This is a genomic window from Pelagicoccus enzymogenes (assembly GCF_014803405.1).
In the GTDB taxonomy this organism is placed as follows: domain Bacteria; phylum Verrucomicrobiota; class Verrucomicrobiia; order Opitutales; family Opitutaceae; genus Pelagicoccus; species Pelagicoccus enzymogenes.
On the sequence record NZ_JACYFG010000006.1, the window covers coordinates 468,874 to 526,544 of the forward strand.

A 57,671-nucleotide genomic window follows, 5' to 3' on the forward strand; every position below is an offset into this window, starting at 1 on the left:
ATGATGGCAACCTTGTAAGCATCCAGGGCAGTGGATGGCTTATCCATATTGAGATAACAGTATCCAATCAACCCATACATCGTGCCGTCACCCGTCATCATGGAGAGTGACTTCTGCAATCCCTTCAATGCGTTCGCGTAGTCCCCTTGTGCGACGTAGGCGCGACCCATGTTGTAATAGGCTTGCGCGTAGTTCGGGAACTTCTTGATAGCCTTCTTGTAAGCCTCGACCGACTTCTGGGTCTGTCCTTCCTGATAATAGAGGTTGCCCAGGATGTAGTCGAAGGCAGCGCTGTTGTCAGGCCCCACCGCAGTGGACAGCCTCGCGATCGCCGCCTTGGGATCAGATCCGATAAGAGGTACAATCTCGTCGAAGAGGCCTTTCTCTTCGGCAGTGATATTTGGATTTGTCTCGGACTGAGCGACATAGCTCTTCGCAAATTGGGCTCGGAACTCGGGGTTGTCGAACGATTGCTCTTTGAGATCGTAAACCTGAGCGTGCAGGGCCGAGGTCAGCAGCGTGGCTGCCGCGGCAAGTGTCTTAAAGTAGGAACGTGTTTTCATCGTGGTAAAGTTTGTAGAAAGTTACTGCCAAGTGATTTTGATATTCTCGAATACGACGCGGGCTTGGACAGGTTTGCCTGCGACCGTCGGCTTTTGGTAAACCCAGCCTTCGAAGTGCTCGCGAAAGAGTCGGGTATAATCCTCGTCGATGGTTTGCTTCACCGAAGAAATGGTGACCGTACCGTCGGCGTTGATCACGCCTTCCATCGTGATGTAGCCTTCCTTCTTTTCCCGCTTCATGCGGGGGCTGAACTGGAACGGCGGCTTGCGAAGCACTGAAACCGGGCTATCGAGGTCGCTGATCTCGAACAGGCTGATTTCGTTCATCGTCTCCGAGGCGCTGACTCCGACCTCTCCCAGAGCGAAGCCACCCGCAAGAGCGTTTCCAACTCCAGGATTCAAAGCCATGTTCAACTGCGAAAGCGACAGCTGGGGCGGAGGCGGCTCCATCTCTGGAGGCGGTTCCTGCTCGGGCGGCGGCTCGGGCGGCGGCGGTTCCGGCGGCGTGAAAGCCGGCGGCGGCACCGTCACGTCGAACTCGCGCACCTGCAAGTCCGGCTTCTTCAAGCCAGCCAAGAACTGGGTGAACGGCAGCATGCCGAACATGGCCAGCACTGCGAGAGCTGCGAGGCTTCCCGAACCGATGGGAAGCTTCTTGAACTCCGGTCCTTTGTAAAACTTGTATGGTGATCCCATAATAACTTGAGAGGTCTCCAGCCCCCTAACCGTCGGTTGCCAAGTTCACCGTGTTGGCTCCAGCGAGCTTACACTCGTCGTGCACTCTCGTATAAAGATCTATAGAAGCCGTCTTGTCCGCTTGGATGATAACCGGCATCTGATCTTTGGATACAAGCTGTCGCACGATGGAGCGCACTCCCGAGAGTCCCACTTCCTTGCCGCCGTATACGATTTTTCCCTTATCCGTAATGGCGATTAGGATACTATTCTTCTCCAGATCGGACGCCGAGGCAGCCTGAGGCTTGTTCACCTCAACTCCCGTTTCTTCTACGAAAACCGTGGTAACGATGAAGAAGATCAGGAGGATGAAGACCATGTCGATCAAAGGAGAGATGTTAATCTCATCGCTTTCTGCTTCGCCCTCTAAAATAGAACGTCTTGCTTTCATAATACCCTACTTTGCTAAATTGTTTTTCTCGAGTTTGAGGATGGTGAGGATCTCCATGCGGTTGAAGAAGGAGTCGAGCTCGCCGATCTGCTTCTTGACCACCGTCATCATCACGTAAGCTGGAATCGCTAGCACCAAGCCCGTCTGGGTGGTGATCAAGGCTTCCGAAATACCGCCGGCAACCAGGTCGATGGTGTTGCCTCCGGTGCTGACCGACAGGCCAAAGAAGGTCCCTAACATTCCCATCACGGTACCGAGCAATCCAGTCAATGGAGCCGCTCCTACCAGGATGTTGCAGAAATACAGGCGACGCTGCAGGACCGGCAGGTGGGAAACCCGAACTTCTTCGAAGCGGGCCCTTGCCCCATCCATGTCCTTGACCCCGTCTTGAGTGTAGTGAATAATCTCCGCCACATCCCCTTTCGCATCCTTGGGAACGTCAATCCAGTGACCCAGCTCATTGGCATCCATCATGTAGAATTTCTTCTTCTTCATGTACAGATAGAGCTCGAAGATCGCGAAGTAGATCACTCCGCCGAGGATAGCGAGCGGGACCATCAAAGCCCCTCCAGCTATCCAAAGCTCTAGCGTTTCTTGGACGATGCCTTCCATGTTAAGCGATGGTCTTGATGCCGTTCACGAAGCTGATGGACATCTTTTCCATGCGAGCGAGATAGCCCTTCGCCTTTCGCGAGAGAATCGCGTAGAGCAGGAGGGCCGGGATCGCCACGATCAAACCGAATTCGGTAGTGATCAACGCTTCAGAGATACCGCCCGAAAGCGACTTCGCGTCGCCCGTACCGAATATTTTGATACGGTTGAAGGTATTGATCATACCCGTTACCGTACCCAGCAGGCCAAGCAGCGGAGCAACTGCCGCCGTTACCGAGATAAAAGGCAGCAAACGCATGACCTTGGGCTGAGTCTCTACCATGGACTCGTAGAGGATCTCTTCTACCAGCTCTGGGTTGTGGTCGCTGTACTTCACGCCTTGCTGGATCATCTTGCCCATCGGACCAGAGGTAGCGTTGGCAGCGTGAGCCGCGCCTTCCTTGTCCTTGCTTGCCAGCTTGGCCAGCACCTCGGCCAGAAAGCCGTCCTTGGGCTTGGGCAGCGTCATCAGCTCGAAGGCCTTGAAGGCGGCTACCGCAAGCGAAACGAAAGCGAATCCGAGGATTGGATACACCCAGATACCACCCTTTCCTATGTGCTCTCCGATGCTTTCCTTGGTCGCCTCGATGGCCATTGCATTGTCCAGAGTTGCATCGATGGGAAGAGCTGCTTCCTGGCCAGAGGCAAGAGCGACCACACCGGCGTCGAATTCACCCTTCATGATCGGCATCACTAGCGGCTCGGTGGAGTTGCCTTGCTCTACGATACCGGCCTTTCCGCTCTTGCTTGCGAAGTAAGTGATCGGTCCAAAGCGAACGAAGGTACCTTCTTCGAGCAAGCCTTCGCTGGTGATGGCCTTGCCTTCATAGGTCGCGCCTCCAGAGAGGCTTTCCATACGGGCGAGCCCAGCAGCGATGATTGACTTCTGGGCTTCCAGCTTTTCAACCGGCGAAATATGCGGATCTTCCGCGGCAATCTCGCTAGCGGTAATCTTCTCGCCGTAGAACTCGAACTCCGAGGGATCCAGCTGAGAACCGAAGGTACGCCCGAACTCGGCGGATAGGTTGATAAGGTAGTCCACCATTTCGCCCTGCGCCTTGATGGAATCCTCGAAACTGGAGAGGTCCGAGCTCTGATTGTCGCTGATGCGCTGGGCCCGGTTCGCTTCGCGACGAAGGTCACGCAGCTCCGCAAAAAGCGAGTCGCGTTCCTTGGTAAGCGGAATCTTCTCCTTACCGATCGTCTCGCGGAGGTCGGAAAGCTTTGCCAGCGAGGCGTCGAGCTTCTTTTGAGCATTAGCGGATGCCGTATCGAGCGCGCTCTGGCCCATCAACGGCATTGCTGAAACGAGTAGCGCTAAGGCTATCTTGGAAATCTTGTTCATGTATAATGTCCTCCTAGGATTAAAAGTTATGGCGTAACGATCTTGGCAGGCATTCCGAGGAAGCTTGCGTCAACGGTGCGATCGTAGATCGCGACGAGCTGGGAAACCTTTTCGGCTATGGTAGCGTCTGGCGTCCAATCCCAACCTTTGCTCGACGATGGGTATCCATAACCCGCATACTCACCCGTACCGTCTACAAAGTACGCGTATGCGAACCCGAAGTAGAGCGTAGTCACTTCTCTGGACTCTCCGCCGACTTCCTGGATACCAGTGTCTTTCGTTACGACGCTTTGAAACTTTTCAAACTGCGACATGATAGCGACCACGTTCTGGAGGCGAATCGTGATCGGGGTGGTTTCCTTCTGCTCCTCGTTCGGGATGCGCTTCAGGAAGGTTTCCACTGACTTGCGAAAAGCGTGAGGCCAGGTGAGCGAAAGCTGCTTGATTTGCTTTTCGTACGTTTCCACTGCGGCGGTCATCACCTGAGTGGCTTCATCGAGGTCCTCCTTCTTCTCGTCGAGCTCGGCGCGCTTCTTCTCGCCGGCGGAAGCGGTTTCTTCCGCTGTTTTGATAATGTCCTTGAGGCTCGCGATCTCAGTTTCCATGAACTCGATGGAGTTCTCGATAACTTCCTTCTGCTCGACCCAGGCAAATTTCTCTTCCGAGATTTGCTTTTCGAGAGATATCCACTCGCTCAATACGTTTTGAGTATCTTTAACGACGTCCGCAGATACTGAATACGTGGCTGAAATCGATAGCGTGGCAGCAGCGGCCAAGCATTTGAAAGTCTTTGTGTGTAAACCTAGCATGTTGTTTTTAGCTTAGAGCTTTGGGTAGGGGGTTATTTGGAAAAGCCGCGGCGGAACTACCCGGCACCGCCGCGGCTGAGTTTCCTATTATTCAGATCAAATGATCTACGCTGAGAGGCCTAGAACTTGGTCGACAACGTCAGCGCGACGTTGCGTCCACGGTCCGCTAGGACCTGGCCACTTGTTCCAGAGTACGAGCGTGCGTACCAGATGTACTGGTCGAAGAGGTTCGAGATGCTGAGGGATGCCTTCCAGCCTTCAAGAGGCGTGTCGGACGCACCCGTGTATGCGATACCGCCATCGAAGATCGTGTAGGAGTCTACAGGCTGGGTGTTCAGCGTGTTGACATACACGTCGTCGTAGTACTTGCCGCCAAAGTTGAACTTCCAGTTCCCCTTGGTGTAAATCGCGTCGAAGTTAGCAGTGAGGAACGGCGTGTTGCCGAGATCGTTGCCAGAGATATCTTGGTAGATTTCGTAAGCGAGAGGATCGCTTGTCGATGCGACACGGTAACCTTCACCGGCAGTTGGTATTGGATCACCCGCTGCGATGCGGACGACGGAATCGAGCAAGTCTTCTTGGAAGGTGGTTTCCTGTAGAGCGATAGAACCGCTGAAGCTCAAGCCTTCGATACCGGTCTTGATGTCTCCCGAAGCTTCGATACCCCAAGAGTCAACCCCGCCGACGTTTTGGTAACGAGTGTTACCGGCCGCACCAGCGTTCGGAGAATCGATTGGCACAGGTACCGAGAGGATACGGTCGGTGTAGCTGACGCTGTAAGCTTGAAGCGTGTAGCTGCTGCTGCCGATGTTTCCGCGAATACCGATGTCGAAGTTTTCAGAGTACTCTGGCTTCAAGATGTCTGGGTCGAAGGTGTCACCTGCAGTGGTGATCGTACCTGAATTAGGCGTAGCCATGTTTTCAGAGTAGTTGAAGAACGCTTCCGTGTTGTCGTTGACCGTGTAGAGCAGGCCGAACTGTGGCAGGAACATGTCCTCGTACTTGGTGGAGCGGAAGGTTTCCTCGTTCTTGAGCCACTCGGAGATGGATAGGAATCCGTTCGCGTCACGGTCGAGGGTGATCGCCTTCACACCAGCGATAACTTCAAGATTACCGTCCATTGTTGTCCAAGTGTCTTGTACCCAGAACTGCATTACATCTTGGTCGATGTAGCGAGTGTAGTTGGTGAAGTTGAACTGGTCGTAGCGGTAAGCGCCGAGGATCGAACCACCGTCCAAGTTGAAGTTAGGACGCTCCGTACCGTGGTGGTCAAACTCGTACCAGCCACCCACGATCAGCTTGTTGTTCTCAGTTTCCCAAGTGTAGGAAGCTGTCACACCGTAGCGATGACCACCGAAGTTTTCGTCACGAGCCGTACGGCCTGGAACACCAGGAACGAAGGTCACGCCTGGAGCGTATGTCGGAGTTCCTGGGGCGACGATCGCATGCTCGTCACCATACTCGGTTACTATACTGCCGTCTTCGCCAATAGCGTTACCCGCTGCGTCATACCACATCTGCCCCCAAATATCGGTACGGCTTGGATCGTTCATGTAAGCGGCACGGACCTGAGTCTGAGCGTAGGCTTGGTCACGTCCCCAGAGACCGTAGTTGTTCTTGTCCTGGTAGTAGGTGACAACTTCCATGGACTTGCCCGGCTCGAAATCGAAGTCGAACTTGAAGCGCTGGAGCGTATCCATACGACCATTCTTCCACTTGTCGTAGTAGATGGCGTTCACGCCCTCACCGGCTCCGACCGAAGAATCTATGTATTTTACTGGACCAAGGTTACGTCCCTGATCGCTCAAATCTCCGTACTGGAAGGAACCACCAGGCATATCGGGAAAATCCCAAGGCGTGTACTCACGGTAGCCAAAGCCGGTACCGCGGTAGTTCCCCGCTTCGGCATCTTGCCATTCCTGCCAATCCAAACCGGCAGTGTCGAAGTCGTCACGGTCGTTGTAGGTAACGGCGTAAGTGATGTCCAACTTGTCGGAAGGAAGCTCATACTTGAACTTCGCTTCGTAGCGTCGAGCCATGCCCTTGCCTAATCCGTCAAGTCCGCGCGGAGTGAACTCGAAGTGGGAACCGCTCACGTAGCCAGTGAAGCCGGGAGCGATTTCGCCCATCTCGTACTTACCGAAGAGGCTGATGTGATCGAAGCTGCCGTAAGTGGCGCTGAACATCGCGCCCTGCTCCTTGGAGGGATCCTTGGTGAAATACTGGAGCGAACCGCCAAGCGCCTGGTAGGCAGGAGTCGTTACGTCGCCCGCACCTTGGGAAACCTTGATGGTGGTGAGGTTCTGGGAATCGACCAAACGACCGATCGGGCTACCATAGCGAGGATCGGAAGTACCGACCGGCACGCCGTCAAGGGTTACCCCCAGGTTGGAGATATTGAAGGCACGAACGCGAATGTCGTTACCGAACTCGTAGAAACCAAAGGGGTCACGCGTTACCACGTTTACCCCCGGGATCTTGTCGACCATCTTTTCCGGAAGCGCTCCGGGCATCGCGATTTCGAGGGCCTCGAGGTCGAGAGAGTTGTTGGCGCGACTTTCGCCTTGGCCAACAGCTGTGAAGGTTTCGAAGACTTCCATTCCGGAACCTGAATCCTGGGCAACCGACTCGAAGCTGAGTCCTGCTAGCACGAGAGCTATTGCTGCCTTAGCGAGAGTCCCCTTGGACCTCTCGCCGCTGGAGGGATGCGAGCACATAGCTACGCCATCCGCGTTTAACGGTGTTGATTTAGACATCTTTTTGTATGGTTTGAGTTTAGCTTTAAACCACCTGAGGTTTAGCATCAACGATGCCAAAACAGCCACGGCTCAACGGAAGTGGAATAAATTTGGAACAAATCCTCAATTCTCCGCTATCGCTGCTCCCTTTCGACGATCCCCGTTCCATCAATACGCCTCATAATTAGTCGTATTACTTTTATAACTACAGAGTAACTACCGACAAACGCAGCCCCCGCCGCGCCCGAAACCGAAGCCTCCCATCCCTTATATATTATTGTAGCGCCGAAGCGACGACGGTACACCAGCCCCCTCGCCAGGTTCGACGATCAAAATAGAGCAGCCCGTCACGGAGGGCGTTTTGCTCAATTGCTTGCACCTCCAAAATTTACGGCGACACACGCATTCATGGCGCAAAGTCTGCTCGCCGCCCTCTTGGACGGGCGTTGATGCTCGCCGCAAAAAGATGTCTAAATGAAGCCTTTCAGAAGCAACCCCGTAACGGTTGCGGGAGCGCTGCTATGCTCGTGCCTAACAGCACCAGCCGGCCAGTCGCAAACCGCTGCCAGCACCATAAGCCCGAGCTCCACCGCTCCCAGAGAAGCCGCTCCCGCTGCCGAGCAAAAGGACGAGACGAACCAAAGCCCGCGAGAGCGAGGACGCATCTTGGTGAAACGAAATCCAATCGCCTCCGAGTATCAGGTATTTGGCGACATCGGGACCAGCCCCGGAGCTGACGCCGACGGCGAAGGCGTCGACTTTCGCTCCTTTTTCCCTAGCAGGTCGCCCAACGCAAACCCAAGCGACTCCTTGACCTTAGGCTACAGTTTGAACTTCAACGACCAGTCGGGCATCGGGAAGAGCGGCTACAGCCTCTCCTTCTCAAAGGCGCTCGATCCTGAAAAGAAGTGGGTCATCGCTGCCCAATACAAAGACAGCGCCTCAGATCGACTCATCGAGCACTATGAGTCCGTGTGGCTGCAAAGCCCTGGCGAGGAAACCTACTACCTCGACCGCCCTCGTTTTTCCTTCGACGAAATCTTGACCGAGAACACGGTCGCGACCGCCCAAATCGGGTTCAGACCCAACGACCGTCACGAGTTCTACTTCAAGACCTCCTACCAAGATTACGCGGACGATTCCTACCGCAACCGAATCGAACTGCAGACCGGCGCCGCAACTGTAGTCGATGGCTCCCAATCGGTAGCGGACGACGGCACAATCCTCGCAGCCTCCTTCGAGGACGCTCGTACCCGCCGCTATTTCGGCGATACCGAGAACCGCAGAACGCGCCTCCACAACACCTTCGGAGGAACCTACAACGGAGACGACTGGACCGTCGACTACTCCGTGTATACTCAAAAGTGGGATCTCAACACACTGTGGTACAACTGGAACTTCCAGGACCGAGGCCTCGACCTTTCTTACCAAGTCGACGACCCCTACCTTCCCAACATAACGGTGCACAACGGCATCGACTTGCTCGACACCAGCACCGCAGCCTTCTCGAATCTGCGTATCCACGACAGCGCGACACGCGACCGCGACCTCGCAGCACGCGTCGACGCTGACCGGCAGCTTTCGATCGCCGGGGCTGACTACTGGATCCAAACCGGCGCCCTCCATCGCGAAAAGGAGAGAAACACCTGGGAGGATCGCACCGTATTTCTCCCGATCACAGGAAACAGCTTCACCCTCGATCAAGTCGCGTTCGACCACTCGGGCTCCCCACTCCTTTCCGGCACCTACACTCAGCCCCCTGGCCTTTCACCCAGCAAGAGCCGGGCATTCGTGGAGGAGCATCCGGAAATCTTCGTGAGCAACGAATTTCGCGAGAAAGTGGAATCCGCGCCCCAGTCCTACACTGCTGAGGAGTCCGTTAGCTCGGCTTACCTGCTCGGAACGAGAAAAGTCGGCGAATGGACCTACGAACTTGGCGGGCGCCTCGAACGAACCAAAACGGCGACCCGCGGTACCGTAATCATCCCTGAGGCCGTAAACGACCCCGAAGAAGGGGAACTGATCGAGATCATCGAGGATCCCAATTCCGGCTCGGACCTGATCATAAAGGACCTGTACTCGGAAAACTCATACACTAACTTCATACCCAGCGCCGAGGTTTCGTACAACACCACACCTGACACCACTTGGAAAGCCGCGTGGTTCCAGCTACTCATGCGTCCCCAATACTACAACATCGTAGACTACCGCCGCATCAGCATCCCAACCCGCAGCATATCGGAAGGGAACCCAGACCTAAATCCTACCGAGATCGACAAGTTCCGCCTTTCGTGGACAAAGAACAACGAAACGCTCGGCACCTTTTCCATCGAAGGCTACCTAATCAATATCGAGAACTTTTTCTACGGTTCCGTATCCGAAGACACCATACTGGAAGAAGGTACCCCCACCATCTACAAGGTCAGCCGTGTGCAGAATGGCGAAGAGGCCAAAATAAAAGGGTTTGAAATCCAATGGAGCAAGACGGCGAAGGACTTTGGCTTCCTCGACAGCGCCACCGCTAGCTTCGCCTACACCTACTCGGACTCGGAAGCCAATGTCCAGTCGCGACCTGACGACATCCTTCCCACGCCGGAACGCTCCGAGCACCTCGGCAAGCTCAGCCTAAAGGGCACCATCGGAAGCCTCACCTCCGGCATCGACCTCAGCTACCAAAGCGAGGCCCTCGACGACCTTGGAGGTTCGTATTCTCAAGACGAATACAGGGAAGCGGTCATTCGCCTAGACGCCCGCAGCAGCTACCGACTTGACGAGAAAACGACGCTAAGCATCAACCTCTCGAATCTTACCGACCACCCGGAACGTTCCTACGAGGGCTCGCCATACCGCGTAACCCGCAATCAATACAGTTCCTGGTTTGGCACCTTTAACGTTTCGCGCTCTTTCTAGAGTCGCGGCCCGATGACCGCGATCGAAAAAGAACGCCTCAACGAAGCGAGAGCGTGGAAGACGCTCTTCTTCGTCAGCCTCGTCAATTCCGCGCAGGCCGCCCTTGCGGTAATTGGCATTCCATCCCTTGCCGACCAGCTATCGCTAAGCGGCCCGCAGCTCACCAGCCTTCTGGCAGCCCTACCCATTGCCGCCGGAGTTGCAGCCGCAGTCGCAGGGCCGCTTTCTGACCGATTCGGAAGGAAGCGGACCTTGCTCACCGGTCTCGCTCTCCTGGGCAGCTCGCTCATCCCCCACTCCATCGCGGAACACTACATCCCGCTGCTTCTCCTGCGCGTCGCCACCGGCTTCGCTACCGGAATCCTCATGGGACTTCCCTCGACCCTCCTCAGCGACACCTTTCGCAAGGACAGGCAGCAAGCCCTCTCCGGAAAAACGCTCTGCGGCTACGCCATCGGCCAAACCGTGGGAATTCCTCTCGGCATTTGGCTGATGGACTGGACCAACTTCCTCTGGGTCTGCGCCCTGTACGGAGCCTTCGCCCTCGCCTGTATCCCCTTTGCCTATCGACTGCTTCCCAACCCCACCCACCCCAACCATAACAAGTCCGCAGCCAAATGGATCGCCAACTACGCCCGCCGTTCCTGCGAAACCTTCAAGGACAAAGACTTCAACCTGATCGCCGCGGCCTCCTTCCTAAGCTTCACCGCGCTCTCAACCTTCTACGTTAGCTTCGCGCTCTGGCTCTTTTCCACCGCTGCATTGAGACCTTCCGAGATCGCTCCCATGTACCTAGCTGGAGGATTGCTGCAAGTGCTCGTATTCACCGCGATCCTCCAACGCCTAACGAAACTAAGGCCCCAGCTCACCATCGCCATATCCCTGATCCTCAACACGCTCATATTTTCCTCCGTCTATCCCGGACTGACGAGCCTCAACGCCGCGACCCTGTTCTTCGCCCTGACGCTCGGCGCCGTCTCCTTGCGCATCCCCGGTCTGCAGTACCTGATAAACAACCGCGGGGATCCCCTGCAAAAAGGACTCCGGGTCAGCCTCAACCAAACAAGCAGCCATCTAGGGAAAGCATTGGGATCAATACTAGGCGGAAGCCTCTTTCCGATCATGGGAATGCATCAAATTGCACTCTTCTGCGGGGTGTTAACCCTAGCCTGCAGCTTACTTTTTCTAAGGGATTTATTTAGCGAGCTCAATGCTGAACAAATAAAGCCCAAACGCCTGCGCAACAGGAGGGGAGAAAATTTCAATATCCAAAAAATTGAAAAGTGGGGTAGCTCTGGCACGCACGTTGCTAACTGAAGATGTCTAGTAAACAGGTAACAACTGCGAACCAGAGCTGACTACGATTGATAGGTTCGGGGCGCATAAGATCAATTCTATTTTGATTCGATATAGGAGAATTTTCTTCATGCAACGCCTGCACTCGTCGCAACACATGTAATTATTCGCCAACTACAGTTACCTGGGATCCAACTTTGAAGCGCTCGACTTAACAAGTCGGGCGCTTTTGTTTGCCTAGAGTCCTGCCACGCGCCGAATGTCGCATGCGACCTAGCGCTGAGCCGATCCGAAGGCGACAACCCGCACTTTAGCCAGCGACCAAAGAAGACAGATCTCTCAGCGCGGACGCCGGCCTAAAGCGCGGCGCTACTCACGATACATGACACGCTACTCAGGAGGCGAAAACCTCTCGCATCGCTTTCTCGTAGTCAGCCATCTCCTTTGGCGTGCCGATGCTGATACGACACCAGTCGTCATATGGCGGAAACGGTCTTCCCACTAGAAAGCCACGGTCCTTCATGCGCTTCTGGAACTCGCGAATTTCGATGCCCGTATAGTGGAATACGAAGTTCCCTACCGAAGGAGTGTACGCGAGTCCCAACTCGTCTAACAGACTGCAAAATTCCTGACGGCCCTTCGCTATCAACTCGCGAGATCGAGCGTGAAACGCGTCGTCATCAACGCTCGCTATCGCAGCGATCACGCCCAGATAGCTCGGACTCGACATCTTGTAGCGCCCCATCTTTTCTACGATTTCCGGACGAGCGATCGCGTAACCGATACGATGTCCCGCCAGGCCATGCATCTTGGAAAACGAGCGCCCAATGATAACGGGATAGCCCTGCCTAACGAGTTCCACCTGCGTCTGAGCAGCGAAATCTGGCAATAGATCCAAATAGACTTCATCGAGAAAGACCGCTCCTGTATCGCTCGCCTTGATACAATAATTCTTGATGTCTTCGGCAGAGCAAATGGTCCCGGAGGGCGTATCCGGATTGCAAATATAGCTCAATACGGCTTTGCGTTCTTCCACCGCCGACAGCATGGCCTGCAGATCGTGCTGCATGCTCTTCGCGTGACTCACCCACTCCACATGAGCGCCCTTCTTTTCAGCGTGCTCTCCAAGCTGCAGATACGTCGGACTCGCCGAAACCACCGTCTTTCCAGGAGCTGCGTACGCTGCAGCAGCCAAAGCCAATATCTCGTCGCATCCGTTGCCCAATATTACGTGGTCCGAAGGAACGCCTTCCCGTTCCGCAATCCGATCCTTGAGGATCTCTTCCTCCCTAAACGGGTATCGGCAGCTGTTTCCCACCTCGCGCATGATCGCCATGCTGACTTTCTGCGAGGGGCCAAAAGGATTCTCGTTACCTGCCAAATTGATGTGCTTTAACTCTGGATACCTAGCGATCCGGCTTTGAGCGCCCGGAGCGGCTTGGCCAAGCAGGCGACCTCCAAGAGCCATGCCCAAGGACATTACCCCCGCATTTCGTATCCAATCGCGGCGGCTAATCGCTCCGCCCTTCCTGTTTCCCGCATTCTTTCCAACCATTGTGAAATAAACTCCCAATAAAAAGCCGGCCTGAGCCGTCGGCAGGATCCGCAACTGCAGACCTCACCAACGCCCTAGACCGGCTCAACTGAACGAATCGACAGCATTCAGATGGCTAGCTGAAGCTGACGACATGACTGACTAATCCTAAAGCTTTCCTTGGCCCTTCATCACCTCTTCGAAAACAGTGAGGAAAGTGCTCATTTCGTCTTCAGTGCCGATACTAACGCGGCACCAGTCGAGCATTGGAGGGAATGGACGACCTACCATGATCTGACGTTCTTCCATCAACCCTTGAAATTCCTTGATAGGCACTCCGGTCTTCATGAAGACGAAGCTGCCCTGCGGATACGCGTACTCGATTCCCAGTTCGTCGAGGCGGTCGGTGACCATCTTGCGTACCGAGCGGTAGCTGCTTACGCTTTGCTCAAAGAAAGCAGTATCTTGCAAGGAGGCGACAGCCGCAACGCAACCGAGCTTGTTTGGGCCACCCATGTGGTACTTGCGCAGCTTGGCCTTCGTATCCGGCTTCATGATACCATATCCAACGCGAAGTCCGGCCATTCCGTATACCTTGGAGAAGGTACGAGCGAGGATGATGTTTTCACCTTCGCGGACGAGCGGGACCATGCTGTGAGCCGCCAAGCCACCGTCGGCAAGTTCGAGATAAGCCTCGTCAACGAAAGCGACGATATCCTCTGGGAGCTCACGAATAAAAGTCTTGAGGGCGTCCGGATCGACGACCGTACCGGTCGGGTTGTTCGGATTGCAGAGATAAACCATCACCGTGTTCTCGTCGATCGCCGCCTTAACTGCGTCGAGGTCGTACTCAAGCTTGTCGTTGAGCGGCACCAGCTTCGTCTCGCCACCAAAGGCGTCGAAAGTACGGACCAATTGAGTGTAGCCTGGCTCGACGGAAACCACATTCTTGCCCGGAGCGGCGTAAGCCATGGCAGCCATCTGCAGCACTGGGCCGGAACCGGCCGTCGGAACGACGTAATCGCCGGGTACCATTTCACGCATGGCAATCGCTTCGATCAACGCCTGGGACTCTTCCCAAGCATAGCGATTAATGTCCGGCAACTCCTGCATGATAGCCATCATGGCCATCTGCGAGTAACCAAACGCGTTTTCGTTTCCGCTGATTTTGATAGGACCAGCGCTGCCCTCGCTCGAGTCAACCTCGTGCTGAGAGAAGGCCACCTGAGGAGAAAGCGCAAAAGTCGCTGCGGCAAAGAGCGATGTTATGAGAGACGCGGAGCCATGCCCCGACTTTTTCGGTACCGTTGTAGTAGACATCTTTTTGATTGTTTTAGGTTAAATCGAAACACCTGCTTTGAGCACGTGCCATGCCCAAAAGCCTCCCCATACAGAAAAACAACGAAAACGGCGCGTTTTCATTTCGGCCCTTATACTAATGTACAAATCGTCGACGAGGAGCTGTTAATACTGCTTAGCCAAGCCCCCGTATCGACAATTCTTCGACAAATAGGCACGGGCTTTGCTGATGCCCAACAAAAGGCGCTCAGCGCACTATTTTATACAAAAAGATGTCTACCAAAGCGAAACTCACTCGCCGGAATTTCATCCGGCAAGTCGGGGCGTACGGCGGTTGTGCCTTCACAACAATGACCGCGCTCGGACTCATGACTCAAGCGACAGGCCACGGAGCGGAATTGACGGGTCTCACGCATATCGGCGGCAAGTCGAAGAAACGCGTGCTGATCCTAGGAGCCGGAATTGCGGGCCTCACCACCGCATACGAGCTCGGCAAGCTCGGCTTCGACTGCGTCATCCTCGAACCCCGGGCCATCCCCGGCGGTCGGAGCATGACCCTACGCCGCGGGGACACCATCACCGAAACCACAGGCGCCTCTCAAACCTGCAAGTTCGACGAAGGACTCTACTTCAACCCAGGCCCCTCTCGCTTTCCGCAATGGCACGTCACCATGGACTACTGCCGGGAGCTTGGTGTGGAGGTTCAACCTTTCGTCAACCTGAACGAAAACGCGTTTTACTACGGCGAAGGCGACATTGGTCCCATGGCAGGAAAACGTGCACGTATCCGTGAAGTGAAGACAGATTTGCGTGGCTACACTGCCGAGCTTCTCGCCAAGGTCGCGGACGACGAGGCTCTCGACACCGAGCTCACCGCATCCGACAAGGAAGCGCTTCTCGATTTTCTCCACTACGAGGGAGGCCTCAGCGGTTCCCAACACGAATACAGAGGACACAATCGACGCGGCTACAAAGTCTGGCCAGGCGGCGGCTTGCAGGAGGGCGAACTCGGAGAGCCCTACAAATTCTCGGAGCTGCTGCAGTCTGGATTCGGAAACCTCTTCCATCGAGCCAACGAATACCAGTACCAATCGCAAATGTTCACGCCAGCAGGCGGTATGGACAAAATCCCCATGGCCCTCGCCGAGAAGGTAAAGGACAAGATCGTCTACGGCGCCCAGGTAAAGGAGATCCGCCGCACCAACCCCGGAGCCCGCGTCGTCTATACAGTAAACGGAGAAGACAAGGAGCTCAGCGGAGACTACTGCGTCTGCACCATTCCGCCCACGATTTTGCGTCGCCTGCAGACGGACTTTTCCCCGATGCTCAAGAATACGCTCAACATCGTGCCCTTCCAAAATTCCGGCAAGATCGGCATGCAGTTCAAGAGGCGTTTCTGGGAAGAGGACGACCGTATTTACGGCGGCATTTCCTGGACCAACCTCCCGGTGGCGGAAATATGGTATCCATCAAATGGATTCATGGGCAAAAAAGGGATCATGGGCGGCTACTACGTCTTCGGCCCCACCTCCGACCAGCTCGGTCGCATGACCCCGGAGCAACGCTTGGAGTTCGCCCTTTCTCACGGTGAAAAGGTTCACCCGCAATACCGCGAGGAGTTCGAAACTGCCTTCTCCGTAAATTGGTCCTCCATCCCTCACATCGAGGGCTGCTTGGCCCACTTCCCGCAAGCGATGCTCAAAACGTTCTACCCGCTGCTTATCAAGCCAGAGGGAGAGCTATACTTGGCAGCAAGTTGGGCCAGCCACCTCGGCGGCTGGCAAGCGGGCGCCTTCGAGGCAGCTCGGATCGCGGTAAAGAGCATTCACGAACGTACCATGGCATCATGAAATTTGCATCGAAGTTCTTCGCAGGAGCGAGCCTCTCTTCCATTCTCGCGCTCGCCTACGCCTGCGCAAATCCCCAGTCTCCCAGCCCAGCGAAGGCCGACCCGGCCTCTATCCAAAAAGGCAAGGAGACCTATGCCATGTTCTGCCAAGCCTGCCACGGGCCGGAAGATCCCAGCATCGACTCGCCAAGCAATCTTTTCGACAGAAAGTGGTTTCACGGCGAGGGCCGAGCCGGCGTGGAAAAATCCATCCGCGAAGGCATAATGGAAAAAGGCATGCCTGGCTGGGGACCCATGATCCCTTCCGAGGACATAGACGCCATCCTCGACTACCTCTTCAGCTTCCAAACAACAGAAACATCAACAGATGAATAAAGTATCCACTTTTTCGAGACTCCTTCGCCCGAGTCTCTTCCTACTGCTAACAACCTTCGCTCTTTCGATCACCGGCGAACTCTTCGCCCAGCATCGCGTAACCGAGGGCAACTACGGCGAATACATCGACACCATTACCGCTGAAGAATCCTTCTTCACCATCGGCAACGTCTGGCTAATCGTCTGCGCGGTACTCGTTTTCATGATGCACCTAGGCTTCGCCACTCTCGAATCAGGCCTCACCAGAGCGAAAAACACGATCAACATTATCTTCAAGAACCTGTTCGTGATCAGCTCCGGGCTTTTGCTCTACGCTCTCTTCGGGTTTCGCACGATGTATCCAGGTTCTGAATTCAATGGCATCATGTCGCTCGGCTTTTGGATCGATGTAAACCCTGCCGACTACCTCGACCTCATGAGCGCCAAGTACGCCAACTACACCTGGTGGACGGACTTCATCTTTCAGGCCATGTTCGCCGCTACCGCCGCAACCATCGTTTCAGGGGCGGTCGCCGAGCGCGTAAAGCTAGGCAGCTTCATGGTATTCACTCTCCTCATCGTTGGCTTCGCCTATCCGGTAGCCGGTTCCTGGGAGTGGGGCACCGGCTGGCTCGACCGCAACGGCTTCCACGATTTCGCGGGGTCTTCGGTCGTTCACGCCTTCGGTGGTTTCGCGGCCCTCGCCTGCGTCCTCATACTCGGCCCGAGAAGAGGAAAATACGGGACGGACGGTCCCAAGAAGCCCATCATCGGCCACAGCATGCCTCTCGCATCAGTCGGCGTCTTCCTTCTGTGGTTCGGCTGGTTCGGATTCAACGGCGGCTCCGTATTGAGCGCCCACCCAGAAATGATCGGCTTGGTCGTGACCAACACTGCCCTCGCGGGGGCGGCCGGCTGCTTGGCCAGCATGCTCATGACCCAATTCGTACTCAAGAAGCCGGACGTTTCGATGGCCTTGAACGGCGTACTTGCAGGACTCGTCGGCATCACTGCCGGAGCGGACTCCATGATGCCCGCTCCCGCGATCCTAGTCGGAGCGATCGCTGGGGCCCTCGTCGTGTTGGCCATTCTCGGCTTCGAAAAGATTAAAATCGACGACCCGGTCGGCGCCACTTCCGTGCACGGCGTCTGCGGCGCTTGGGGAACCTTGGCCGTGGGCATCTTCGGCGAAGCTCCTTTCCTGTGGCAGCTCATCGGGACCCTGTCCTACGCGCTATTCGCTTTCGTTTTCTCCTTCGTTGTCTTCTACCTGATCAAGTTGGTCATGGGCGTACGGGTCACCGCCGAAGAGGAGGACATCGGTCTCGACATTTCCGAGCACGGCCAGGAGGCCTACTCGATCGACTAGGGAAACGTAAACGTATCCAATATGTCTTTACTTCCACAGCATAAGTTTCGCTACGTGGCCGGGCTCTTCGTGCTCGCGGCGGGGGCTTACATTGGGCTCCGCTTCGTCGGGGCAAACTCCAACGAGCGCATTACCGTCCACAAGCAAGCTTCGCTTCCTTACGCCGATGCGGTCGAGGTGGCTCCCGGTTCCGAGTACTTCTATACCTGGGGCGTTACGGCCAGCCCACGCATGAAGGAGATAGCCAAGAACAGCGTAGAGAACCGCTACGGCGACACCTACGAGCAGACCTTCAGCGTGCTGGCCCAATTGACCAAAGACCTAGCCGAGGTAGGGCTCACCTTGCGCGACGTGGTCAATGTGCGAGCTTACATCGTTGCGGACCCAGAACCGGACTTCGACGGTTGGAATCGCGCCTTCAAGCAATTCTTCGGCACCACGACTAACCCGCACAAGCCGGCCCGTACCACCGTGGGAATCTCCCGCCTCTTCCACTCCGACTACCGCGTGGAAGTAGAGTTCGTGGCCGTCTTCCCAGATGGACGTGGACCGCACACTGCAGGAACGCGACAGCATGAGCGCTACACCCGCTTGAGTCGGACCGAAACCAGCGAGCGCTGGAAATCCTACGGTCGCCCCATCTGGCCCATGAGCACGGGCAAGGCAACGGTTGCGGATACGAGCATGTTCTTCTCCTCTTCCGTAAGGCCTGCCTCCCTCATGCCGAATCCACCACCGGGATTTTTCATGTACGGGAATATCAGCCAGCAGTCTGCCTCCCTCTTCAAGCAAATGGGCAGCCAGTTGAAAGAGGCAGGGCTGGGCTTCGAGGACGTGTTCTTCATCCGAGCTTGCGTCTATCCGGGGAAAGATTCGATCAGCAAGAGCTTCGCTGCCTTCAATCAGGAATACAGCAAGTTCTTCAACAACGATCGTAATCCGAACCAACCGACGCGTACCGTGATGTCGACTCCCGGTTTCAACTACCGAAACCAAAGCATCTCCATCGAGTACTACGCGGCGTATCCAGAAGACAGCGACAGGGAATTCGCGACTGCTCGCGCTTCGATCGGTTCCACTCCTGCCGTCGTCGATTCCAAGCCAATCGCGCCCGCTGGCGTCTCCGTGTCGGCCGACGCCAAGATGGTTTTTCTCGCGGGCAGCATTCCTTCGGTAGAAGGAGACATGAAGGCCCAAGCAAGCTCCGCTCTCGAAGCGTTAAAGGCAAGGGTGGAGCTAGCTGGAGGCACCTTGGACGATCTGGTGCACGTGCGGGCCTACATCGCCGAGGGCGACCTAAAGACATTGGACAAGCGTATCGCCGAGTGGGAAGCGCTGTATCGGGAGACTTTTAGCGGTGAAAACGCCCCCGCCATCACCACCCTCCCAGTCGTTTCCATCGTCGGCAACGGAATCATTGAACTCGAGGGTGCAGCAGCCATACTTCCCTGATGTGCCAACCATCGACGCCACAAAGTCCGAAGACCATCTAGAACGAGAGATGCCAAAATCGCTGCTCAGCATGGCCACTATCGGTGGGCGTACTCAAGACACAGACGAGCGATTTGAGGTCATCAATCCGGCAACGGGCGCCGCGTTTTCCACGGCGCCCCTCTGCGGCGCTCCAGAACTAACGGCAGCGGTAACGTTCTGCAAGCGGGCCCAACCCCAGTGGGCTCAGTCCGAGAGAAATCGGCGAGGCGCCCTCCTTGCCTGCTCGCACGCCATTGCGCGAAAGCAGGAGGACTTGGCTAAACTCATTACCCTAGAGCAGGGAAAGCCTATCGCGGAAGCCCGCAGCGAGGTTGCCTACGCTGCAGAAGTCTTCGCCGCCTACTCCGAGATGGAGGTCCCTAGCAAAGATCTGTCGAACGGAGAGACGAGCCGCACCCTACTCTTCAACAGACCTTACGGTATCGTCGGCCTGATCACACCTTGGAACTTTCCCATCGGCACCGCGGCGGTGAAGCTCGCCCCTGCCTTGCTCGCTGGAAACGCCGTGATCCTCAAACCCTCACCCATCGCTCCGCTATCCCCGCTTCTGCTCGGACGCATCCTCAAAGACCTCCTCCCCGCCGGGATCCTCAACACGCTTTCGGGGGACAAGAGCCTAGGGGAGCAGATAACCCGACATCCCGACATCCGAAAGCTTTCCGTCACGGGCTCTATCCCCACCGGGCAGGCGATCCTCTCTGAGGCTGCGGTTGAACTTAAGTCGGTTACCCTGGAGCTTGGCGGCAACGACCCCGCCATTTTACTGCCCGACTGCGACCCTCACGAGATCGCGGGGCAGCTCCTTGACTCAGCCTGGCGAAACGCTGGACAAGTTTGCAGCGCCATCAAACGCATCTACGTCCACCAATCCCGGCATAGCGAACTGATAGCGGCCCTTTCAAAACTGACGCCAAACTATAAAGTCGGATCCGGCATGGAGAGCGGCGTACGGATTGGCCCGCTCACAACAGAGTACTCAAGGGAACGACTGACTGAGCTTCTTCAAAGCGCCATAGCAGAGGGCGCCAAAGTAACGAAAGACTCCCGACCACTGCCCTCGCACGGTTATTTTTTCTCGCCCGCTATCGTATCGGAAATCAGAGCAGATCATCCTTTGGTGCTCGAGGAGCAATTCGGACCCATCCTTCCAGTAGTTCCCTACCGAAACATCGACGAAGCTATCGAATGGTCGAACGCTACCAACTACGGCCTCTCCGCATCCGTATGGACAAAGTGCCCAAGCGTTGGATACGAAATCGCCTCCAAGCTCGAATGCGGTCGCGTCGGCGTTAACGGTCATCGCAGGGCAAAAGCCGCTGCCCCCTTCGGCGGATTCAAGCATTCCGGACTCGGTCGAGAACTCGGCTCCTGGGGCCTCGCTGAGATGTGCGAGTCTCAAGTCGTCAATATTTTCGAATAGTTCAGCCTTCCGCACCACTCGAAACCTAGCCAACACCAACAAAAAGATGTCTACCTACTCAAGTGTCGCCACTCTGGGCGCCATCTGCCTCGCTGCGACTCTCTTCGCGGCGCCGGAGCCGCCGATCTATAACAGCGCCTCCACCTCTCACCCGGAATCCGCCTTGCACGGAATGGTTTCGAGCCGCGAAAAGCTGGCAAGCGAAGCCGCCCTCGAAGTCCTCAAGAATGGCGGAAACGCCATCGATGCCGCAGTCACCCTGGGCTTCGCCATGGCCGTTACCACGCCACAGGCAGGCAACATCGGCGGGGGTGGTTTTATGATGATCCATTCCGCGGATACAAATTCGACGATAGCAATCGACTACCGGGAGAAGGCGCCGCTCGCGGCCACCAAAGACATGTTCCTCGACGAAAGCGGCAACGTGGACAAAGAGGTATCCCGCTACAGCCATCTGTCCGCTGGCGTTCCCGGTACGGTCGCAGGATTCGCTCTTGCTTTGGAAGAATACGGAACGATCAGCCTCTCCGAAGCGCTTGCTCCAGCTATCGACCTCGCGCAAAACGGCTTTCCGGTCAACGAGGACCTCTACCAGTCACTGAAGACCGCCAAGGCAAGAGTCGAGAAGCACGCCCCACACGCCCTGAAAAACTTCTACGACGAAAAAGGTGTCCCCTACCCACCGGGTCACATCATAAGGCTTCCCGAACTTGCGAAATCGCTGACGCTAATTTCCGAGCAAGGGCCAGACGCGTTCTACAAAGGCCCTATCGCCGAACTGATCGTCAAGGACATGGAGGCGAACGGAGGCCTTATCACCAGGCAGGACCTCGAGCAGTACAAAGCTGTAGTTAGGAAACCGGTACGCGGCACCTACAAAGGATACGAGATCGTGTCCATGCCTCCTCCTTCCTCCGGCGGGGTACACATCGTACAAATCCTCAACATCCTCGAACCTTTCGACCTGAAGTCGAGCGGCCATAACAGCGCCAAGACGATACATCTTATGGCGGAAGCCATGAAGTACGCCTACGCCGACCGGTCGAAGCACCTCGGCGACAGCGACTTCAATCCCATTCCCGTAGACTGGCTCACCTCCAAGGACTACGCGGCCGACATCCGCTCTCGCATGAACACCGAGAGAGCGACGCCCAGCGTAGACATCCTTCCCGGAGAGCCAATCCATGAGGGGCTAGACACCACAAACTACACTGTCATCGACAACCGCGGCAACGCCGTCGCCAATACCTACACCATCAACTTTACCTTCGGCTCAAAGATCATGCCACCTGGCACTGGCTTCTTTCTCAACAACGAGATGGACGATTTCTCCTCCAAGCCGGGCGTGCCCAACGCCTACGGTCTTATCGGCGGCGAGTTCAACTCCATCGAAGCGGAAAAACGCATGCTTAGCTCCATGAGCCCTACCCTCGTGCTCAAGGACGGAAAACCGTTCCTCCTCACCGGCAGTCGTGGCGGCAGCCAGATCATAACGGTCAGCCTTCAAGTGATCCTCAACGTTTTGGAACATGGGATGAACCTATCGGAAGCAGTATCCGCTTCTCGCATACACCACCAATGGCTACCGGACGTACTGCGCATGGAGCGCGGCATCAGCGCGGACACTCAATCCCTGCTGAAGGAAATGGGGTACGAAATTCAGGAAGGGGGAGCCATGGGCACCGCAAATTCAGTCTCTCTTCAGGACGAGATCTTCTATGGAGCCGCCGATCCGCGCCGTCCCGACACTTTCGCCGTCGGATTCTAATCCACAACCAAGCATAATATGAAGAGATCCCTCTCATCCTTCCTTTTGGCGGCTATCGTCGCCGTTTCCCTTCTCGCCGACGATGTCGAACGCACGCCTCGGAACGATTGGACCGAGAACCAGCTCCGAGAGCTTGCTTGGGAGATCCACGACAACTGCCTCACCCTGGACACTCACATGGACGTGCCCATCGTGCTGAAGCGACCAGGCTTCGACATTTCGAAGGAGCACAGCTGGTACGAACACGCGAGCCAAGTTGACTTTCCACGCATGAAAAAAGGCGGCATGGACGGAGGATTCTGGGTGGTCTACGTTGGCCAAGGGCCGCTCACCCACGAGGGGCGAGCCAAAGCGATCTCCTCCGGTTTCGAGATAGCAGACCTCATTCACGCTACCGTGGAGAAGAACTCAGACCTCGCCGCCATCGCGACCACTCCAGAGGAAGCCAACGCCATCCGTAAATCCGGAAAACGCGTGGTCTTCATCGGCATCGAAAACGGCTACACCATCGGCCGGAACCTCGACCTGCTCAAAGACTACTACGACAAGGGGGTTCGCTACTTCGGTGTGACCCACAGTAAAAACAACGACCTCGCCGACTCTTCCACCGACCCTGAAGGAAACCTCCACATGGGGCTTTCGGATCTGGGTCGCGCCGCCGTCGAGGAGTGCAACCGACTCGGCATCATGGTAGACATTTCCCATTCATCGGACAAGAGCGCCTGGGACATCCTCGAACTTTCAAAAACGCCGGTCATCGCCTCCCACAGCGGATGTTACGCCCGCTACCCTCACCCGCGAAACCTCAACGACGCGCTCCTCAAGGAAATCGCTGCCCGCGACGGCGTCGTGCAAATGAACATGTTCAGCGCCTACATGATGGACGTCGAGCCGAACAAGGAACGGTCAGAGGCGATGCGGGCATGGTTCGAGAAGTACCGCAACGGAGACGCGCTCAGCGAGGCCGAGCAAATCGAGGCGACAGAACAATACGTCGCCTTGCAGAAGAAGTACCCCAAACCGCTATCCACCGTGTCTGCCGTGGTCGATCACATCGACCACATGGTGAAAGTAATGGGGGTTGACCACATCGGCCTGAGCGGAGACTTCGACGGAGGCGGAGGCGTCAAGAACTCCATGGATATCGGCCAGATGATGCCCGTAACCATCGAAATGCTCAGACGAGGATACACCGAGGAGGACTTAGAGAAATTCTGGGGAGCGAATGTCATGCGGGTGCTTCAGGCCTCCATCGACTACGCCGCGACGCTCCGAGAAGAAGCAGCTGAGGAATAAGAGCCTCGCCAGCGCCAGCGTCACCAGAACGTTACAACTTTCAGATTTCCATCGCCAAAGTCCTGCTCTAGCTCAAGCGTAACCGTGCTCCCTCAAAAACGGACACCGTTCGCCCTGTGAAACTAGCGCTTGTCACCGAAACGTATCCACCCGAAATCAACGGAGTCGCCATGACTCTGAGCCAGCTCGTCAGCGGCCTTCGCGACAAGGGGCACCGAGTACAAGTCGTCCGGCCACTGCAAACGAGCGAGAAAGGCGACCCCAAAACGGAGCCTGACACCATCACCGTATTCGGTCTTCCAATACCTCGCTACCCGGACTTACGATTCGGACTTCCGTCTCGAAACCGGCTCATACACGCCTGGCAATCCAATCGGCCAGATATCGTACACGTCGCGACGGAGGGTCCGCTAGGCCTGTCCGCCATTCGGGCGGCAAAGTCGCTCGGCATCCCCACAACCTCGACGTTCCACACGAACTTCCACAGCTACAGCGAGCACTACAACGCCAAGTTCGCCACTCGTATCGTACTCGCCTTCTTGCGTTGGATACACAACCAAACCCGCTGCACCATGGCGCCCACCTTAGAGCTGGCTAAACAGCTGGCGGCAGAGGGGTTTCGCAACATGGAAGTCTTCGGCCGCGGGGTTAACCTAAAAGTATTCAATCCTCAGGCTCGCGACGAAAACCTGCGCCGGACCTGGGGTGCGGCTCCAGACACTCCCGTCTTCATCCACGTCAGCAGACTCGCAGCGGAGAAGAACTACGATCTCTTGCAGAAAGCGTATTCTGAAATCAGATACAGACGACCCGACGCAAAGTTCGTCGTTATCGGAAGTGGTCCGATGGAGAAAAAGCTGAAGCAAGACCTCCCTTTCGCGACCTTCCCCGGTTCTATCCCATTGGAAAACCGACCAGAACTCGCCCGCTACTACGCCTCAGCTGACGCTTTCCTCTACCCGAGCAAAACCGAAACCTACGGCAACGTTGCCACTGAAGCCATGGCAAGCGGCAACGCGCTCGTCGCCTTCGACTACGCCGCGCCCGCTCAACACGTCCGACAAGGCCTTACCGGATTGATCTCAGCTCTCGACGACGACGCAGGTTTCGTGGCAAGTTCGCTCGCGGTCGCAACCGACGACTCGCTCCGCGAAAAGCTCGGGCAAGCTGCAGCCGCCTACGCTCCGGCCTTCGATTGGCAACCCATCGTCGACCGCTTCGAGGCAATTCTCCTCCGGACAATCGCTTCCTAATGTAAATGCTTCACCCCGCTGGGGTCGCCATTGTTTTCATGGAGATGGCGGTACGTTTTCGAAATCGTTTCTTTCAAGTCATCTGGCTTGAAGGGCTTGGTAAGATAGCCATCCATGCCGGCGCCGAAACAGTTCTCCCTGTCCTCGCGCATGGCGTTCGCAGTCAGGGCAATGATTCTCGGACGCTTCTCTCCCCAACGCTTTATAATTTCGCGTGTGGCCTCCAAGCCATCCATCTCCGGCATCTGGATATCCATGAACACGAGATCGTATTCATGTTCGCCAATCATGTTCACTGCCTCCAGCCCGTTCTGGGCAACTGAAATTTCATAGCCCATTTTCTTGAACAGGCGGTTCGCGACCTTCTGGTTGATGGCGTTATCCTCCGCCAAGAGAATACGCAGCGGCATCTGTTCGCCGAGCTTTACGCTTTCGTTCGAAACCTTCTTCACTCGCGGAGCTGCCTTGCCGCCCGCTTCTAACATGCGAGACCTGACGTTTTCCAGCTTGTATGGCTTCAGCAAGGACAGAGTATTTCCATCCGCATGCTCGCCCAAGTGCATACTGCCCAAGCGGCCTGTAAAGACGATGGTCAGTTCTTCGTTAGCCAAGCTCTTACGGATTCGCGTCTTCAACTCTTGGTACTCTAATCCACCCAGTCCTGATTCTACGAATACAACCTCTGCGTCGGGTGCCTTGGCAACAAGGTCGTCCAGATCACCGATCTTCGTTCCCGATTGAACTTCCACCCCAAAAACCTCCAACTGGCTGGAGAGTGCCTCGCAACTGAAGCCATGGTGATCCAAAACGATCGCCTTGCGGGCCTCCAATACGTTCGGAGCCTTCGAGCTGCCTAGATCAAAGTCAAAGGACGCACGATTGAATGACACAGTGAAATGGAAGGTCGACCCTACGCCCTCCTCACTTTCGACCCACATGGAGCCGCCCATGAGCTCAGCCAAGTTTTTACTGATGGCGAGACCAAGCCCGGTGCCCCCATATTTACGGGTCGTCGAGGCATCGACTTGGCTGAAGGAACCGAAGAGTCGATCAATTCGGTCCGCTGGAATTCCAATGCCCGTGTCGGTCACCTGGAAGTGCAAGATTACATCGTCGCCCTTCACATGGAAAGGATCGACACGCACGACAACCCCCCCCTTGGCGGTGAACTTGACCGCATTTCCGATCAGGTTAACGATCACCTGACGCAATCGCGTAGGATCGCCAAGCAGCGAACCCGGTATCTCGTTTCCGAATACATAGGAAATATCCAACCCTTTCTCGGTAGCCTGGATCGCAAGGGTATCGATCGCTTCCTCGATCGTGTCTCGCAAGTCGAACATGATGTTCTCGAGCTCGAGCTTGCCGGATTCGATTTTGGAAAAGTCTAGAATATCGTTGATGACAACAAGCAAGGCTTCGCTACTGGCCCGAATCGTATCCACGTAGTCTTGCTGTTCGTTCTCCAAAGCCGTCTCTGCAAGCAAACCTGTCATACCAATGATACCATTCATCGGCGTGCGAATTTCGTGCGACATGTTGGCAAGGAAGAAACTCTTCGCTCGGTTCGCCTCCTCGGCTTCGCGCATCGTTGCCCGAAGCCTTTCTTCGGAACGCTTCTGCTCGGTCACTTCATGGAAGAACCAAACCCTACCATAAGACTCTCCTAGCGGAGACGAAATGGGTATCGAGGTACGCTCAAATGTGCGGCCATCCGCAAATTCCAAGACATCCTTGAACGTCTCGCTTTCGTTTTCCGAGATCATCATGGCCCGCTCGAAAAAGGCCTTCGAGTCTTCCACCTGCTTGGACGCAACGCTCCAAATCTTCTCTGGACGCCCTACGTCCATCAAGTTGGTAGAGAGTCCCCAAATCTTGCAGAACCGTCGGTTAAAGTTGGATACAATGCCTCGTTCGTTGACGACTAGAATCCCGTCAGTGGCTGCCTCACTTTGGGCTTTGAGGACTGAATTGTAGCGCTTGAGTAGATTTTGCCTACGCTTGTTGTGCGTAACGTCGGTACCGGTCACGACAAGGGCGGAAACGCGCCCCTTCTCGTCCTTCACCGATACGGAACGGAAGTAGATATCGAGCTGACGGCCCGACTCCGTCATAACCTGCACGTCTCCTTGCCAGTGTCCGTATTCCAAGGTTTCTTGAAGGATCTTGTCGTAGACATGCTTTTCGCCAAAGAGAGCTTTCACGCCGCCCTTGTCGTTGAGCACATCGATGGTCTGGTAACCTACGATGTTGACGAAAGAATTGTTGCGGTAGAGCGCTTCTCCTTCGCGATCCACCATTAAGACAAAGTCACTCGACGCCTCGACGGCAGCCGAAACCATGCGCAGCCGTTCCTCGGATTCCTTGCGCAGCGTGATGTCCTCGAAAATCCCATACCAAACGACCGTCTTGTCCGAACGCTTTTCAGGAATCGCCTTGGTTGCCACCCACTTTTGTCGACCGTTCGGGGTGTTGATGCGGTACTCGATGTGCAAAGGCGTGAGATGCTGACTGGAAACAGCAAGCGATTCGTAAACGCGCTCCAAATCCTCGATACAAACCGCTCCCATCGCCACGGAAGCATCTTCCATGACCGCTGACGCCTCGACGCCGAGCAATTGCTGAACTTTCTCGCTGATATAAGGGAAACTGGGCGTACCACTCTCATCCATGGACAAGTGGAAGTAAACTCCGGGAACTTGATTGGAGAGTCGGTCGAGCTCATTGGTGCTTCGCTCAAGCTTGCTTTGCACGCGCACCGCCTCTGTGACGTCGCGCAGACAGATCACGAAATCCCCATCTCGTGACGAAAATATGGATACAGAAAGCTCGGTCCTGACGCCCTCTGCGGAAACCACCGATTCCTGGAAAACGGAGGGGGTCCCTTCCATGGCTTCCTCAAAATGTGAATCTAGGTCGAGATCGCTGAAGAAGGGAAACACGCTTTGCAATTGGCGACCGGCGGCGCGGCCTTCTCCTGACCCTAGGAAAGTCTCAGCAGCTCGATTGGCAAAGCGAACCACGAAATCCCTTTCCGTTCCGCCATCGTTGCGACCGCTGACGCATATCACCGCATCCGCTGTCGCGTGCAAGGCTCTCTCAAGAGCGAGGGCCGAACCGTTGGACTCGATTTGATCTTTCCAGATCGGCTCCAAGTTCCAGAGCCTGCTGCGAGCATCGACTTTGGTGACGATCACGTTGCACGCGATCGGGCCACCGTCCTGAGGAGACCTTAGCGTAAGCATTCCGCTTCCTCGTTCGAGATCGGCGCACTTCTCGGCATCGACGAAAACAGCATCCACCGGCGCCTCCTCCAGAGCCTCGGTCTCCGGAGTCCCCGCCAACAGATTGCAGGCAGCGTGATTCGCCACGGAAATCTTGTAGCCCGAAACGATCAATTGGGGCTTGGGCGACTTGGCGAAAGCGTCTTGGAAAATGTGGGAGAGGCTCATGGGAAGGGATTCAGGCAGAAACGGACCCACGTAAGCCTTTGTCGACTAGAGGGATCGACATTCTAGAATAAAGTGGGTTGCATTCGATACTGTACATGAAGGAGGGCATGAAGAGTCCAAGACGTCGCTTCGATCCTTCCCAATCGACCATTTGCTCCGCAACTTTACTCAAGTGAACGATTCTCCGCCGGGGAAAGGACTCCACCTCCACATTAGGGTGAAATCCTAGAATCAGAACTCAGGGAGTTTCCCGAAAACGAAATCTCAATCGCCCCCAAAGCAGGACCGCCGCCAAGAAAAGCCCGAGGGCTAAACCGGACCAGACGCCAACTGCTCCCCAACCAAAGGTAAAGCCAAACAAGTAGCCCGCCGGCAGGGCGGCCACCCAATAGGTACCGAAAGTGATCCACATCGGCACCGTCACATCCGACATGCCGCGCAAAGCGCCTAAACAAGCGACTTGGGCTCCGTCGAAGATCTGGAACAGTCCCACCACCACGAAGATGGAAGCCGCCGCCGCGATCACCGCATCGTTATCCACGAATTGGCCGGCTAGCCATTCTCCGCCTAGCAGGAAGGCGAGGGCCGAGACGATGGTCTGCAGCAAGGTGAAGCCCAGCGTAGTCGAATAGGTCAGCTTCATTCCGGGCAAGTCCCCCGCCCCCCAGGCAGCTCCCACCCTGATGCCGCAAGCGATCGAAACCCCGAGGGGGATCATAAAAGACATCGCCGCGCAGGACATAGCAATCTGATGGGCCGCAAGCGCTTCCTTGCCCAGCCAGCCTACCATGATGCCCGCCCCCGCAAAGGCTCCGACCTCAAAAAGGTGCTGAGCCCCCATCGGCAGCCCCAACTTCAGCATGCTCCTGAACTCCGACCACTCGTAGCCGCTCAACCAACGCCGCGGCAGCAAGCCGTCAAAACGCTTCGCTCTCAGAGTAAGGCCGAACATCACCGCCGCCACCACGCAGCGGGCAATCAGAGTCGCCCAGCCCGCACCCATCAATCCTAGCTCGGGAAAGCCCCAAGCGCCAAAGATCAGCAACCAGTTCAGCAAAACGTTCAGGCCGATGCCGCACAGCAGGACGACCATCGGAGCCTGAGACCAACCAAGCCCCTCCCAAACGCTCTTCAGACAGTGGTAGAAGAGAGCCGGCAACAAAGACAGGACGATGAGCCAGTAATAGCCGCGGGCCGCCTCCACCACCACCGGCTCCTGCCCGAAGCGATCCAGAAAGCCGGCATTGACCGCCAACAGGGCGATGGCTCCCAAACACAACAACACCGTCAAAGCCAATCCATGCCGCATGTGGCGGCCCACCTGACGCTTGTTCCCCGCCCCTTTCGACTGGGCCACCAAAACCGTGACAGACGCCAAGACCCCCATCAAGGCGACCAGAGGGATGACAAAAATGTTGTTTACGAAGGCCGCTGCTCCCAAGGGAGCCACCCCGATCTGGCCAATCATCAAGGTATCCACCACCCCGATCAGAATCTGGCCCAAATTTCCAAGCACGATGGGGCCCGCCAACCATAGCGTGGCCTTCAAGTCCGCTGCCCAATTCCTTTCCCCTGCGCCCCCCATATCAATAAAAGGGCGTACAGCTAGCTCCCCGGGCAACCGCCGGCAACGCAAAACGACGCGCTCGCGCTCCGGATATCCGCGGTCGTATCCAGAAAGCGGATCGCCTAGCTGGCGATCTCGAAAATCCGGTGCAAGCGCAGCAACTCGATCACTGACTGGACCGGAGCCTTCACGTTCTTCAAGCGAACGCTGGCAGTCCCCTGCGGCAATCGTTTGTAGACGCCTAGCAAGGCCCCTACGCCAGAACTGTCGATGAACTCGACCTTCGAGAAGTCCAGCTCGACCGCCGTAACGCCGTCGCCCCAGAGGGAATCGATCTCCTTCTTGAAATCACGGGATGAAGCGGCGTCCAAACGGGCGACCCCAACTTCAGCGCGAAGCGTTCCTTCTACAGTTTGTCCTTCAATAACGATGCTCATTTTGGTGGGAATTTTGGAAATAGGTATGTGTCAAAGGCTGGAACCCTTAGGCCCCATCTCTATAAACGACGCTCCTTCCCCGCGCTTGAGCTTCCCTACAAAAATCCCCTAATCTGCTCCCCACATGCGAGCACCCACCCTCATCGGCATCACCGGCGGCAGCGGTTCCGGAAAAAGCTGGCTCGCCCGCCATCTGCAAAACGAGCTCGGGCACCGGCAAATAGCTTCCCTGCAGCAAGATTGGTACTATCGCGACCTCAGCCACCTCCCTGCGGAAGAGGCCGCCAAAACCGACTTCGACGATCCCGCCGCCCTAGAGCTCGACCTACTGGAAACCCACCTCCGCGAACTCGCGGCGGGCCGCTCCATCCAAGCCCCCCAGTACGACTTCGCCACCTTTTCCCGCAGCCCCCAAACCCTCGCCATCGAGCCAGCATCCATCATCGCCGTAGAGGGCCTCTTCGTCCTCCACCCTCCAAGCCTCTGCAAGATGTTGGACATCAGCGTCTACGTCGAAACGCCCAGCGACATTCGCTTGCTGCGTCGCATCCGCCGCGACCTCAGCGAGCGCGGCTACAAACTCGAGCGCATCCTCGACTTCTGGGAGCACGACCAATTCCCAAGTTTTACGAAATTCGTACAACCCCAGCGGTCCCGCGCCTCACTAATATGGGACTCATTGCAAGATACTGCTTTGGTACCTGCACTTCTGGCCGATCTAAGGAATCGAACCACCAGATATGCAGACCAACCCACAACTTGAAGACGAGAAAATCGTCGACTACTGGTCGAAAGCGGGGACTCCAGTCGGAAAGGCGCGCCTCAACTTTCGCGTAAAATCCAAACGCTTCGCATGGGCCATGGTGCTCGGCTTCTCCCTTGGCCTCAAACGCGTCATCGACATCGTTGCCTCCGCCTGCGCCCTGATCGCCCTTTCGCCCGTCTACGCCCTCACCGCTTTCCTCATCAAGCTCGAGGATCGCGGCCCCATCTTCTTCAAGCAAGAGCGCGTCGGCTACCGCGGCACCCGCTTCTACATGTGGAAGTTCCGCTCCATGTGCGTCAACGCCGACCAGATCAAGGACCAGCTGCTCGCCCAAAACGAGCACGGCAGCGACACCGTCACCTTCAAGATGAAGCACGACCCGCGCATCACTCGCGTCGGCCGCTTCATCCGCAAATACTCCGTCGACGAGCTTCCCCAATTCTGGAACGTCTTCGTAGGGGAGATGTCCATCGTCGGCCCCCGTCCCTGCGTGCCGCGCGAAGTGGTCATGTACACCGTAGAAGACCGAGCCCGCCTCCTCGCCAAGCCCGGCCTCACCTGTTTCTGGCAAGTCGCCGGCCGCGCCGACATCGACTTCGCCGGCCAAGTCCGCCTCGACGTCGAATACATCCGCTCCGAGAGCGTCTGGTTGGACATCAAACTCCTCTTCAAAACCGTTCCCGCCGTCCTCCTGGGCAAGGGAGCGTACTAATCCTACCGCTGGCCCCACATGAAAAAGACCTGGCACCTCTTGCTCCCGGACTGGAGCTCGTACGACACCCTCTGGCAATCGGAACGCCCTTTTACCCTCTGGCCCATCGGCAACCAACCGCTCATCTCCTACTGGATGGACGAGGCGGTCAACCAAGAGATCGACGAAATCACGATCTACACCGCCGACCGCCCCAACGAATTGCGCAGCTACCTCGACGGAGGTAACTTCTGGTCGCGCCCCGTGCACGTGATTCCTATCCGCTCCGACGACGAAGCCCCCGAGGACGCCACCCCAGTGGTCGGACTCCCACGCAAGAACCGCCTTCCCGATCCGATCGAGGGCGAAGCTGGACTCCTCCAGCAGTGGCTCCGCCTCAATCGCGAGTGGCTCGACAACCTGCAAGACCACACCCTAAAGATCGAAGTCAAGCACCCCTCCGGGGGCTGGGTTGGCCCGCACGTGAGAATTCATCCCTCCGCCAAACTTGTCGCTCCTTTTTGGATACAGGGAAAATGTGAAATCGGAGCGAACGCGCAGGTAGGCCCTTACGCCTGCATCGGCGAAAACGCCATCATCGACGAGAACGCGAGCGTGCAACGCTCCATCGTTCTCCCCGGCACCATGGTAGGCTGCAACACCTCGCTCGAAGAAGTAGCCGTCGAAGGCGGCCTCCTGCTCGACAGCAAGCGCGGCTGCCGCGTCGCCATTACCGACTCCTTCATTCTTTCCAATATCAGCGAAAAGCTCTCCAGTCCCAGCATCTTGGAACGCCTCTTCGCGCTGACGCTTTTCTGCCTCGTTTCCCCGGTAGCCGCCCTCTCCCGCATCGACTGGAGCGAGCTAGAAGCCCACGACGGACGCGGCGGAGCGCTACGTCTCAAGACCGGCAGCCAAGGCCGCCTCATCGTGCGCCGCTGGCACTGGCTAAAGGAAGTGGCAAAGGGACGCATGCGCCTCGTAGGAATCCTTCCTCGCCCCGTGGACTGGACTTCGGAAGCCGCCGACCTCGATGTAGCGCGTCGCCTCGCCAAGACAACTCCCGGTGTCATTGCCCTTTCGGACGTTCACGACAGCCATAGCCCACAAGACCCCACCGAGTGGATACACGCCTCCTATCAGGCTCTCTGCGACGACAAGAGCATAGGCAAGCTCATCCGCTCCAAGCTTTGGAGGCTCGTCTTCAAGCCCATTCAATGAGCAGCAAGCCAATAGCGTATCACGAAACGGGATACTGCGAATTTCCCGCCGAACTCGAGCGGGTCGCAGAGGTGTCCGCCTTGCTCAAAAGCTTTTGCCAACGCAATTGCCTGGACGAAACCCTCTGGCCACAGCTGGACCTCGCCATTTGCGAGTGCTTGAACAATGCCGTCGAACACGGCTGCGAGGAAGATGCGTCACTCATCGTTAAAGTGAAGTGGTCATGGATCGACGAGCGCCTCATCGTGGAAGTCGAGGATCCAGGCCCCTACTTCGAACCAGCGAGCGACGCGAGCCTGCCTGACGACCCAACATCCGAATCGGGCCGCGGCTACTTCATCATACAATCCATCGCCGAGTCCTACACCGCCGAAAAAACCGACTACGGTCATAAGGTCACGCTTCGCTTCGCCACCCACGCCGCATCCGACATCCTCGTCAAGACCGAGGAAATGTTCTCCATGCTGCAAAACCTTTCCAACGATCTCAATCTCGCCTACGCAGAGCGCGACATCATCGCGGGACTCGCCCATGACCTGACCAACTGTCCAGCCATCGAGACCTTTATCGAAAAAAGTGTGGAACGCCTTCGCGGCATCGTAGACATCACCCAAGCAAACGTCTGGACACTCGAGTCCAATGGTAACCTGGAAAACGCATACCACGAATGCGGAAACCAAATGGAAATTCGGGAGGCCGTCATTGCTCCCGACCAAGCCTGTGCCTGCACGACCGTCATCGCTTCCGAAAAGGAGCTCTGCGTCGAGAATTGTAGCCATCTCGATGAGACCGATCCTTTGTACGAAATATCTGGATGCGCCATCGTGCTACCCATCGTCTATCAGAGAGACTGCCTTGGCACGATAGCCTTGCACGCCGAGGAGACGAACAAAAAGACCCTCTTCGAAACAGCGCTCCCTCTCACCCGCACCTTCTCGCAGTTCCTCGGCCTCGCTTACACCAGCGTCAAAACCTTCCGACATCGCGAAGAACACGAACGCTCCCAAACACAGCTGCAAGTCGCAGCTGAGATCCAGCAATCGCTTCTACCTTCTTCGTATCCGAGCAACCAATACTGTCGCTCGACCGGACGCTGCGTGGCCGCTATGGCAGTGGGTGGCGACTACGTGGATGCTATAGAGATTCGCGACGCGGGCCTGCTCATCGTAATCGCCGACGTTATGGGTAAAGGAGTCCCTGCAGCGCTGCTCGCCACTATCTTCCGCACCGCCATCCGCTCGCGCCTCAACCTCGCCGAAACCCCGGGCTGGCTGCTCGCTAAGATCAACAAGCAGATCTACGACGAACTGGGCCACCTCAACATGTTCATCACCGCTCAAGCCGCTTTCCTTTCCTACGACAAGAAAGTGCTCAAGCTGGCTAGCGCTGGACACTGCCCGGCCATACTGCTCGATTCACAAACGCAAGAAACGCAGCTGCTCGAAGCGGAAGGTATGCCCCTAGGCATCGCTCCAGACGACCTGTACGAGGAAAACCTGATCCAACTTTCGGATACATCGAAACTTCTTTTCATTACCGACGGATTCTACGAAGCGGAGAACCCGAAAGGAGACATGCTGGGCATGGACCGCCTCCTGCAGGCTATTCCCGATATCTGGAGAGATGGACTCGAGTCCGTACCCAGCAAAGCCTTCGGTATTGTATCCAAATTTGCCAACGGTCGATCCGCAACCGACGACCAAACCATGATGGCACTGGAGATTCTCTAACGAATCGAACGATTTGCTCCCAATCGATCTGCCGCTCGCGGCAGATCAAAGCCGAGCTTATCTTGCGAAACGGACTGCGGATCCAGGGATTGCAGCAAGACTGCCATGAAACGCTTGGCTTCCTCCTCGGAAAAAACCGATCCGCTGAAAGGCAACTGCAGCAAGCCCGCGCAAACGTGGCGCTTCTGCTGGACCAAGGCGTGCATCATTCGATAACAGGCATAATTGGCGAGCGCCATGCCCGCCGAGTGAGATGGGGTCGCCGTAAATTTCGCGGCGGTCAACTTGCTCGCCAGCTCGCGATAGGGCAATGTCGTCCAGTACCCAGGATCACCCGAGGCTTCGATCGTCTTGCCGCGCGGCCGACGGCCCACTGCATCCTTCTGGGAAACATCGGTCTCGTTGATCGCGATCCGTTCGATAGCAATAGAATCGCTCACCTTTTCCGAAAGAATGAGGATCGCATCCCAAGGCTGAGAAATGACGGACTCTAGCGGATGGAAGCAATCGTCCCATCGAGCGGGCAATTCGACCGACTTCACATGGTGACCTTCGAACTCGAGGGACGCGCAACGCGTAACGCATTGGCAGGCAAGGGACTGCGAAGAGGCATCAATCGTTTCGAGACCAGCGAGCAATAAATTCATGAACAAAAGCAATAGCGAGTAAGCAAATGGCGTCAAAGCCAGTGAAGGAATTATTAACGAATTTACCTCCTTCGACTAGGCTCGGCCTTCGCTAAGTCTGAAAACATAGCTGGCATCGCCGTTGGCATGCTCCCCAAGTCAATGGTACACAAAAAGATCCGACAGCTAGCGCACTCCTGAAGTTCGCCCGCCAAGCGGTACAGAGAACCCCCTACGCGTCAACTTCCGCCACTTCCGGCATTTTGCGATAAAAGCTACGCTTCTTGCCAACTCCACCCACACACTGGCTCTCGGTGAGTCGCTCCACCTCCGCGCACAAATTCTCGATTTCCGCTCGTTCCGCCTTGAAGGCGATCTTGATGAGCTCCTCGCGTTCAAAAGCCTTGCGTAGCTCCGCGACCACCGCCGCCGCCAAACCGTTTTTGCCCACGTGAACCGCGGGCTTCAAACGCTGGGCGTAACCACGAAGCTCTGACTTTTCCTTGCTGCTAAGCAAATTCATGCAGCTCTCTTGCGTAGCTCCGCCTCGAATGTCAATCGAGAGATAGCTCCGAGCGAGCCCGGTTCAGGCTCTCTTCCAAACGCTCGAGGGTCAAGGGCTTGGAAAGGTAGTCGTTCATTCCGGACTGAATGCAACGCTCCTTGTCCCCCTGCAAAGCATGGGCCGTAACCGCAATGATGTAAGCGCCCGAACTCCGGTCGCCCGCTTCGCCTTCGCGAATCATGCGCGTCGTCTCCATCCCGTTGATAGGAGCCATGCGCACGTCCATCAGTACAATGTGGAAGTCCCCGCTCTTCATCTTCTTGAGCGCGTCCACCCCGTTCGTCACGGTTTCAGCATTGTATCCAAGATGCTGCGACAGTTTAGAAGTGATAAGCAGATTGTTGGGATTGTCGTCTACAACCAAAAGCCGGAGAGGAGCGTTTCGCTTCCTCTCTTTTGCAGCGGACTTTTCAGAAGTTTTCATAGTGCGATTTTCTTCGGACACCTTTCTCGCGTTCAAGGGGCGAACATCGGGTTCCTTGCGTGGAAGGTGTATTTCTAAGGCAAATACGCTCCCCTTATCAAGCTCAGTTCTTTCGATCCAAACATCTCCCTTCATGGCTTCGCACAGGCGCTTGCAAATGGCGAGGCCAAGCCCCGTGCCTTCGTAGTCGTTCTCCTCGCGCGTGTGGGCTTGTGCGAAAGGGCAAAAAAGCGATCGGATCCTCTCGGGGGCAATCCCTATGCCCGTGTCCTCCACCCGGACCCTTAGACAAACGTGCCCATCGTACTCGCTCTCCGCAGTGGAGGCTGTCAGGGCGATTCGTCCTCGCCGTGTAAACTTGTATGCATTGCTCAAGAGGTTGATCAACACCTGCTTAACTCGAGTTGAGTCACCGAGGAGGATCTCGGATCCGATCCGCCGGAGGTCGACCTCAAAGTCGATGGCCTTGTTTCGAGCCTTGGCTCCCAAGATCGCTTGCACCTCCATGAAAAGGGCTCCCAGCTCGATCTCCTGGCAATCCAAATGAAGGTGTCCCGAATCGATCTTGGAATAATCCAGTACCTGCCCAATGAGATCGATGAGCAGCTTCCCGCTGTGGTTGATCGCTTCCACGTACTCGAGCTGCTCCTTCGTCAAGGAAGTGCTGGACAACAAGTCGCAAAAACCGATCACCGCGTTCATGGGCGTGCGAATCTCGTGCGACATGTTGGCTAGGAAATCGCTTTTGGCCCGGCTCTCCGCCTTGCCGTACTCGACCTCTTCCCTCGCCCGCTCGAGAGCCTTCTCCAGCTCTCGGTTCGCATGCGCGATGTCCTGAAAGAGGTCTCGCATCTCCGACAGCTTGGAGAGCGACTTTTCCGCCTCAGCCGTATCCGGCCCGCTCTCGAAAACGCGCAGCGAGCCGACAACAACTGAGCCGACCGCTCCATTAGCCGCAATCTCCGGCATGAAAACCGTCGAACGCTCCGCCAAGTCGAAGCCTCTCAGCCTTACGTTTAAAAAACTCGCAGATCCACGTACCGCAAGGATCCAAGCGTTGAAAAAACCTTCGCTGTTGTCCGCTGTGAGCTTGAAGAAGTCGCTGGCTTGGCGGGCGCTGCCCATCAAACCGATCGTCGTCCAACGCTCTCGCAAGAGGTCGGAACACGATTCCAGCCGGCCGTTCGCGTCGAAACGAATCCAATCCTCGTAGAGTAGGTCAAGGTTTTGCTCAGGGGTAGCGGAGCGCATTTTTCAGATAAATAAGATACAAGATGGTCAGAGTGACGAGAACTATGCGCGCAAACGCGGCCCCCCACAAACGCTAGCTTCCTCCAATCTCAACTTTACCAGGATATTTATAAAAGTACCTAAGGGCACGCTCGGAGAACGGCCGGCTTGGCAAGCCCCTATGAGACCGTCGAACCATGCGCTTTCGAGCGAGCGATAGGCAAATCCGAGCTCAAAATTTCGGCATTCGATTTAAGGTAGACCCAGAGGGTAAATCGACGCAACGAAGCGAAGATGGCGAAGCAAACGAGAAGACGAGGTTTCGAGCCGAAGCGCCCGAGCCCCCGAAGGAGTTGGAATCATTGGACAGTCGCTAAGACCGCTTTTTCGCTTTGCCCGCCGTCCAAATCCGCAGGAGGTACTCAGAGAGGTTGAGCATGCTGACCTTCCCCGCTCCAGCTCCCACCACGTCCGCAAACTCCGGCTCGTGACGGGAACGCTCCTCGAAGTAATCCCAAAGCTCGCCATTGAGGGCCAAGGCGGCGGCCTCCCGGCGACGGTTCGTTTCCGCAACCTCGACCACTCGTTCCAGCCAGTAACGACGCTCCTCCGGCAAGGACTCGATGTAGTCGTACAACAGTTGCTCGTATCGATTCAGGCTCATCTTCCATACCCGTGGCGAGCTGCGCCCTCGCTTGCAACCCAATAATAAAACCCAGTATCCAAGGCCTCGATACAATCTAGCGTATTTTCCGCTCGCTCAAGCCGTTGACCGCCCGCATATCGGAGACGAACTGGCGGGTGAAGCTTATCAGCTGCACGGCATCTTCGTCGGAAAGGTAAAGCCGCTTGAAATCGATCCGCAACAGTTTGCCACGCACCAAGGCGTAAGTCATGGTTTGGATCATGGGCTGGCGAATCTCCTCTCGCCGCGTCTGGAAAACAAATTCCGAGACCGCGAAGTAAGTGACCATGTCAGCCTCGTCGATGGCCCGGAACCAATAGCCATTCTGGAACTCCTTTACGCTCTCGTCGTTCCCCTTCTTGAAGGCGATATAGTCCTCGAACTCCCAAAAGTCATCGCGGTCGAGCTCCTGTCGGCGGGCGTCGACAATGCGTTGCTTGACTGCCTCTTTCACGGGCTCGAAGGATTCCTCGGTCATCGACGTGAAGGCGTGCTCTTGAGGAACCCAAATGAGACCGAAGTTGTTCACGTACTTCGAACGCGTGGCGCGCACGAAATCCTGGTTGGCAATCGGCAAAACCAACAGCTCGCCCGGAATTCCCGCTCGCGCTTGGGCATAGTAGAAGTCGGAGGACGGCTTAACCCCTTCCCATCCATGGTAAGCCGGAACGCGCAGCTTCAAGGCCCCGGCCCTGATCGTCCACTCGTCGAAGTACGCGACCCCATGACGGTAGATGGGGTCGATGGCTCCCAACTGGGACCGGCGACGCAAGCGAGTCCCCGGAGTCGGTCCCCTTTCGTTCACTCCCCGCTTTTCCGCATCTTGGGCGACTCGAGCCAAGGCTGCCTCAGCGGCAGCGCCCATAGGATCCTCTTCATCGGACTCTTGAGCACGGCTTTCGACCAGCATCAGTCCGGCGAGCCCCACCAGTCCCGCCAGCTTCCCCTTCCGCTTCATTCCCCTCAACCAGTCCCTCATCACGCTGACGCCATGAGACGGCGGAGCCGCACGGTTTGTCAACGCGGAGATTTTATTGATTCGAGGCATCATCCTAAGGGCTTCCCGTAGAGACGGGCGGGGGCCAAAAAAGCTTGTCCCAATTGCCCCTTTTCTTGATTGTCCAAGCCATGTAAAAAAGCTGTTAGCAAGGCTTTCAGCGACCCAATTTGGAAGCAATTAGTTCCTATTTTCCTATAGTTGATGTTAGTGGCCGGTCCGGGAGGACCGGCCTACTTCGTTTTGGGAAGCGCCAAGTGTCAAAAACTGGGTAATTCGGAAAAAACCTGCGCATTAGGCATTAGGAGATCGCAGGTTTGCGCCGAATAATAAGGCACAGGCAAAAAGCCGCCGATCGCCACCGCGATCGAAGAAAGACTTTAGACTCTTAGTTGGTTGGTTAACTACAAAAGGCGCTCGAACGTAAGTTCGGGCGCCCTTTTCGTTTTTTTTGGAAACCGCTTCCCTCGAGCGGACGATCGCAAGCGAGGTGGCGGATCCCGCAAGAGATCCGACCGATAACGAGCCTTCCTCCCTAAGCTACCTCATGCTGGCGAAGGTTTTGCTTAGCAGCTCCTTGTCCGAACGGTGACCCACCTTTTCGCGCGTCGCCTGCACGAGATCGCTCTCGAGCTTGTTCTTGGTCGGCTCCACAGACTGGTAGTACACGCCAAACTTGCCGGGCCACGGCTCTTCGGCGAGGGCCAAGGCCGCGGCCATGTCGGTGACGTCATGGACCGCCTCGTCTATGATTTCAAAGGCTCCGCCCTTGCGCGGATTGCCCGCGTCGAAGGCGCCCTTGTTGAACTCCACGCACTCGCTGAGCACCTCAATCACGGAAAAGCCGTCGTGCTTGGCTGCTCGCTCGTACATTTCCATCATGTGCTTGATCTGGGTCGCATGGGTGCGGGCTACGAAAGTCGCGCCGCTGGAAAGGAGCTTTCGCATGGGATTGGTAGGCCGGTCGAATACCCCCCAAGGGTCCGTCTTCGACTTAAAGCCCTGCGGAGAGGTAGGCGAAGTCTGCTTCTTGGTCAGCCCGTAAACGAAGTTGTCCATGATCACGTAGGTCATGCGGAAGTTCTTGCGTCCCGCGTGATCGAGGTGGTTACCGCCGATCGAGAAACCGTCCCCGTCGCCGCCAAACACGAAAACATGCAAGTCGTCACGCCCCAGGCTTACCCCAGAGGCGAAGGGCAAGGACCGTCCATGAATGAAGTGCCCGCCATGCGTGTTCACGAAATAGGGGAAACGCGAGGAGCAGCCGATGCCAGCCAAGGTCACGATGTTTTGCTGCGGCAAGTCGAGCTTCTCCAGCGTCTTGTAATAGGCCGCCAAGACTGCGAAGTCTCCGCAGCCGGGACACCAAGTGGGGTGGTCCGCTTGCAGCCCTTTCTTTGTCAGGACGCCGCGTTCGGCCTTGGGAGGGGTGGGGCTAGCTGTACTCATATCAAAAGGGGTCGTCCGTTAGAGGGTTGCGGTTGGAAACGGGCTGATCGCCTCGATGCCTTGCATGATCTCCTTGATCTTGAAGGTAAGCCCGTCGGTCTTGTTCAAGCTGCGTATGGCTGGGTTGCAGTAGCGAGCCCGCAGCAGCATAGCGAGCTGGCCGTATCCATAAAGCCCTTCGTCGTTCATCTCGACAACCAGTACCTTGTCGAATCGGGCGAAGATGCCTTCCAGGTCGTTGGGAAGCGGATTGATGTAACGAATTTGCAAATGCCCAATCTTGCGGCCCCGATCCCGCTCGCGGATAACCGTTTCACGAATCGGCCCCCACGTCGACCCCCAGCCAACGACCAGAACTTCGCCTTCCGTGTCTCCAAAAACTTGAGACGCAGGCAGCTCCGCCGCGATTTGCTGAATCTTAGCCCGACGCTTCTTCATCATCTTCGCATGCATCTGCGGATTCGCGGAGGGGTGGCCGGACTCGTCGTGCTCCAACCCCGTCACTTGAGGGAAGACGCCGCCCTCCACCCATGAGCCCGGAGGAGCGTGGCGGGTGATTCGTTCCAGGTCGTAGGGCTTGAAATTCTCCGGCCGGTCTTCCGTATCCAAAGTAGGCTCTACCATCAACGTATCCAAATCTGGCTCGTCGAAAGCTTCGATACGAGAGGCGAGAGACATGTCAGACAAAACGAATACAGGAACGCTGTACTTGCGGGCGAGCTCGCAAGCCTCTCGGGCAATGTAGAAACAGTCCTCCACATTCTCCGCAGCCAGTACCACGCGGGGACAGTCTCCGTGACTCCCGTGGATCGCTTGCAAGAGGTCGCTCTGCTCCACGTTGGTCGGCAAGCCCGTGCTGGGACCGCCCCGCTGAATATTCACGACCACCAGCGGGATCTCCGCCATGGTCGCCCACCCGAGAGCTTCCATCTTCAAGGATATGCCCGGCCCCGAACTGCCCGTCACCGCCAAGCGCCCGGCGTAGGAAAATCCGATAGCCATGGAAACCGCCGCTAGCTCGTCTTCGGCTTGCACGAATACGCCACCGTACTGGGGGAGCTGCTGGCGCAGCATCTCCATGATAGTCGACCATGGCGTGATGGGATACCCGGCTCCATGCCGCACGCCTCCCGCAATCAAGCCGAGCGTCAACGCCGTGTTTCCGTCCATCGTCACCTGCTGCGGACCATCGCCCTGCTCTTCGGCCTGGAAGGAAAAGTAGCGATCCAGGACATTGTCTATCGGATACGAAAAGCCCGCATCGAAAGCTAAATTCACGTTGCGCAAGACATCCTCCGACTTGCCCCCGAATCGCTCCTTGAAAATCGCTCGCAGCTTGGCCACGTCCAGCTTGAAGATGCGAGCCAGCAGCCCGAGCGCGAAGAGGTTCTTCCCCTTCTCGCGACTGGATCCGCCGAGGGCTTCCACCGTGAGAGCCGAAATCGGCACGCCTACTAGCACGAATCGATGTTCGCTGTCCTCCGGCTTCACGTGGTCAGAGTCGTAAAGCAACACTCCTCCCTCTTTCAGAAAGCCGATATGGTTGTCGTAGCTGTGCTGGTAGAAAGCTAGCAAGAAGTCCGCCTCGTCCCCCGCCGATAGCACCTCACCGGTGCCCATGCGAACTTGAAAGATCGACGGCCCTCCCGAGATCGTCGCCGGAATCGTCATGTAGGTCATGACTTCCTGAGCACTCCTCCCCGCGAGCCGGGCTAGGAATCCTCCAATTGACTGGATGCCGTCTTGCGAATTTCCCGCCAGACGTATGACTGCGTCGCGAATCAACTCTTCGCGAGCAGGGATGGGGTTAACTGTATCTTGGGGCATTTCCGAGAGTAGCAGAACTAAGTCTTACCCGCCTCATTAGTCAATCCGATGGAGCTCAAAAGAGTCACGATTCCTAGCGGATTTCCAAGCGCGCCCCACCTATCCTGAAAATCGCACAAAACGAGACTGCCAAGCACGCCCCAAAAAGATGGATACACAGCGACCTCAATGCGCCAAAAAGTGCACTGTTTTAGCAGAAGATTGTTGACCTCGGGGCTGTAAACAACTTGTGAATAACTTTACCGTTTCCCTCTAGAAATAGGGAAATGCTCGCCACTTGACATTCGCGACTCCCCGGTCGCTTCCTGCATTAACCTTGATCCACAGCAAATCCGAGCTTCGCGCTCGAAAATACGACCGCTAACCACCTCTCAACCTATCCACTCTAGACACCAAAATCTCCCCCACTAGGCACACACGTCCGACGCATCACCCCTCAGCTCCAAGCCGAGGAAGCAGCGTAATTTAATGCCGCAAATCCAAAGCCAGCATCCAGATCAGTTGAGCGATCCCATAAGTCCCGAGGCTTCCTCCTCCTCGGAAACGCTGTTCCTTCTCTCCATCTGCCGGGACGAAGACGATGCTGCCGCCCTCCGCGCCGACCTCAAGCGTTCCGGCTTGGGCGAATACAAGATCCAGCGCTGCGTCAATCTCGACGACGCCCTCCAGCTCATGCAGGTGTGCGGCTTCGACTTGGCGTTCATTCGTCTCGACGACTTCCAAAACCACCAAGCCGCCATCGAATTGGTGAGGCAGCACGACCCCGAGCTCGCCATCGTCGCGCTCACCTCGCACCGACTCCTTAACTCTCGGGAGTTCCAGATGCCCTCCGGAGTCGACGGCAACTGCCGCCTCGAAGACCTTTCCCCCACCCTCGTTTCCAACCTAGTATCCAACATCCTAGGTCAAAAGCGAGACCGCATCGAACGACAACGCCTGAAGCAGGAACTGAGCTTCGCCCTCGAAGTCGGCGAAATGGGAACCTGGAGCCTAGACATCGAAACGGGCCGCATCACCCTCAGCAAACAAGCCTACCAAGCGATCGAAGTCGAAGCGTCTACCCCCCTTCCCTTTCTCGACGATCTACTCGAAATCGCGTATCCACCCGATCAAGACAGGCTGAAACGCCTCTTCGACCTTTCCATCGAGAGCCAAGGTGATTTCGACGCAAAATTCCGCCTTTCCCGCAACGGCGAAGCAGGCCCCTCCCTTCACGTTTCAGCCATCTATCGGCCAGGAGGACCAAGAACCCACCCCACTCTCGCCGGCCTTATCAAGCGCGAACAGGCTTCATCCGAAGACATCCAGTCAAAAATCGAAGCTGCCAACGAAGCCATCCGCAAAGCCCTCGCCCTGCGAGACGAGGCCATCGCGACCGCCAGCAAGGAGCTCGAATCCCTCGCGCAAACCCTAAAGGCCCAAGAGCAAGGAGCGAAGCAAAGCGCAGTCCCGGCCCTGCCCGCCGAGCCGCTTCCAGCCGCAGCCCCTCCCCAAATTCCTCCCAAAACCAGCGAAACGACAAAGGGAGACTCCTCGCCTCCTCCCGAAAAAGAGGACGGACCTCCACAATCCGCGAAGGAAAAACCGCTCCCAGCCTCCCAAGATAAACCGCAATCTCCCCCTCGAAAGACAGGACTGCCACCGCTGGCAAGCGTCCCGTCACCTGAAACGTCAGCCCCGGGTGCGGAGCCAGTTACGGAGGACCAAACGCTCGGCATCGACAAGTCCCACGCCCTCCAGCAGGTGCTCAAGTCCATCAACAAACAAAAAGGCGAACCCATCGAGGACGCCTTCCCTTTCGACTTTTCAACCGAGACCGTTTCCAACTACACCGAGCCCAGCCCGCAAAACGACGGCTTTATCGGGGCCGCAAAGCGGCTGATCGACATCACCCAGAACGGGCACGACCTGGCCGTAACCCTCAGCGTCGACAACGACGGAGCCATCGAGAGCGAGCGCGAGCGCGACCTGCTCTTCGAGATTCTCAAGGAGCTGCTCACCAACGTCGTCAAGCACGCCCGCGCCACCGAATGCATCATCGCCCTCTTCCGCGACGAAGACGACTGGGTGCTGCAGGTCGAGGACGACGGCGTCGGCTTGGAAAACAATCTCGTATCCATTTCCACCCCGCTCAACAAGATCGGCCTCTTCCGCATCCGCACCAAGCTCGCCCTCAAAGGCGGCCAGCTCGACCTCACACCGACCTTCCCCAAAGGGCTCATCGCCCGCGCCCGCCTGCCGGTCTACTTGATCAATAGAGGCGCCGAACGCGCCTAGCCGTGGGAAGCGGCCTTGCGCCGCGATAGGTCCCGTCTCACTCCGCGCGAGCGCGCATCAGCGAGCTAACTTTCGCTGCGGGTTGTCAGCCCAAAAGGAAGTCGCCACCAAGCCCAGCGCCAGCAGAGCCGCCGCCCCGTGCGCGACCGCGTAGCTCCCCGCCATCCCCCGAGCCAGGCTAAAGGCCAAGGGCCCCACCGCGCTCCCGATCACAATGATCGACGCGAAAAAACCGCTGATGGCTCCAAGGTGCTTCAAGCCGAAAAAGCGTGGCATGAACACTCCGCTAATCGCTCCGAAACAGCCACCGCTCACACCAAACCCTACGACCAGTCCCACGGACAAAGCGACGCCTTGCATCCCCACCAAGGCAAATGCCGCCAACGCATTGCCGAGCGCCATAAACGCGAGCAAGTACTTCAATCGGCAGCGATCGCTCATCCAGCCAACCACCAAGCTCACCGCAGCGTTCAGGATCGCTATTGGTACAAACAGGTCGAGCATCCCGCTCGCGCCCCGTCCCAAGTCCGCCGCCACGTCGATCACGTGAAACGCATATCCAGTAAAATAGCAGGCCTGCAGAGCGAAAACCAAGCTGAAGGCCCAAAAGGAAAAGCTGCGCAGCGCCTCCGCCCGCGTGAACTCGCGCACGAGCTTGAATTCCGGGTCATCCGCTCGACCTGCATCCAACGGCTTGGCCGCATCCGCCTCTAGCTTGCACTCGGCAGGGTTGTCGCGATACAGCAGCCAAGCCACCAAGCAAAAACCGGGAGCCAGGGCTAAGGCCATCAAGCGCCAGGACTCTCGCCAGCCAAAGCTCTCGATCATTTCGTTGAAAAGCTTCGGAGCCAAGGAGAAGCAAACCGTCACCGCGATGCCGCCAACCGAAAAAATCTTTCCGCGATGGGCGACCCACCACTTCCCCACCATGTTGCGCGAGGTCATCATCACCAAGCCTTGGCCGAAGAAGCGCAGGAAAAAAAAGCCGAGCACCAAAGCCCCCATACGGATCGCAGCGGATAAGCCCGAGCCTACAGACAGTCCCTCGATTCCCGCCGCAACGCGGTCCACCACGCTCATGTAAAGCAGGGATAAGGCGAGAGAGACGCTCGCGCCCACGATCATGCGACGAGCGCCCAAACGATCGAACAAACTTCCCGCAAAGGGCAACAGGAAGCCACTGGCCGCAGTGCCCACGAAATAAGCCGTGCTCACGCTCAAGCGACTCAGCCCCAAGGCTTCAATCAGCTTCTCGTTGAAGACGTTCACGCCGATAGTCTGGCCCGGCACGCTCGCCACCATTCCCAAGGTCCCCACTACCGCAATGACCCATCCGTAGTGCACAGGCCGCCGGCCTGGCTGGAAGGGAGTGCCCACCGCAAACGCTCTTTCCCCAAGTTTCACCCACCCACCCTCTAGCCCTTCGGCCGGCAAATACCATCCCAATTCCCGCAAAAAACATTTCGCCAAAGCCTCTTCCCGTTCGTAGAGCCCGATTGAAAGGATCCTATGGAAATTCTAAACAAAGTCGCCGCGCATACTTGGGCCATGATCGCAGAGATGGGAGTCTACCTCCTGCTTGGACTCGCCATATCCGTGCTGCTGCACCGTTTTCTCAGCCAAGCATGGGTCGGCCGGCTCATGGGCAAGCGTACCATCGGCTCCGTTGTCTGGGGCAGCGTCGTAGGCGTTCCCATGCCTCTGTGCTCCTGCGGGGTCATCCCCGTAACCATGAGCCTCCACTCGAAAGGCGCCAGCCGCGGGGCCACCGTGTCCTTCCTCACATCCACCCCCCAAACCGGAGTCGACTCCTTCCTCGCCACCTACGGCATGCTCGGCCCCGTGTTCGCCCTCTACAAGATCGTCGTCGCCTTCGTCTCCGGCATCCTCGTCGGCCTCACAACCGACTTGCTCGACAAAGCCAAACCTTCAAAGGTAGCGCCCGCTAGCTCCGGGGCCCCAGAACCAGAATCCCGATCCCTCAAGGAATCCCTCCGCTACGGCTTCTACACCATGCCGGGCGACCTCGCCTCCGCTCTCATCATCGGCTTCATCCTCGCCGGCATCATCAGCGCCCTCGCCCCCGCCGACCTGCTCGCCAACATCCCCGGAGGCGCCCTTTCCGCCATCCTGCTAGCCACCCTCATCTCCGTCCCGTTCTACATTTGCTCCACCGGCTCCATTCCACTCGCGCTCGCGCTCGTGCACAGCGGACTCCCCATCAGCGCCGCCCTCGTCCTTCTCATCGCCGGCCCCGCCACCAACATCGCCACCATCACCACCATGCGCAAAGTGCTCGGCGGCCGCAGCACTCTGATCTACGTGATCGGAGTCGTGCTCACAACTTGGATCGCCGCCGCCATCTACCACTTTTTCCTCGATACCGGGACCCTCGGCACCCACGCCATGTCGCACGAGATGGACCTTGCCTGGTGGAAACACCTCGGCGGAGCCGTCCTGCTCTTATTGCTCGTCTTTCCCCATCTGAAACAAAAACTCACGCCTGCCGCCGCACAGCCAAGTTGCTGCGCCGACAGCTCTTGCGAATCCGCCGCGAACCAGAATTCTGTAAACATGAGCACTCACACCCTCTCCATCCAAGGCATGAACTGCAGCCACTGCGAAGGCTCCGTGCGCAACGGACTGGCCAGCCTCCCCGGCATCCAGGTAAAGTCGGTCGACAAAAACAGCGCCACCGCCACCGTCGAAACCGAGACCCTCGACGAAGCCGCCATCCGCGAAAAGATCGCCTCACTCGGCTTCGACTACCAAGGCACCAAGTAAGCGGCAACCGCGATGCGCATTCTACCGCTAGTTCTCTCCCTGCTAAGCTTCAACGCTTCCCTTTCCGCAACTCCCATAACTTCCATCGACGGGCAAGAGCAAGAGCTCACCGAGCTCCTGCTTCCACCCGCGACCCTGCTGCTTACCGTTCGCGACCATGACGATCTACCCGATGCCCAGCGACTTCTCACGCTCGCTGCGGCAAACGACCAGACGACGATCATTCTGATAGAACTTCCAGGAAGAACTCTTGACGCAATCGCAATTCGCCGGGCAGCCAAACGCTACTTCCAGTCTGACCTAACCCGTCCGCATACCTATTTCATCGAAGCAGATAACCACCCGTATCCAGAATTCAAAACACTATTGCTTTCGCCTGTGGAACCGTCTCCCCTATTCGCTTCAAAGAGCTACCCAGAGGAGCTGCCATCCGTCGAAAAGTAACCCTCCGCTGATTTCCTCCATCAGCGCCAATCCACGTCCTCGGTGGTGCATAAAGACAAGCAACCTCATCCTTTCTCCTCCATCCAATACCCGCCGGAACTCCCTATTTCCCAGCGGAGGGACGAGATAGTATCCGCGATCCAAGCACACCAAACCATCGTTCTGACCGGCGAAACGGGATCCGGCAAAACGACCCAAATCCCCAAAATGTGCCTCGACGCCGGCCTAGGCCTAAAAGGCCGCATCGCTTGCACCCAACCCCGCCGCGTCGCCGCTCTCTCCGTCGCCAAACGCGTCGCCGAAGAGCTTCAGGTCGACTTCGGCAAAGAGGTCGGAGCCAAGATCCGCTTCACCGACCAGACCTCCAAGCAAACTCGCGTCAAGTTCATGACCGACGGCATGCTGCTCACCGAAATCCACGGCGACCCGCTCATGCGCGACTACGAGGCAGTCATCATCGACGAGGCCCACGAACGCTCCCTCAACATCGACTTCCTGCTCGGACATCTCAACCAGCTCCGCTCCCGCCGGCCCGACCTCAAGATCATCATCACCTCGGCAACCATCGACACCGAGAAGTTTTCCGCCGCTTTCGACAACGCCCCCATTATCGAAGTTTCCGGCCGCGTCTACCCAGTCGACATCATCTACGCCCCGCTCGACGAGCTACTGGAAGACTCAGGCGACTTCACCTACATCGAAGGAATCGCTGAATCCGCTAAACGGATACAAGACGAATTCGGACACGGAGACATCCTTGCCTTCCTCCCTACCGAAAAGGATATTCGCGACGCGATGGACCTCTTGGAATCCCGCTTCCGGAGGCACATGGAAATCATCCCCTGCTTCGGACGTCTCTCCAACGCCGACCAGCAACGCATATTCCAATCGTCCCCCAAGCGAAAGCTGATCCTCGCCACCAACATTGCCGAAACGTCCCTCACCATCCCCGGAATCCGTTTCGTCATCGACACCGGCCTCGCCCGCATCTCCCGCTACAACCCACGCGGCCGCACCAAACGCCTTCCCATCACCAAAGTATCGCAATCCTCCGCCAACCAGCGCTCCGGCCGTTGCGGACGCGTCGCCGACGGAATTTGTATTCGCCTGTATTCAGAAAAAGACTACATTTCTCGCCCCATCTACTCCGTCCCCGAAATCCAACGTTCGAACCTAGCCGACGTCATCCTTCGCATGACCGCATCCCAACTCGGTAACGTCGAAACCTTCCCTTTCATCGATCCCCCCAGCCCTGCCGCCATCACCGCCGGCTACCAACTCCTGCAAGAACTCGGCGCCTTGAAAGCAAGTGGAGGGACCGGTTCCACCCGGTCCGCGTCAAGCAGCGCCCCCTTCTCCCTCACCCCTCTCGGGCGCAAACTCTCCCGTCTCCCCGCCGATCCCACCGTCGGCCGCATGCTGCTGGAAGCCGACAGGCACGGGGTCACCCACGAGGTCCTCGTCATCGCCGCAGCCCTCTCTATCCAAGACCCACGCGAGCGCCCCATGGACAAAGAAGCCGCCGCTCGCCAAGCCCACGCCCAGTTCGAGCACAAGCAATCCGACTTCCTCGCCCTGTTAAACATCTGGGAAACGCTGCACGACAACTTCGAAAAACTCTCCCAGTCGCGCCTACGAAAGTTCTGCAAACAGAACTTTCTCAACTACCTGCGCATCCGCGAGTGGCGCGACATCTACCACCAACTCGAACGCTCCTTGCCCAAAGGTGGGCCGGCCGCTCCGCGGGCGGCAACCCCTCCCAGCTCAGGCCTCGAACGCGACAGCGCCCTCTACCACGCCATCCACTCCTGCCTCCTTACCGGCCTGCTCGCCAACGTGGGGCGCCGCGAGGAAACCAACCTCTACCGCTGCTCCGCCAACCGCAAACCACTCGTTTTCCCGGGATCCTCCCTCTTCATCCGACAGCCTCGAGACAAGAAAACCGGCAAACGCAAAGACCCCGGCACCGAAACCGGCAAAAAGAATCGGAAAAGCCCCGAATGGATTCTCTCCGCCGAGATCGTCGAAACCAACCGACTCTACGCCCGCACCGTGGCCTCCATCGATCCCCGATGGATTCTCGACGTCGGCCGCCATATCCTCAGCCATAGCTACAGCGACCCCGAATTTATTCCCGACCAAGGACGCGTCGTCGCCCGCGAGTCCATCCGCATCCACGGACTGGAAATCCAAAACAAGCAAGTCAGCTATCTCAAAGTCGACGCTGACAAAGCGACAGAAATCTTCATCCGCGAAGCCCTCCTCAACGAAGACTATCCCGCCCCCGCCAACTGGACCTTCCTCGAGCAAAACCGACGCCTTATATCCCGTATCCAAAACGCCCAGACAGTTATCTCCGTCGCCCATTGGATGGGCGTCGAAGAAGCCGCCTTCACCTTCTACCAGAAGCGCCTAAAAAACGTCGCCTCCATCCACGACCTAAATCGCTTCCTGAAAACAAGTAGGAGCGACCTTGGTCGCGATTCCAATGCAGGAGAGTCTTGCCTCCTCATGACCGAGGGCGACCTCACCGCCTCCGAGGAAGCCGCCATCGACCTCTCCCTCTTCCCGGAAACCGTGGAGCTCGGCAACTCAGCCCTGCCCATCGAATACCAATACAAGCACGGCCACGCCAAGGACGGCGTCACCCTCAAGCTCCCCTACGGCAAAGCCAAGTCCGTCAACAACGCCCTGCTCGACTGGCTCATCCCCGGCCACCTTGAGCCCAAAATCCACGCCCTCCTCAAAGCGCTCCCCAAAGACATCCGCCAACGCCTCATCCCCTTGGCCGAGACCGCGAAAAAAATCGCCGCAGACATTCGCCCCACCGGCGACACCCTTGTTGCGTCTCTGCGCGACTATCTTCAGCGAACGTATTCAATCGAAACCTACGCTAGCGACTGGGACGAAGCTGCCATTCCCGACCACCTACGGGCCCGCATCGAGGTTCACGACAAGAAAGGCAAGACCATCGCCGAAGCCCGCGACGCCCAAACCCTGCACCAAAAGCTTGAAGCCAAGCAAGCAGAGCTCAGCACCACCAAGGCCAACGACACGAGCGGCCTTTGGAAAAAAGCCCGCGAAAAATACGAACGCGAAATCAGCTCCATTTCCGATCTTAGAGGTGGATCGGCCGCTCCGCGGTCAACCAGCAATCGTATCCAAATCGGCGCTCCCAACGGCATCCCCCTTTACGCATATCCCGCCCTCCGTGCCTCATCATCCGCTTCGCAGCTGTCCATCCACCTCTCCCTCTTCCGATCCGAGAGCGACGCAAAAGCAGCCAACGCCAATGGCATATCTGCCCTTCTGGAGCACGAGCTACGACGCGAGCTTGCCTGGATCCAAACCGACCTCAAAGACGTTCAACGCGTAGGGCCCGCCGGAGTCGCCTTCCGCCCCATCCATCAGCTGAAAGAAGACGTCTACGAACACATCCGCCAAACCCTTCGTACCCACGACCTCGATACACTCGATCCAGACTCCCTGCACGCCGCCCGCGAAAAAGCCTACGAAAAATCGAAAGGCATCCTCTACAAAGTGGTAGACCAGCTGAAACTCATCCTCGAGAGGCGCCAAACGCTGATCGTCCAACCCCTCATCGCAAAAAGCTACACTCACGACATCGACCGCATTCTCCCCCCAGACTTCCTGCGCCACACGCCCCATCACATCCTTCCCCGCATCCCCGTTTACCTCGAGGCCATCGCTCACCGAGCCAAAACCGCTGCCCAGAACCCCGCCCGCGACAGCCAACGCCAAAACCAACTCGATCACTACCGCCGCCGCCTCGCCCAAGTAGGAACGACCTCGGCCGCGAATACACAGGCCAAGAACCAAAACCAAATTACCACCCTCCGCTGGATGATAGAGGAGTTCGCCATCTCCCTCTTCGCCCAACACCTCGGCACCGCTCACCCCATTTCTCCCAAAAAACTCGACCAAGCCTTTGCCCAGGCAGGTTCCGAACAAAGCCCAATCTCCGCAACGACTTCCCCCGATCGGCCTTCCCCTTCCCCAGGCCCAAGCGCCACCCCTAAACCGCAACGAAACACAGCAAAGCCCGACCGCCCCACCCAAGCCGACCTCGACTCGCTAAAAAAACTCTTCGGCTAAGCTCGGAACTTCCCCTAAAAAGAATTCAACTCTCATCCCACCCATAGCCTATGCCCGACAACGACTCCCCACAAAAACGATTCACCACGAACCAGTGGCGCCTGATTGGCGTGGCCGCGGCGATGCTTAGCCTCACCGTCATCGCCTTTTTCCTGCTCGGAGTCTTCAACCTGCTCCGCACCTTCGTGCAAACCTTCTACGGCGTGCTCTGGCCGCTCGCCGCCGCCGGAATTCTCGCCCTCATCTTTCGGCCCGTGGTGGAGTTTCTGCAGACGCGAGCTCGATTCAATCGCACCTGGTCCATCATCACCCTCTTTATCGTGGCAGCCCTTGCCCTCTCTGGAATTCTGGTCCTGGTCATCCCCGTCCTCGTCGACCAGATCCTCCTCTTCATCGAATACCTTCCTGACATCGTGGGACGCATCAGCAAGAGCCTGGCCGAGACCTATCCCAAGGTGGTCGACTTCATCTCCACGCGCCTGGGCGAAGAGAATTTAGCCCGTATCCAAGATTCCGTTTCAAACGGCATCACCACTCTCCTGCAACGCTCCGAGCCAGCCCTCAACAACATCGTCGGTTTCGCAAGCCGTACCATCGCCATCGGGACCGGACTCGCCATCATTCCCGTCTACCTCTTCTTCATGCTGGAGAGCCGCCGCAATCTTGGCAACGACTTGCGCAGCCAGCTCTCCTTCGTTCGCGAGGACTGGCGAGAGGACATCATCTTCCTCATCAACGAATTCATTGGAAGCGTCGTATCCTTTTTTCGAGGGCAAATCGTCATCGCCTTCATCATGGGAGTTTTATTGGCAATCGGATTTCTCATCGTCGGCCTGAAATTTGCCATCATCCTCGGGCTGACCATCGGATTCCTGAACGTGATTCCTTACCTCGGCAGCATTATCGGCCTAAGCATCGCTCTGCCGCTCGCCTATTTCCAAAAAGACGGTGGCGGCCTCAACCTGTTGATTCTCGCTACGGTCGTATTCGCCGTCGTGCAAGTCATCGAAGGATATCTTCTCACCCCGCGTATCATGGGAAAGACGACCGGCTTGCACCCCATGGTCATCATCATCGCAATTTTCTTCTGGGGCACCGCCCTTGACGGAATCCTCGGCATGATCCTCGCGATCCCGCTAACCGCTTTCTTCGTCGTCGCATGGCGCCTCGCCAAACGAAAGTACCTTGATCGTATCCAAAAGGAAAACACAGCGAGCTCGCAGTCCTAGAGGAACCCCACTCCGGCATGAATGAAAAAAAGCGGAACGCTACGCGCGTTCCGCTCTCGTTCGGCAATCCGGGAATCCTCCCATCCCGATCGCCTAAGATTCTATCGTTTTCTTCTTGAGCTTGCGAAGAGCGTCACGAAACGCGTCCTCGGCGCTGCCGGCGAACTGCTTGCCCACATCCCAACCGTTGAAGACTGCGATGCTGCTTCGCATACCGTGAAAAGTCCCCAGGGCAGTCTTTTCCCCGTCGGCATTCCAATAATTGGCGGCAACTGTGAACTGGTACATTCCCGCAGCCCCGCGACGCCAGTCGATGACTTTCAATTCTATTCCCGACTGACCCGCTTCCCGGGCTGCTCCGTTGTATTCAAACTCGTAGTCGCCCAGCCACTTTTCGCGGCGAGCTGCGTCTGCGAACGCTTCTCGCAAGAGATCCTCGCGAATGTCTTCCGCATCGAAGTCGCCGATTGCATGGATGTCGTCGACCCAAATCGTTACTTCCTGATTCACTTTCGAATCCTTAACGCTCGGTCCCGCGAAGCTGCTTCCAACCATAGCGAAAAACATCCCCGTAAGGGCAGCCAAGCGAAGCGTCTTCGTTAAGCCGTTACTGTTCTTTGAGTTATGGTTCCTCATCTTTGTATTCCTCTTTCTAATCTTGGTTACTGAAGTCGGAAGCTCCTCCCATCGGACACCTCCTTTTGCAGATGTATACGCGCCCTTCCAAACATTGGTTTCAAACGTTTGTTTTATTTTTTTGCCCACCTTGGAAGTTTCACGCGGATTGCAATTGCCTCCGGGCGCCGAAAGCGAAGCATTCTCTACCACCTCGAAACAAAGAGCTTCGCAACCTCCCCCCGAAAGCTCGGGTACGCCTATTCATCCGTGCTAAGACCAAGACCATCCTCTGCGCTGCCCCTCTCTATTGGAGCCCTCATCTGCTGGGCCTTCGCCCTATACTTTCCCCTCGCCACCGTCGAAAAGCTAGGCATCAGCGTTTCGAACAATCTCCTATCGATCGGCCAGACTTTCCGCGAAGAGGGTCAGTGGCTGCTTGGGCTCTGCGTCGACGTTTTAACGGTAGCGATTCCGAGCCTCATGTTCCTTCTCCTGCCCCTGACCGCAAACGGTAGTGCGGCTAAGTGCGAAAGCCAGGCTGGCACCCTTCTATCCTTCGCCAAAGCGTGGGCCATGCCGGAGGTGTTCTGCTTGTCGATACTGGTCGCTTTCATAAAGCTGGGCGACTTGGCGGAAGCGAAGCTTTCCCCCGGGTTCTATTTCCTTCTCGCGGCCGCCTTGCTGCTCACCTACCTGCTGCAGCAAATCAAGCTGCCGCAAGCGACGCACCGCAAAAACGCCAGATCTTCAATCGCCTACCTTATCGCCGCTACGCTCCTGCTGATCCCTGCGAATGTGCTTCCTATCATGACCGTATCCACGGCGCACGGAAGCCGAAGCAGCACCTTGATCTCAGGCGTAGCAGACCTTGCGAGTCATGGACTGTGGGGAATCGCCGCCATCGTATTCATCGCCTCGATCCTCGTTCCCTTCGGAAAGGTTGGCGGACTTGCCTGGCTCCTTACCCTGAGGCCCCCAAACGCCTCGGGCGCCTTTCCAGCTAAATGGTATCGCGTCATCGATTTCATCGGCCGTTGGTCGATGCTAGACATCTTCCTCATCGGAGCCCTCGCCGGACTCGTGGAATTCGGCAGTCTGGCCACTATCGCGCCCGGGCCCGCCGCTCCCCTCTTCGCCGCAGCGGTTATTCTGACCATCATCGCTGTCGAACGTTTCCCGAACGACTCAAGACCATGAATCAAGCTCAAGAAAGCTCACAACATAACCCTACTCCCAACCCAAACTCGCTCCTCGTTTGGATCGTGCCCCTGGTCGCCTTGCTGGTGGGCGGCTACATGATCGTGAAGGAAGTGTCGCAGCAAGGGCCACAGATCACCATCCTGTTCGAGAACGGAGAAGGGATCGAAGCGGGCAAAACCGTGCTGCAGCACAAAGGGGTCAAGGTGGGGCTGGTGGAGTCCGTGCGACTCAGCGCCGACCTCGAACATGTCGAGGCCACCGTTAAGCTTCAAAAATCTGCCAAAGGGCTCGCAAGAGAGAGCTCCAAATTCTGGATACTGAGGCCAGAAATCGGCATCGAAGGCATCCGCGGACTCGGAACGCTTATTAGCGGCCCGACCATTCAAGTGCAGCCTGGAGTGGGACCTTTACAGAAGCAATTTACCGCCGAGAAACGTCCCCCGCTCAAGGGCAGCGAACTCGGCTACCACTACTACTTAAGCGTCTCCCAACTCGGATCCCTCAAGCCAGGCTCCCCAGTCCTATACCGCCAATACAAAGTGGGAGAAGTGCTGGAAACCGAGCTTGCCGCTGACGCGACAGCGATTCGAGTCAAGATTCTCGTCAACTCTCCCTACGACAAGCTGGTACGAACCGACAGCGTTTTTTGGAACGCGAGCGGCATCGCCATGAGCGTCGGTCTGCTGGGCGCAAAAATCCAAACCGACTCCCTGCAATCCGTGCTGGCGGGAGGAATCATGTTCGCCACTCCGGAAAACAAGGGAGAGCTGGCCGAACTCGCCCCCGAGAATTTAGAATTCGAGCTGCATACCGAGCTAGACGAAGATTGGCTCAAGTGGAGCCCAAAGATCTCCTTGCAATAGCGTATTCACAAAAAAAGGACAGGCATCTCCGCCTGTCCTTTCGCTTTGAATGTAAATCGCTTGATCAGGATCCCTTCAGCTCATTGACGAGCGAGGAAATCGTCGCCTTCGCGTCGCCGTAAATCATACAGGTGTTCTCCATAAGGAAGAGCTTGTTCACCAAACCGGAGAAGCCCTTGCCTTGGCCGCGCTTGAGCACGAAGACCGTCTTCGCGTTGTGCGCTTCGATGATCGGCATTCCGTAGATCGGACTCTCTGGATCGTTGGCGGCAGCCGGATTGACCACGTCGTTGGCCCCGATTACGATGGCGACGTCAACGGTCGGCATCATGGGATTAACCGTGTCCATTTCCAGCAGCTTCTCGTACTCCACGTCCGCTTCAGCAAGCAAGACGTTCATGTGGCCCGGCATGCGCCCCGCCACTGGGTGAATCGCGAAGTTCGCCTCGCAACCGTTCTCTTCCAGCAACTCGGCAAGCTCTTTCACCACGTGCTGAGCTTGAGCAACCGCCATACCGTATCCAGGTATGAATACAACGGAACTCGCCGCTTCTAGCACGTAGAATGCGTCTTCCACGCTGATGGCCTTCGGTTCGCGATCGTCGTCGTCGCCTCCACCACCGCTCGCCGCGCCGAAGCCGCTGAAGAGCACGTTGCCGAGCGAACGGTTCATGGCCTTACACATGATGACCGTAAGGATCAAACCACTGGCTCCCACCAAACAGCCGGCTACGATCAATACGTTATTGTAGATCACAAAGCCCGCCGCCGAAGCCGCGACCCCCGACAAACTGTTGAGCAAGGAAATCACCACCGGCATGTCGCCGCCACCGATCGGCATTACTCCCATAATTCCGAAAAGGAGAGCGAGAGCGATACCTGTGAGGAAGAGCTTGTAGGCAAGTTCCAAATCCGTGCTCCAAGTGAATACCGCGCCCACCGCGAGAATCGCGATCAACAGCAGGATATTGAGAGCCTTTTGCCCAGCGAAAACCATAGCGCTTCCACTCAGTTTCCCAGACAGCTTTCCGTAAGCGAACAAGGAACCAGTAAAGGTTACCCCACCGATCAGCATCGCCGCGTAAATAACGAAACCGCTGAAAACAGTGTTGGCCTGCATCTCGAGTTCGTAAGCCACCCAACCAATTTCGCGCACCTTTTCAAACTCCGCCCAAGCGACCAGCAAACTCGCCAAACCGCCGAAGCCATTGAAGAGAGCCACCAGCTCCGGCATCGCCGTCATCTTGACCATGCGAGCCGCGGCGAGACCGATCGCGCTACCGACCACCAAACCGCCGATTATCCAGGTGTAGTCCAAGCCGTCCGCCAGCAGCGTCACCACCACGGCAAGCAACATGCCCAGACCGGAAACCATATTGCCGCGGCGGGCCGTATCGGC

The 57,671-nt window shown here is 56.9% G+C and carries 43 protein-coding genes (2 of these 43 only partly in view); 21 read left to right on the forward strand and 22 right to left on the reverse strand.

Going from position 1 to position 57,671, the window contains the following annotated elements; all coding sequences use genetic code 11:
* The 7 genes from IEN85_RS04430 to IEN85_RS04460 all read right to left on the reverse strand — a co-directional run.
* Positions 1–563: the 5' portion of a tetratricopeptide repeat protein gene (locus IEN85_RS04430; RefSeq protein ID WP_191615854.1), read on the reverse strand. Its footprint begins 799 nt before the window's first position; the window shows 563 of its 1,362 coding nt (coding positions 1–563); the start codon lies at positions 561–563; the stop codon falls past the left edge of the window.
* Positions 564–584: 21 nt separating this feature from the next.
* Positions 585–1,259: an energy transducer TonB gene (locus IEN85_RS04435; RefSeq protein WP_191615855.1), complete on the reverse strand. Its 675-nt coding sequence runs from the start codon at positions 1,257–1,259 to the stop codon at positions 585–587.
* A 25-nt stretch (positions 1,260–1,284) separates the two neighbouring features.
* Positions 1,285–1,689, reverse strand: coding sequence for an ExbD/TolR family protein (locus IEN85_RS04440; RefSeq protein ID WP_191615856.1), 405 nt, complete (start codon positions 1,687–1,689; stop codon positions 1,285–1,287).
* A gap of 6 nt (positions 1,690–1,695) precedes the next feature.
* The gene (locus tag IEN85_RS04445) at positions 1,696–2,301 is read right to left on the reverse strand and encodes a MotA/TolQ/ExbB proton channel family protein (protein WP_191615857.1); all 606 of its coding nucleotides are present in this window, start codon (positions 2,299–2,301) and stop codon (positions 1,696–1,698) included.
* Between the two features lies 1 nt (position 2,302).
* Positions 2,303–3,685, reverse strand: a complete 1,383-nt coding sequence (locus IEN85_RS04450; protein ID WP_191615858.1) for a MotA/TolQ/ExbB proton channel family protein — start codon at positions 3,683–3,685, stop codon at positions 2,303–2,305.
* Positions 3,686–3,711: 26 nt separating this feature from the next.
* A complete protein-coding gene (locus IEN85_RS04455; protein WP_191615859.1) occupies positions 3,712–4,494 on the reverse strand; it encodes a DUF3450 family protein in 783 nt (260 codons plus the stop codon).
* Positions 4,495–4,613: 119 nt separating this feature from the next.
* A complete protein-coding gene (locus tag IEN85_RS04460; protein WP_191615860.1) occupies positions 4,614–7,250 on the reverse strand; it encodes a TonB-dependent receptor in 2,637 nt (878 codons plus the stop codon).
* Positions 7,251–7,706: 456 nt separating this feature from the next.
* Here IEN85_RS04460 and IEN85_RS04465 point away from each other — a divergent pair, with 456 nt between their 5' ends.
* Positions 7,707–10,142 carry an outer membrane beta-barrel protein gene (locus IEN85_RS04465; protein WP_191615861.1) on the forward strand — a complete coding sequence of 812 codons (2,436 nt, stop codon included), beginning with the start codon at positions 7,707–7,709 and terminating at the stop codon, positions 10,140–10,142.
* Positions 10,143–10,154: 12 nt separating this feature from the next.
* Complete coding sequence (locus tag IEN85_RS04470; RefSeq protein WP_191615862.1) at positions 10,155–11,459, forward strand: MFS transporter; 1,305 nt, start codon at positions 10,155–10,157, stop codon at positions 11,457–11,459.
* 373 nt (positions 11,460–11,832) lie between these two features.
* Here the strand turns inward: IEN85_RS04470 and IEN85_RS04475 are convergent, their stop codons facing one another.
* Both IEN85_RS04475 and IEN85_RS04480 read right to left on the reverse strand, forming a co-directional pair.
* Positions 11,833–12,993 (reverse strand): pyridoxal phosphate-dependent aminotransferase, encoded by a 1,161-nt coding sequence (locus IEN85_RS04475; RefSeq protein WP_191615863.1) that lies wholly within the window; start codon positions 12,991–12,993, stop codon positions 11,833–11,835.
* Positions 12,994–13,140: 147 nt separating this feature from the next.
* Positions 13,141–14,292: a pyridoxal phosphate-dependent aminotransferase gene (locus tag IEN85_RS04480; protein ID WP_191615864.1), complete on the reverse strand. Its 1,152-nt coding sequence runs from the start codon at positions 14,290–14,292 to the stop codon at positions 13,141–13,143.
* 251 nt (positions 14,293–14,543) lie between these two features.
* Here IEN85_RS04480 and IEN85_RS04485 point away from each other — a divergent pair, with 251 nt between their 5' ends.
* From IEN85_RS04485 to IEN85_RS24750, 8 genes are all read left to right on the forward strand, one after another.
* Positions 14,544–16,121, forward strand: coding sequence for a flavin monoamine oxidase family protein (locus tag IEN85_RS04485; protein ID WP_191615865.1), 1,578 nt, complete (start codon positions 14,544–14,546; stop codon positions 16,119–16,121).
* Entirely contained in the window at positions 16,118–16,495 is a 378-nt protein-coding gene (locus IEN85_RS04490; RefSeq protein ID WP_191615866.1) for a c-type cytochrome, read from the forward strand. Before IEN85_RS04485 ends, IEN85_RS04490 begins: the two co-directional genes overlap by 4 nt.
* On the forward strand, positions 16,488–17,843 hold the full coding sequence (locus IEN85_RS04495; protein ID WP_191615867.1) for an ammonium transporter: 1,356 nt from the start codon (positions 16,488–16,490) through the stop codon (positions 17,841–17,843). The genes IEN85_RS04490 and IEN85_RS04495 overlap by 8 nt, the downstream gene beginning before the upstream one ends.
* Before the next feature lie 21 nt (positions 17,844–17,864).
* Positions 17,865–19,295 (forward strand): RidA family protein, encoded by a 1,431-nt coding sequence (locus IEN85_RS04500; protein WP_191615868.1) that lies wholly within the window; start codon positions 17,865–17,867, stop codon positions 19,293–19,295.
* A 49-nt stretch (positions 19,296–19,344) separates the two neighbouring features.
* On the forward strand, positions 19,345–20,757 hold the full coding sequence (locus IEN85_RS04505) for an aldehyde dehydrogenase family protein (protein WP_191615869.1): 1,413 nt from the start codon (positions 19,345–19,347) through the stop codon (positions 20,755–20,757).
* 46 nt (positions 20,758–20,803) lie between these two features.
* Complete coding sequence (gene ggt / locus IEN85_RS04510; RefSeq protein WP_191615870.1) at positions 20,804–22,525, forward strand: gamma-glutamyltransferase; 1,722 nt, start codon at positions 20,804–20,806, stop codon at positions 22,523–22,525.
* Positions 22,526–22,543: 18 nt separating this feature from the next.
* Positions 22,544–23,821 carry a dipeptidase gene (locus tag IEN85_RS04515; RefSeq protein ID WP_191615871.1) on the forward strand — a complete coding sequence of 426 codons (1,278 nt, stop codon included), beginning with the start codon at positions 22,544–22,546 and terminating at the stop codon, positions 23,819–23,821.
* Positions 23,822–23,937: 116 nt separating this feature from the next.
* Complete coding sequence (locus IEN85_RS24750; RefSeq protein WP_191615872.1) at positions 23,938–25,074, forward strand: glycosyltransferase family 4 protein; 1,137 nt, start codon at positions 23,938–23,940, stop codon at positions 25,072–25,074.
* On the opposite strand, the gene IEN85_RS04525 is transcribed toward IEN85_RS24750, so the two are convergent.
* The 3 genes from IEN85_RS04525 to IEN85_RS04535 all read right to left on the reverse strand — a co-directional run bounded on the left by IEN85_RS04525 (position 25,071) and on the right by IEN85_RS04535 (position 30,530).
* On the reverse strand, positions 25,071–28,526 hold the full coding sequence (locus IEN85_RS04525) for a PAS domain-containing hybrid sensor histidine kinase/response regulator (protein ID WP_191615873.1): 3,456 nt from the start codon (positions 28,524–28,526) through the stop codon (positions 25,071–25,073). The two genes, IEN85_RS24750 and IEN85_RS04525, sit on opposite strands and share 4 nt — an antisense overlap.
* A 238-nt stretch (positions 28,527–28,764) precedes the next feature.
* The gene (locus IEN85_RS04530; RefSeq protein ID WP_191615874.1) at positions 28,765–30,075 is read right to left on the reverse strand and encodes an MATE family efflux transporter; all 1,311 of its coding nucleotides are present in this window, start codon (positions 30,073–30,075) and stop codon (positions 28,765–28,767) included.
* A 140-nt stretch (positions 30,076–30,215) separates the two neighbouring features.
* Positions 30,216–30,530 (reverse strand): STAS domain-containing protein, encoded by a 315-nt coding sequence (locus IEN85_RS04535; protein WP_191615875.1) that lies wholly within the window; start codon positions 30,528–30,530, stop codon positions 30,216–30,218.
* 124 nt (positions 30,531–30,654) lie between these two features.
* On the opposite strand from IEN85_RS04535, the gene udk reads away from it, so the two are divergent.
* From udk to IEN85_RS04555, 4 genes are read left to right on the forward strand one after another with little or no spacing between them, the layout of a single operon-like run.
* Positions 30,655–31,293, forward strand: coding sequence for a uridine kinase (gene udk, locus IEN85_RS04540; protein ID WP_191615876.1), 639 nt, complete (start codon positions 30,655–30,657; stop codon positions 31,291–31,293).
* Positions 31,271–32,008 carry a sugar transferase gene (locus IEN85_RS04545; protein WP_191615877.1) on the forward strand — a complete coding sequence of 246 codons (738 nt, stop codon included), beginning with the start codon at positions 31,271–31,273 and terminating at the stop codon, positions 32,006–32,008. The genes udk and IEN85_RS04545 overlap by 23 nt, the downstream gene beginning before the upstream one ends.
* 18 nt (positions 32,009–32,026) lie before the next feature.
* Positions 32,027–33,208 (forward strand): hypothetical protein, encoded by a 1,182-nt coding sequence (locus IEN85_RS04550; protein ID WP_191615878.1) that lies wholly within the window; start codon positions 32,027–32,029, stop codon positions 33,206–33,208.
* Positions 33,205–34,938 (forward strand): SpoIIE family protein phosphatase, encoded by a 1,734-nt coding sequence (locus IEN85_RS04555; protein WP_191615879.1) that lies wholly within the window; start codon positions 33,205–33,207, stop codon positions 34,936–34,938. Before IEN85_RS04550 ends, IEN85_RS04555 begins: the two co-directional genes overlap by 4 nt.
* Here the strand turns inward: IEN85_RS04555 and IEN85_RS04560 are convergent.
* The 7 genes from IEN85_RS04560 to IEN85_RS04590 all read right to left on the reverse strand — a co-directional run bounded on the left by IEN85_RS04560 (position 34,935) and on the right by IEN85_RS04590 (position 42,741).
* Positions 34,935–35,585, reverse strand: coding sequence for a pyroglutamyl-peptidase I family protein (locus IEN85_RS04560; RefSeq protein ID WP_191615880.1), 651 nt, complete (start codon positions 35,583–35,585; stop codon positions 34,935–34,937). The two genes, IEN85_RS04555 and IEN85_RS04560, sit on opposite strands and share 4 nt — an antisense overlap.
* 211 nt (positions 35,586–35,796) lie before the next feature.
* Positions 35,797–36,087 carry a YhbY family RNA-binding protein gene (locus IEN85_RS04565; protein ID WP_191615881.1) on the reverse strand — a complete coding sequence of 97 codons (291 nt, stop codon included), beginning with the start codon at positions 36,085–36,087 and terminating at the stop codon, positions 35,797–35,799.
* Between the two features lie 31 nt (positions 36,088–36,118).
* The gene (locus tag IEN85_RS04570; protein WP_191615882.1) at positions 36,119–37,804 is read right to left on the reverse strand and encodes an ATP-binding protein; all 1,686 of its coding nucleotides are present in this window, start codon (positions 37,802–37,804) and stop codon (positions 36,119–36,121) included.
* A 352-nt stretch (positions 37,805–38,156) separates the two neighbouring features.
* Positions 38,157–38,447 carry a hypothetical protein gene (locus IEN85_RS04575; protein WP_191615883.1) on the reverse strand — a complete coding sequence of 97 codons (291 nt, stop codon included), beginning with the start codon at positions 38,445–38,447 and terminating at the stop codon, positions 38,157–38,159.
* A 76-nt stretch (positions 38,448–38,523) separates the two neighbouring features.
* Positions 38,524–39,489 (reverse strand): hypothetical protein, encoded by a 966-nt coding sequence (locus IEN85_RS04580; RefSeq protein WP_191615884.1) that lies wholly within the window; start codon positions 39,487–39,489, stop codon positions 38,524–38,526.
* Between the two features lie 516 nt (positions 39,490–40,005).
* Positions 40,006–40,914: a thiamine pyrophosphate-dependent enzyme gene (locus IEN85_RS04585; protein ID WP_191615885.1), complete on the reverse strand. Its 909-nt coding sequence runs from the start codon at positions 40,912–40,914 to the stop codon at positions 40,006–40,008.
* Positions 40,915–40,932: 18 nt separating this feature from the next.
* Positions 40,933–42,741, reverse strand: coding sequence for a 2-oxoacid:acceptor oxidoreductase subunit alpha (locus tag IEN85_RS04590; RefSeq protein ID WP_191615886.1), 1,809 nt, complete (start codon positions 42,739–42,741; stop codon positions 40,933–40,935).
* A gap of 468 nt (positions 42,742–43,209) precedes the next feature.
* On the opposite strand from IEN85_RS04590, the gene IEN85_RS04595 reads away from it, so the two are divergent.
* Complete coding sequence (locus tag IEN85_RS04595) at positions 43,210–45,018, forward strand: ATP-binding protein (protein ID WP_191615887.1); 1,809 nt, start codon at positions 43,210–43,212, stop codon at positions 45,016–45,018.
* A 57-nt stretch (positions 45,019–45,075) separates the two neighbouring features.
* Here the strand turns inward: IEN85_RS04595 and IEN85_RS04600 are convergent, their stop codons facing one another.
* Positions 45,076–46,422 (reverse strand): MFS transporter, encoded by a 1,347-nt coding sequence (locus IEN85_RS04600; RefSeq protein WP_191615888.1) that lies wholly within the window; start codon positions 46,420–46,422, stop codon positions 45,076–45,078.
* 105 nt (positions 46,423–46,527) lie between these two features.
* Here IEN85_RS04600 and IEN85_RS04605 point away from each other — a divergent pair, with 105 nt between their 5' ends.
* From IEN85_RS04605 to IEN85_RS04620, 4 genes are read left to right on the forward strand one after another with little or no spacing between them, the layout of a single operon-like run.
* A complete protein-coding gene (locus IEN85_RS04605; RefSeq protein WP_191615889.1) occupies positions 46,528–47,802 on the forward strand; it encodes a permease in 1,275 nt (424 codons plus the stop codon).
* 12 nt (positions 47,803–47,814) lie between these two features.
* Positions 47,815–48,246 carry a hypothetical protein gene (locus tag IEN85_RS04610; RefSeq protein WP_191615890.1) on the forward strand — a complete coding sequence of 144 codons (432 nt, stop codon included), beginning with the start codon at positions 47,815–47,817 and terminating at the stop codon, positions 48,244–48,246.
* Between the two features lie 45 nt (positions 48,247–48,291).
* Positions 48,292–52,362, forward strand: coding sequence for an ATP-dependent RNA helicase HrpA (gene hrpA / locus IEN85_RS24625; protein ID WP_191615891.1), 4,071 nt, complete (start codon positions 48,292–48,294; stop codon positions 52,360–52,362).
* Positions 52,363–52,412: 50 nt separating this feature from the next.
* Positions 52,413–53,591 (forward strand): AI-2E family transporter, encoded by a 1,179-nt coding sequence (locus tag IEN85_RS04620; protein ID WP_191615892.1) that lies wholly within the window; start codon positions 52,413–52,415, stop codon positions 53,589–53,591.
* Positions 53,592–53,684: 93 nt separating this feature from the next.
* Here the strand turns inward: IEN85_RS04620 and IEN85_RS04625 are convergent, their stop codons facing one another.
* Positions 53,685–54,227, reverse strand: coding sequence for a hypothetical protein (locus IEN85_RS04625; RefSeq protein ID WP_191615893.1), 543 nt, complete (start codon positions 54,225–54,227; stop codon positions 53,685–53,687).
* A 249-nt stretch (positions 54,228–54,476) separates the two neighbouring features.
* Here IEN85_RS04625 and IEN85_RS04630 point away from each other — a divergent pair, with 249 nt between their 5' ends.
* Both IEN85_RS04630 and IEN85_RS04635 read left to right on the forward strand, forming a co-directional pair.
* Positions 54,477–55,406 carry a paraquat-inducible protein A gene (locus tag IEN85_RS04630; protein WP_191615894.1) on the forward strand — a complete coding sequence of 310 codons (930 nt, stop codon included), beginning with the start codon at positions 54,477–54,479 and terminating at the stop codon, positions 55,404–55,406.
* Entirely contained in the window at positions 55,403–56,272 is an 870-nt protein-coding gene (locus tag IEN85_RS04635) for a PqiB family protein (RefSeq protein ID WP_191615895.1), read from the forward strand. The genes IEN85_RS04630 and IEN85_RS04635 overlap by 4 nt, the downstream gene beginning before the upstream one ends.
* Positions 56,273–56,336: 64 nt before the next feature.
* On the opposite strand, the gene IEN85_RS04640 is transcribed toward IEN85_RS04635, so the two are convergent.
* On the reverse strand, positions 56,337–57,671 hold the 3' portion of the coding sequence (locus tag IEN85_RS04640; RefSeq protein WP_191615896.1) for an NAD(P)(+) transhydrogenase (Re/Si-specific) subunit beta. Its footprint extends 81 nt past the window's final position; 1,335 of the gene's 1,416 nt are visible here — the last part of the coding sequence; the start codon falls outside the window, past its right edge; it ends in the stop codon at positions 56,337–56,339.

Bases quoted from the DNA above. Each gene is read 5' to 3' on its own strand.
- IEN85_RS04525 (WP_191615873.1), bottom strand. From the start codon at position 28,526: ATGAGCCTCTCCCACATTTTCCAAGACGCTTTCGCCAAGTCGCCCAAG.
- IEN85_RS04575 (WP_191615883.1), bottom strand. From the start codon at position 38,447: ATGAGCCTGAATCGATACGAGCAACTGTTGTACGACTACATCGAGTCC.
- udk (WP_191615876.1), top strand. From the start codon at position 30,655: ATGCGAGCACCCACCCTCATCGGCATCACCGGCGGCAGCGGTTCCGGA.
- IEN85_RS04585 (WP_191615885.1), bottom strand. From the start codon at position 40,914: ATGAGTACAGCTAGCCCCACCCCTCCCAAGGCCGAACGCGGCGTCCTG.
- IEN85_RS04475 (WP_191615863.1), bottom strand. From the start codon at position 12,993: ATGGTTGGAAAGAATGCGGGAAACAGGAAGGGCGGAGCGATTAGCCGC.
- IEN85_RS04455 (WP_191615859.1), bottom strand. From the start codon at position 4,494: ATGCTAGGTTTACACACAAAGACTTTCAAATGCTTGGCCGCTGCTGCC.
- IEN85_RS04515 (WP_191615871.1), top strand. From the start codon at position 22,544: ATGAAGAGATCCCTCTCATCCTTCCTTTTGGCGGCTATCGTCGCCGTT.
- IEN85_RS04470 (WP_191615862.1), top strand. From the start codon at position 10,155: ATGACCGCGATCGAAAAAGAACGCCTCAACGAAGCGAGAGCGTGGAAG.
- IEN85_RS04445 (WP_191615857.1), bottom strand. From the start codon at position 2,301: ATGGAAGGCATCGTCCAAGAAACGCTAGAGCTTTGGATAGCTGGAGGG.
- IEN85_RS04560 (WP_191615880.1), bottom strand. From the start codon at position 35,585: ATGAATTTATTGCTCGCTGGTCTCGAAACGATTGATGCCTCTTCGCAG.
- IEN85_RS04620 (WP_191615892.1), top strand. From the start codon at position 52,413: ATGCCCGACAACGACTCCCCACAAAAACGATTCACCACGAACCAGTGG.
- IEN85_RS04605 (WP_191615889.1), top strand. From the start codon at position 46,528: ATGGAAATTCTAAACAAAGTCGCCGCGCATACTTGGGCCATGATCGCA.
- IEN85_RS04440 (WP_191615856.1), bottom strand. From the start codon at position 1,689: ATGAAAGCAAGACGTTCTATTTTAGAGGGCGAAGCAGAAAGCGATGAG.
- IEN85_RS04635 (WP_191615895.1), top strand. From the start codon at position 55,403: ATGAATCAAGCTCAAGAAAGCTCACAACATAACCCTACTCCCAACCCA.
- IEN85_RS04610 (WP_191615890.1), top strand. From the start codon at position 47,815: ATGCGCATTCTACCGCTAGTTCTCTCCCTGCTAAGCTTCAACGCTTCC.
- IEN85_RS04490 (WP_191615866.1), top strand. From the start codon at position 16,118: ATGAAATTTGCATCGAAGTTCTTCGCAGGAGCGAGCCTCTCTTCCATT.
- IEN85_RS04480 (WP_191615864.1), bottom strand. From the start codon at position 14,292: ATGTCTACTACAACGGTACCGAAAAAGTCGGGGCATGGCTCCGCGTCT.
- IEN85_RS04505 (WP_191615869.1), top strand. From the start codon at position 19,345: ATGCCAAAATCGCTGCTCAGCATGGCCACTATCGGTGGGCGTACTCAA.
- IEN85_RS04555 (WP_191615879.1), top strand. From the start codon at position 33,205: ATGAGCAGCAAGCCAATAGCGTATCACGAAACGGGATACTGCGAATTT.
- IEN85_RS04550 (WP_191615878.1), top strand. From the start codon at position 32,027: ATGAAAAAGACCTGGCACCTCTTGCTCCCGGACTGGAGCTCGTACGAC.
- IEN85_RS04535 (WP_191615875.1), bottom strand. From the start codon at position 30,530: ATGAGCATCGTTATTGAAGGACAAACTGTAGAAGGAACGCTTCGCGCT.
- IEN85_RS04590 (WP_191615886.1), bottom strand. From the start codon at position 42,741: ATGCCCCAAGATACAGTTAACCCCATCCCTGCTCGCGAAGAGTTGATT.
- IEN85_RS04595 (WP_191615887.1), top strand. From the start codon at position 43,210: ATGCCGCAAATCCAAAGCCAGCATCCAGATCAGTTGAGCGATCCCATA.
- IEN85_RS04545 (WP_191615877.1), top strand. From the start codon at position 31,271: ATGCAGACCAACCCACAACTTGAAGACGAGAAAATCGTCGACTACTGG.
- ggt (WP_191615870.1), top strand. From the start codon at position 20,804: ATGTCTACCTACTCAAGTGTCGCCACTCTGGGCGCCATCTGCCTCGCT.
- IEN85_RS04485 (WP_191615865.1), top strand. From the start codon at position 14,544: ATGTCTACCAAAGCGAAACTCACTCGCCGGAATTTCATCCGGCAAGTC.
- IEN85_RS04465 (WP_191615861.1), top strand. From the start codon at position 7,707: ATGAAGCCTTTCAGAAGCAACCCCGTAACGGTTGCGGGAGCGCTGCTA.
- IEN85_RS04570 (WP_191615882.1), bottom strand. From the start codon at position 37,804: ATGCGCTCCGCTACCCCTGAGCAAAACCTTGACCTACTCTACGAGGAT.
- IEN85_RS04625 (WP_191615893.1), bottom strand. From the start codon at position 54,227: ATGAGGAACCATAACTCAAAGAACAGTAACGGCTTAACGAAGACGCTT.
- IEN85_RS04495 (WP_191615867.1), top strand. From the start codon at position 16,488: ATGAATAAAGTATCCACTTTTTCGAGACTCCTTCGCCCGAGTCTCTTC.
- IEN85_RS04460 (WP_191615860.1), bottom strand. From the start codon at position 7,250: ATGTCTAAATCAACACCGTTAAACGCGGATGGCGTAGCTATGTGCTCG.
- IEN85_RS04435 (WP_191615855.1), bottom strand. From the start codon at position 1,259: ATGGGATCACCATACAAGTTTTACAAAGGACCGGAGTTCAAGAAGCTT.
- IEN85_RS04500 (WP_191615868.1), top strand. From the start codon at position 17,865: ATGTCTTTACTTCCACAGCATAAGTTTCGCTACGTGGCCGGGCTCTTC.
- IEN85_RS04565 (WP_191615881.1), bottom strand. From the start codon at position 36,087: ATGAATTTGCTTAGCAGCAAGGAAAAGTCAGAGCTTCGTGGTTACGCC.
- IEN85_RS04450 (WP_191615858.1), bottom strand. From the start codon at position 3,685: ATGAACAAGATTTCCAAGATAGCCTTAGCGCTACTCGTTTCAGCAATG.